Genomic DNA, 57,671 nt, shown 5'->3' on the forward strand with positions numbered 1-57,671 from the left:
GCCCGACGGAGCACGTCCGTCCAGAGCGCGAGATGCCACTCCTCGCCACCGGTCCGCCGCCAGGCGTCGTCCCGAACCGGCAGGTGCACCAGGAGCAGACTGAGCCAGGCCACCTCGTCGTCGGTGAGTTGACCGCCGGTACGGTATCGATGCATCGCCCTGCGTACCGTCGTGCGGCCGGCCCGGCGCAGCGCCCGACGGCCCTGCGGATCCCCGGGCGGGACCTTCTCCAGCAGCGTGCCGAGGCGGGACTCCGCCTTCCTGGCCGCCTCCCGCAGGGCGTCCCGGGCCGGGCCGTCGACCGGGGCGATCCGCCGGACCAGGGCGTCCCGGTCGGGGAGTGCGACCTGGCCGGCGAAGGTGGCCGCCGCGGCGAGCTGGCTGGTCGAGGAGTCGAACGGCCGCCCCTCGGCCGGACAGCAGTCCGCGTCTCCGCAGAGGTAGGACCAGTAGCGGTCCCCGGTCACCCGGAGCGCTTCGAGCACCGGCAGCCCGACCCGGCCGAGGGCGGCGGTCACCGCGTCGACCGCCGGGGTGACCCGGGCCGGTCCGCCGTACCCGATGACGGTCGTGGTCTCGACACGCTGCCGGGCGACGACCGCCGCGACCTGCGCGGCGGCCTCGCCGACCTCGACGGTGGCCGCCGGGCCGGCGGTGGTGCCGGGCAGGTCGCCACGGGCGACGAAGACGACCCGGTTGCCGCGCAGCGCCATCACCACCACGCTGTCGGTCGGGTGGAAGCCGAGCAGGTATGGCACGGCGGCGAGCAGGTCGGTGGTCGAGCGGACGGCGAGGACGGCTCGATCGATCGGGGTCATGGCGGGCAGCGTGCCGAGGCGGCAGCGATGACCGGGTACCCGATTGGCCACCTGTGGACGACACGTCCACGGTTATCCACAGCTACTCTTCGTAGTTCCGCTGCTCAGCCGGCAAGTGCGACCCGCCGCCAGATGTATCGCATTTTGTCGATGCCGACGGAAGCCAGCCCAGAAACCGTGCGGCGAGATCCATCGGCTTCCGGCCGGGCTGGTCCTCGATCGCGGCCAGCAACCGACTGGCCAGGAAGATCGCCAGCCGGTGCCGGTCGTCCCGGTACATCGCCAGCAGCACCAACCGGGCGGGCTGGCACGGCCAGGGTCCGCCGCACTCCCGGCAGCGGAACAGCGGGCGGATCGGCGTGTGCGGCCGGAACCGGGCGTACGGCCGGCGGCTCACCACCGGGAGTTCCTGGCCCGGAGACGCGGTGTCGGGGACGGCGCCGGTGTGGTCGAGTCGGGGCATCGCCAACGGAGGCCGCAGCGGCAATAGCGCCCCAATCGGCGCCAGTCCCGTCTGTGTACGGAATCTGATCGAGATCGCCATTTCATGGTGCCTTCCTCCGCTCGGCGGGTCGCGATGGATGCGGGGGTGGCGTCGTGGGCGTACACCTCGATGCCACCCCCGCGCACATCCGTCCGTCCTTTCGGGAATCGTGCGGGGGATCCGGACGAATGCGCCTGCCTTCCACTCTGGACGCGGGATGACTGACCCGGGAAGATGGGCGGCGGCCGGGTGGTCGGGCCGGCTGCGGAGGTATTGGGGCGTAGAGAATCGAGCACCTTTCGTAGAGAGTCGGAGAGCGCGGATGAGCATGTCAGCCAGCGAGTTTCTGCTATGGGAACTGCGCCGCCGACGGGCGGTCGAGGGGCTCAGCCAGGGCGAGTGGGGATCACGGATCTACTTCTCGTCGCAGCATGTGAGCGCGGTCGAGCGGGGTGCCCGGCCGGCGAAGCTCGACTATCTCCAGGCCGTCGACAACGAGTACGGCACGTCGCTGGCGGTCTTCTACGAGAGCTTCGTCAGGCAGGAACTCGCCCCGGTGTGGTTACGCCCCTGGCTGGAGTACGAGGAGAAGGCCACCGCCCTGCGACTGTACGGCGCGCTCGTGATCCCCGGACTCTTCCAGACCGAGCGGTACGCGCGAATGGTTCTCTCGTGCGCCGCTCTCCAGCCCCATGAGATCGAACGCAGGGTGCAGCTCCGGTTGAGCCGGCAGGCGATTCTAGATCGAGAAGAACCACCGCGCATATCAGCCGTCATCGAGGAGCTCGCGATCCGGCGTGGCACGGCAGAGATCATGTCGGATCAGATCCAACATCTCATCGCACTCGCCGGCCGGCCCAACATCACCATTCGCATCATTCCGATCGACGCTCCGGCGCATCTCGGCTGGGGCGGACCACTGGAACTCGCGAGCTTCACCGACGCGGAAGACGTCGGCTATCTGGACAACCACCTGGAGGGTCAGATGGTCACCGGCTCAAGCCACGTGACAGCGCTGCATGCGGTCTGGGACGATGTCAGCGCAGTCGCGTTGCCCGCCCGCCAATCCCTGGACCTCCTCAAGGAAGTGGCAGAGTCATGGACATGACCGGCGCAGTCTGGCGCAAGAGCACGCGCTCCACTCCCAACGGCGGAAGCTGTGTCGAGGTCGCGGACAACCTGCCCGGGCGGGTACTCGTCCGGGACAGCAAGGACCGCGACGGCGGCATCCTCGCCTTCACCCCCACCGCCTGGCACGCCTTCGTCGCGGGCATCACACACCAGCGGTAGCGCGGGCCAGGACAACGGCCGGCAACCCGGGTAGCCCAAAGATGTGCGGCCCACTCCCGAACGGGGAGCGGGCCGCACTTACCGCTGTGTGGTAGGTCAGGCCGCTGGCAGGCTGGTAAACACCAGCGGCCCGGACGGTGCCGGGGTACCCCCGTTGGGGTAGCCCCACGATGCGCTGTTGCCGGCCGAGGTGGTGAGTGTAAAGCCCACCGTGTACGTCCCCGGCGGCAGGCTGCGGAAGCTGACCGGCAGCGAGAGGCGCCCGTCTGACCCGACGTTGATGCCGCCGTACGCGCCGCCCACCGAGTGGCCGAGGGAGTTGTAGATGGTGGTCGAGAACCCGTCCACCGGAGCGAGCGTTACGTCGTCGATGGTGACATGGACGCTGATGCCGTGGGCCACCTCACCCGGAGCGGCCTCGGTGCGGCTCAGTGCCGCCGCGATCGCCACCGGCCGGGTCGTGTCGGGCACCCGAGTGGCCCGCAGGTCGAGCGCCGGCCCCCCGTAGTGGGCGCCGTACACCGAGACCGAACCGGCCGTGTCGGTGAACAGGATGCCGTCGATGGTGCATGAGTCGCTTAGCTGGCTCATCACCACTGGCAGCGAGTACCTGCCGGCCGGTCCCTCGGTCAGCACCTGGTTCCAGGTCGAGCAGGTCGTGGTCTCGACCGTGGCGGTCAACTCGCCCTGTACTCCGCTCGCGGTGAACGTCAGCGTGGTCGTCGCCGGCTCGCGCCAGTTGTTCACCTGTGTCGGGTTCAGCGCGAATCCGGTGGCGCTGATCGCCTCGTTGCGGGTGACCCGCACCGTCGGCACGTCGATGCCGCTGTAGCGCTTGGTGTTGCCGGCCCGGTCGGTCAGGTTGACCGCCTTCACCTTCCATTCGCCGGTGGGACTACCCGGCGGCAGCGTCACCGGCACCTGGCACTGAACGTGCCAAATTTCCCAGTTCTGCCTGTCCCCACAGAGCATTCCGCCCTGGTTGCTGTACGACAGGGTGATCGGCGCGACGATCTCGGCGGCGCCGGGACCGTCCAGCACGATGCGGCCCTTCCAGAAGCCCGCCCCCGGGTCGTCCTTGATGTGTACGCCGTAGCGCAGGGTTGTGCCGGAGCCGTCGTCGTACATGTGGGCCTTGGTTGGCGGGTCGAGCCAGACCATCTCGATCCCCGGCGGCGCGGTGTCGGGGGTCTGGGTGGCGGCCAGCACGGCCGCTGGGTCGATCTTGGCGCCGGACAGGGTCCGTGTGGTGCCCTGGTCGTCGGTCGCGGTGATCTTGGTGACGCGGTAGGTCACCGGCGCAGCCGGACCGTACTCGGTCACGAGGAAGTCGTATGCGTAGGAGGAGCTGGCGATCCCGCCCGTGTGCGGCCCGACGACGGGCCAGCCGCCGTTGAGACCGAACCGAATCTGCTCGACCGGCCCGATCGCGGTGGTACCGCTGTAACGCTGCACGTAGATGCTGCCGCTGAGGTCGCGGGCAGTGGTCGACGTATCGTTCACCGTCCAGTTCAGGGTGACGGTCGTACCACCGGTGGTGGTGTCGACCTGGTCCGTCGCGAATGCGATGCCGGAGAAGGTGATCTTCGGTTTCGCCGCCGCGGCGGCCGGTGCGGCCGCCGCCCCGAGTAGCACCGTGGCCGCTGTGGCGGTGGCCAGGATGCGTGAGACTGCGCGAAGACGCGCAGCAGCCATGTGTCCTCCCCGTAGACGTGCGACCGGACCGCGATGGTCCGGTCGTGCAGGCCGCTGTGTTGCCGGCAGCACGCAGCGTATTAGGTGCACGCCACGACGCAACGTGAATACGGCCTCTCCCTGGTGTGGAGGGGCCGTGGGCGCATGGCAGGGGTTGACCAGTCGGAACCTTCTGCGCCCTCCGGGTCAGGTGTGGAACTGCTGTCCGTGCAGCTCGACCTGGCCACGGCGGGCACCGGAGCCCGGCCGCAGTTCGACGGTCAGCTCGATCGCCGACAGCACGTCGTAGCCGGCGCCGCGCAGGCAGCGCAGCGCCTCCACGTTGCGGGATTGCGGCTTCACCGTGAGCCGGGCCAGCCCGCGCCGCCGGGCCTCCTCGGCCACCTGGTCGAGCAGCGCCCGGCCGATCCCCTGACCCCGGAGCGGCGCGGTCACCACCACCGGTTCGACCCGGCCGTCCAGGCCGTCCATGATCAGGCCGATCAGCCCGACCACCCCGGCGTCGCCCCGCTCCGCCACCCACACCCCGGAGAGGTCCAGCCGGGTCAGGTACTCCTCGAACGCCGCGCCCGGGTCGGCGCCGCCGAAGGTCGGATCCTCGTACAGCTCGCGGTGCTGCTCGGTCAGCTCGGCCCAGAGCCGCCGACCGGCCCGATGGTCGGCGGGCCGGTACGGTCGGATCGCGGTGGCGGCCACGCCCTCATATGTACTCCCGATCGCGGCACCGCGACACCTGGTTGGCCAAGAGCGGCCGGTGAACAGTTACCTTGCCCAGATGGACCTGGCGTACCTGCGGGAGCATCCCGGGCAGCTTCCGCTCTTCCTCACCCACCAGCGGATCCGGGAGACGCCGGTGCCCGGGGGTGACATCTGCGCCGCCACCCGGCTCACCCTGGACGACGGCAACTCCGTCTTCGCCAAGTCCTGGCCGGAGGGTGCGACGGAGGCCGTACCCGAGAATTTCTTCGCCACCGAGGCGGCCGGGCTGCGCTGGCTGCGCGCGGCCGGCGCGGTGCCGGTGCCGGAGGTGATCGCGGCGCTGCCGGAGCTGCTGGCCCTGGAGTGGGTGGAGCCGGGCGACCCGACCCCGGCGGCGGCCCGGCGGTTCGGCGCCGACCTGGCCGCGCTGCACCGGGCCGGCGCGGACACCTTCGGGGCGGACTGGCCGGGCTTCGTCGGGGCGCTGCCGCAGGACAACACCCTCTCCGCCGGCCCGTGGCCGGTCTGGTTCGGCGAGCACCGGCTCGTGCCCTACCTGCGGCAGTCGGTCGACAACGGCGCGCTCGCCGCGGCCGAGGTCACCCTGGTGGAGCGGGTGATCTCCCGGATCGAGGAGTACGGCGGCGCCGAGCCGCCCGCCCGGATCCACGGTGACCTGTGGCCCGGCAACCTGCTGTGGGGCGCCGACGGGCGGGTCTGGCTGGTCGACCCGGCGGCGCACGGCGGGCACCGGGAGACCGACCTGGCCCAGCTCGCCCTCTTCGGCGGCGCCCCGCACCTGGACACGATCGTGGACGCCTACCAGGAGGTGTGGCCGCTGGCCGACGGCTGGCGGGAACGGGTGCCGGTGCACCAGCTCCACCTGCTGCTGGTGCACACCGCGCTCTTCGGCGCGGCGTACCGGGATGCGGTAGGTAGGGCGGCTCGCGCCGCACTGTCGGTCTGACGCGCTACCGTCGAGCGATGACCATTCCCGTTCGATCCGGCGGAGCACCGGACCGGACGTCGGCGGACCGGCCGGACGTCGGGGGCCTCGTCGACCGGTACGGCCGGGCCGCGACCGACCTGCGGGTCTCGCTCACCGACCGGTGCAACCTGCGGTGCACCTACTGCATGCCGGCCGAGGGGCTGCCCTGGCTGCCGAAGTCGGAGGTGCTGACCGACGACGAGATCGTCCGCCTGGTCGGCATCGCGGTGCGCCTGCTCGGGGTGACCGAGGTCCGGTTCACCGGCGGCGAGCCGCTGATCCGCCCCGGGCTGCCGGGCATCATCGCCGCCGTCGCCGCACTCTCGCCCCGGCCGGTGCTCTCGCTGACCACCAACGGGATCGGGCTCGACCGGCTCGCCGGGCCGCTGCGCGAGGCCGGGCTCGACCGGGTCAACGTCTCGCTGGACAGCCTCGACCCGACCCGGTTCACCGAGCTAACCCGGCGACCCCGGCTGGACGCCGTACTGGCCGGGCTGGCCGGGGCGGTGGCCGCCGGGCTGACCCCGGTGAAAATCAACTCGGTGCTGATGCGCGGGGTCAACGACGACGAGGCGCCGGAGCTGCTCCGCTTCGCGCTCACCCACGGCTATCAGCTCCGTTTCATCGAGCAGATGCCGCTGGACGCCCAGCACGGCTGGGACCGGTCGACCATGGTCACCGCCGAGGAGATCCTCGCCGCGCTGCGGGCCGAGTTCACCCTGCTGCCCGACCCGGACGAGCGGGGCGGGGCGCCGGCCGAGACCTGGCTGGTGCAGGGCTGGACGGACGCCGCCGGCCGGCCGGCCCGGGTCGGCGTGATCGGCAGCGTGACCCGGCCGTTCTGCGGAGACTGCGACCGGACCCGCCTCACCGCCGACGGGCAGGTGCGAAACTGCCTCTTCGCCACCGACGAGTCCGACCTGCGGACGGCGCTGCGCGGCGGCGCCTCCGACGACGAACTCGCCGACCGGTGGCGGACGGCGATGTGGGGCAAGCGGGCCGGGCACGGCATCGACGACCCGACGTTCCTCCAACCGGCCCGGCCGATGTCGGCGATCGGCGGCTGACGATGACCTCCACACCCACCCTGGTCGTACGCTACTTCGCCGCCGCGCGGGCCGCTGCCGGCGTACCGGAGGAGACCGTGCCGGGCGGCGGCAGCCTGGACCAGCTCGCCGGTGAGCTGGTCGACCGGCACGGCGAGCGGCTGGCCACCGTGCTCGAAATGGCGAGCTTCCTGGTCGACGGCGTCGCCTGGCACGACCGGCGGGCGCCACTGCCGGTCGGTGCGACGGTCGACGTCCTGCCGCCGTTCGCGGGCGGCTGAGGAGGGCACGAGCTTGTTCGGGGTGCTCGGCTTCGCGGGGACGTTGGCGCTGGTCACCGGCCTGATCCATCTCTACCTCTGGAAGCGGCTGGTCCGGGACACCACCCGGCCGGGGCGCTGGCGCCGGGTCGGCGGCGTGGCCGTGCTGGTGCTGGCCCTGCTCACCCCGGCGACACTGGTCGGCACCCAGCAGGGCTTCTACTGGCTGGCCTGGCCGGGCTATCTCTGGCTGGCCGTGATGTTCTACCTGCTCGTCCTGCTGGCCGTACTGGAGATCCCGATGCTGGCGGCCAGGCTGGCGCTGCGCCGCACCCGGGTGGCCGTGCCGGCGGCCGCCCCGGCCGCGGCCGAGTCCGACGGTGCGGCTGCCGGCGGTGCGGAGGCCGGAGCCGCTGCTCAGGGTCGGCCGATCGGTGGCGTACCGCCGACCGACGCGGCCCCCGACCGGGAGCCGGCGCTGATCGCCGCGACGCCGTCCGGGCCGCCCCCGACCGCCACGCCACCGCCGGTCCCGGCCGCACCGCCGGCACCGGACCACGATCCGGGCCGCCGGCTGCTGCTCGCCCGGGGCGCCGCGATCTTCGCCGGGCTCACCGCGACCGGGGTCGTCGGGTACGGCGTGCGCACCGCCCTCGGCCCGCCGCAGCTCGACCGGGTCCAGATCCCGCTGGCCAAGCTCCCCCGGAGCATGGACGGGCTGCGGATCGCCACCGTCTCCGATATCCACATCGGACCGCTGACCGGCCGGGCGCACACCGAGCGGATCGTGTCGATCATCAACCGGCTCGACGCCGACCTGGTGGCGGTGGTCGGTGACCTCGTCGACGGCACCGTCGGCGAACTCGGCCCCGCCGCGGCACCCCTGCGCGACCTCCGGCCCCGGTACGGCAGCTTCTTCGTCACCGGCAACCACGAGTACTACTCCGGGGTCGAGGAGTGGGTGGTCGAGCTGGACCGGCTCGGGCTGCGGGTGTTGCAGAACCGGCGCGAGGAGATCCTGGCCCGGGGCGGCGCCCTCGACCTGGCCGGAGTCAACGACCCGGCGGGCGAGAGCCTCGGTTTCGCCCAGGGCCCCGACTTCGCGGCGGCGCTGGGCGGCCGGGACCCGAGCCGGCCGGTGGTGCTGCTCGCGCACCAGCCAGTCAACGTACACGAGGCGGCGCGGCACGGCGTCGACCTGCAACTCTCCGGGCACACCCACGGCGGCCAGATCGTGCCCTTCAACCTGCTGGTCGGGTTGCAACAGCCGGTCGTCTCCGGGCACGCCACCATCGGCGGCACCCAGATCTACGTCACCAACGGCGCCGGGTTCTGGGGGCCGCCGGTCCGGGTCGGCGCCCCACCTCAGGTGACCCTGGTCGAGCTACGTTCAGCCTGACCCGGCACCGACGGCGATCCGGGCAGCACCGTCCGGACCCACGACGACGTCGGGATCGGTCTTTTCGCCTCGTCAACCCATGTCCTCGGATATTTTGGGTGTTCACCCCCACCGTCGACGGGAGAGATCCTCGGAAAGCGGGCGAGGCAGGCGGATGACCCGGGGCAGGCGGTCCAAACTCGTCCGCGACCTGCACCGCCCGAAGCCGATCACCTTCGTCGAACTCTTCTTCGACCTGGTCTACGTGTTCAGCCTGTTCCGGCTCGCGGAGATGCTGACCAACCGCCTGCACTGGGTCGGCGCCGCCCAGACCCTGCTGATCCTCATGGCCATCTGGTGGGTCTGGGCATATACCAACCTGCTCACCGACAGCATCGACTCCCGGGCCATCAGCCTCCAGTTGCTGGTCATCGGGTCGATGTTCGGTGCGCTGGCGCTCTCCACCGCCATCCCGGAGGCGTTCGAGCATCGCGGCCTGCTCTTCGTGGTCAGCTACCTCGCCATCAACCTCGGCCGCGCTTCGATCATGGCCTACGTCCTGCGACACGACGAGCTCGGCCTCCGGCCGCTGCGGGCCGTCTTCTGGTTCGCCGTCTCCGCCGTGCCCTGGCTGGCCGGCGCGTTCGTCGAGGGCGACGCCCGGTTCGCCCTCTGGGGCCTCGCCATCACGATCGACTACGTCTGCGCCCTCATCGGCTGGCCCGCTCCGGGAATCGGCCGCACTCCGGCCAGGGAACTGAACCTCGCCAGCGAACACTTCGCCGAACGCTACCGGCAGTTCATCATCATCGCGCTGGGCCAGACCGTCGCGGTCAGCGGCCTGGCCTTCCACAACAGCGACTTCACCCCCCACCGGGGCGTCGCGTTCGTCTTGTCGTTCGCGATCACCGTGCTGCTCTACTGGATCTACTTCCACCGGATTCGGGAGAGGCTCGCACCGAGCTTCGCCGCAGCGCCGGATCCCAGGGTCCGCCCTCGGGAGGCCGGCCTCGCGCACCTGGTCATGGTGGCCGGGGTCGTCGCCACCACCACGGCGGCCGGCAGGCTGATAGCGGATCCGATCGGCACGGCGCCCCCGTTCGAGGTCCCGGTCTTCGTCGCGGGTCCGGTGCTCTTCCTCGCCGGGCACGCGCTGCTCGGGCGACACGAGTTCGTCGGGGTCGCTGCCCCACGACTGGCCGGCATCCTCGCGCTGGTCGCCGCCGCGCCGGTACTGGCCGGGCACTCCGTGGTGCTCCTCGCCGGATCGATCGTCGCGATTCTGGCCGGAATCGTGGCCTGGGACCTCGTGCACACCGGCGTCAAGCCCGGCGATCAGGACCTGCCCCGCCGGCTGTGACCGCAACCTCGGCACGCCGCCGTTGCCGGCGGCGGCGGGACGGCCGCGGCGGCGGGCGGGAAATCACACTCTCGCGTGGCGACACGCGCCCACAGGTGAGGCCGTGACAGGATGCGGCGTGTCTCCGTTGCGCGCCGCACCCGCTGACGGCTCCCCCTCCGCCGCCGTGCCCTTCGTCGCGGACCTGCACATCCACTCGAAATACTCCCGCGCGTGCAGCCGTGACCTGACCATGCCGAACCTCGCCTGGTGGGCCCGGCGCAAGGGAATCAGCCTGCTCGGCACCGGTGACTTCACCCACCCCGCCTGGTACGAGCACCTGCGCGAGACGCTGCACCCGGCCGAGCCGGGGCTCTACCGGCTCAGCCCGGAGGCGGAGCGGGACATCGCACGCCGGCTGCCGCCCCGGCTGGCCAGCGTCGCCGAGGCGAGCCCGATGCGCTACATGCTCAGCGTCGAGATCTCCACCATCTACAAGCGGGACGACCGGACCCGCAAGGTGCACCACCTGATCTACCTGCCCGACCTGGACGCGGTGGCCCGGTTCAACGCCACACTCGGCCGGATCGGCAACATCGGCTCCGACGGGCGGCCGATTCTCGGCCTGGACTCCCGGGACCTGCTGGAAATCACCCTGGAGGCCAGCCCGGACGGCTACCTCGTCCCGGCGCACATCTGGACCCCGTGGTTCTCCGCGCTCGGCTCGAAATCCGGCTTCGACGCGATCGCGGACTGCTACGCCGACCTCGCCGAGCACATCTTCGCGGTCGAGACCGGGCTCTCCTCCGACCCCGAGATGAACTGGCGGGTGTCCAGTCTGGACCGCTACCGGCTGGTCTCCAACTCGGACGCGCACTCCCCGCCGGCCCTGGCCCGGGAGGCCACCGTCTTCGCCACCGACCTCGACTACTACGCGGTGCGGGCGGCGCTGCGTACCGGGGACGGGTTGCGGGGCACCATCGAGTTCTTCCCCGAGGAGGGGAAGTACCACGCGGACGGGCACCGGCTCTGCGGGGTGAACTGGGAGCCCGAGCGGACCAGGGAGGCGGGCGGGCGCTGCCCGGAGTGCGGCAAGCCGCTCACGGTCGGCGTACTGAGCCGGGTCGAGGACCTGGCCGACCGGCCGGACGGGCACCGGCCGGCGAACGCGCCGCAGGTCACCCACCTGATCCAGCTCGCCGAGATCCTGGGCGAGATCAACAAGGTCGGTCCGAAGTCGAAGACGGTGGAGGGACAGCTCAACACCCTGGTCGCCGGCCTCGGCGCCGAACTGGACATCCTCACCGTCACGCCGGTGGAGGAGATCCGCCGGGTCGGCGGCGAACTGCTCGCCGAGGCGATCACCCGGCTCCGGCGCGGCCAGGTACGCCGGATCCCCGGCTACGACGGCGAGTACGGCGTGATCACCCTCTTCGAGCCCGGTGAGCTGTCGTCCGGCTCCGGCGGTGCCGGTCGGGGCGGTGGGCAGGCGGAGACGCTCTTCGCGGACGCGCTCTTCGACGTACCCGTGCCGCGACAGCGACCACCCGCGGAGCCGAAGGCGCCGGTCCGGGCCGCCCGCCCGACGCAGCCGGCGCCGGACGCCCCGGCCGAGCCGCGCCGCCGGCCCCGGGCCGCCACCCCGCCGGCCGAACCCGCGCCGCCGCTCGCCCCGCCGCCGTCGCCGCACGAGCCGTTCGAGCCGATGCTCGCCGGCATGGAGGAGGTGGGCACCGGGCTGCTGGACCGGCTCGACGCGATGCAGCGGGTCGCCGCCTCCGCCCCGGGCGGGCCACTGCTGATCGTGGCCGGCCCCGGCACCGGCAAGACCCGCACCCTCACCCACCGGATCGCGTACCTCTGCGCCGAGCTGAACGTCTATCCGGAACACTGCCTGGCGATCACCTTCACCCGGCGGGCCGCCGAGGAGCTGCGGCACCGGCTGGACGGGCTGCTCGGGCCGGTCGCCGAGGACGTCACCGTCGGCACCTTCCACTCGCTCGGCCTGACCATCCTGCGGGAGAACGCCCGGGCCGCCGGGCTGCCGGACGACTTCCGGATCGCCGACGACACCGAGCGGGCAACCGCGCGGGCCGAGGCCGGCGACGACGACGCGACCTACCTGAAGCTGCTGCGCGGCCAGGACCTGGTCGACCTGGACGAGCTGGTCGGCCTGCCGGTGACGCTGCTGCGCGACGACCCGGAGCTGGTCGCGCGCTACCGGGACCGGTGGCGGTGGATCTTCGTTGACGAGTACCAGGACGTGGACGCCACGCAATACGAACTGCTCCGGCTGCTCAGCCCGGCCGACGGCAACCTCTGCGCGATCGGCGACCCGGACCAGGCGATCTACTCGTTCCGGGGCGCCGACGTGGCGTACTTCCTGCGGTTCTCGCAGGACTTCGTGGACGCCCGGCTGGTCCGGCTGACCCGCAACTACCGCTCGTCGGCGCCAATCCTGGCCGCCGCCGTACAGGCGATCGCGCCGTCCACCCTGGTCCGGGGCCGCCGGCTCGACCCGGCCCGGCTCGACCCGGAGGCGCCGCTGGTCGGCCGCTATCCGGCGGCCTCCGTCGCGGACGAGGCCGATTTCGTGGTACGCACCGTCGACGACCTCGTCGGCGGGCTGTCGCACCGCTCCCTCGACTCCGGTCGGATCGACGGCCGGACCAGCAACGTGTCCTTCTCCGACATCGCGGTGCTGTACCGCACCGACGCCCAGGCGGCACCGATCCTGGACGCGCTGGCCCGGGCGAACATCCCGGTGCAGAAGCGCTCGCACAACCGGCTGCGGGACCGGCCCGGCGTCTCGGTGATCGCCCGCGAGCTGCGGCACGCCGACGGCCTCGGCGGCTCGGTCGCCGCCCGGGTACGCCTGGCCGGGCAGGTACTCGCCGAGCGGCACGCCACCCCGACCCTGGACGCCACCGGCGGGATCGGCCCGGACGACATCTGGACGGCAGCGGATCTGCTCACCCCGCTGGCCCGGCGCTGCGGCGACGACCTGGAGCTGTTCCTCTCCCAGTTGGCCACCGGGGCCGAGGTCGACGCGCTCGACCCGCGCGCGGAGGCGGTCACCCTGCTCACCCTGCACGCCGCCAAGGGCCTGGAGTTCCCGGTGGTCTTCCTGCCCGGCTGCGAGGACGGGCTGCTGCCGCTGCGCTTCCCCGGCTCGACACCGAGCGAGGAGGAGGTGGCGGAGGAGCGCCGGCTCTTCTTCGTCGGGCTGACCCGGGCACAGGACCGGCTCTACCTCAGCCACGTGGGCCGGCGGCTGCGGCACGGCCAGGAGCGGGACTGCGTACCCTCGCCGTTCCTCGACGCGATCGACGCCGGGCTCTTCGAACGGCTCGGCGACAACGCACCCCGGCGCCCGAAGGACCGCCAACTCCGGCTGCTCTGAGCCGCCTCGGCCGGGGCCGGGCTCACTGGTGGTGCGGCGCGTGGCTCAGGCGGCGAGGAGTACCGCGCCCAGCGTGCCGGTGAGCATCGCCGGGCCGTGCGGCAGGTGGTCGCGGCGGTCGATCCGGCGCAGCCGGAGCAGCACGGCGGCGTACCCGCTGGCCAGCAGCAGGCCGGCCAGCGCGCCGGAGAACGCGGTGTCCCAGCCGTACCAGCCGGTGGCGAGGCCGAGCCCCAGGGCGAGCTTGGCGTCCCCCGGCCCCAGCCCGCCGGGCGCGAGCAGGACCAGCCCGAGGTACGCCCCGGCCAGCGCCAGCGCGCAGGCCGCCGCCACCGCGTACCGGCCGAACTGGCCGGAGGTGAGCGCGGCCGCGCCGAGCAGCCCGGCCGCACCGGCCGCCGCCGGCAGGGTCAGCCGGTCGGGGAGCCGCCGTACCGCGACGTCGACGAAGCCGAGCACGATGCCGAAGCCGGCGAGCCAGGCGTAGGCCAGCAACGGGAGTACCCCGTCGACCCGGGCGGCGAGCGCGGCGTACCCGGTCGCGGCGACGACCTCGACCAGCCCCGGGCGCGGGCCGACCACTCCCCGGCAGTGCGGACAGCGCCCGGTCGACGGCAGTACGCCGAGCGGGTTCCGCCGGGTCGGCGTGCCGAGCACCGCCGCGCAGTGCGGGCAGTCGCGCCGGCCCGTCCGCCCGGCACGGTCCTCCGGCCTTGCAAGACCGGCACCGTCCCGCTGACCGGCACCGTCCCGCTGACCGGCACCGTCCCGCTGACCGGCACCGTCCCGCAGACCGGCGACGTCGGGGCGGTCCGGGCGGGTCTGCGGAGTCCGCCGTCCCGCCCCGGGCACGGCGTACCGGAAGATCTGCCGGCGCAGCAGCGGTCCGAGCAGGACTCCGAGAAGCCCGGCCGCCGCCACCACGCCCGGTGTCACGTCCCGCCCCGCCCCCGGGTCGCGGTGCCGGCCGGACGGGTGCCGGCCGAGGAGTGTGGGCGTTCGGTGGAGACGACCAGGGCGACGCCGAGCACGATCACCGCACCGCCGAGCAGCACCCGCCCGGTGACCGACTCGTCGAGCAGCAGCGCGCCGAGGGTGACCGCGACCACCGGGTTGACATAGGCGTACGTCGACACCAGCGAGATCGGCGCGTGGCGCAGCAGCCAGACGTACGCGGTGAACGCGACCAGCGACCCGGCCAGGGTGAGGTAGCCGAGCGCCAGCCACGAGCGGGTGGTGACCGCGCCGAGGTCGAGGCCGTGCGTCTCGCCCCGGGCGACACCGAGTACGGCCAGCGCGGCCGAGCCGGCGAGCATCTCATAGAGGGTGGCCACGAACGGGTCGCCGGGCATGTCGAGCCGGCCGGACAGGAACGAGCCGACGGACCAGGAGACGGCGGAACCGACCACGGTCAGCGCCCCGACGATCGGGGCCGCGCCGGCGCCTCCGGTCGGCAGTACCAGCAGCACCAGACCGGCGAAGCCGGCGCTCACCCCGAGCAGGGTGGCCAGCCTGGGCCGGTCGCCGGTGCCGGCCCGGAGCACCACCACCAGCAGCGGCACCATGGCGACGAGCAGCGCGGCGACCCCGGTGGGGACCGCGATCGACGGCGGCCCCGACTCGGCCAGCACCACCAGCCCGTTCCCGCCGGCCAGCAGCAGTACGCCGACCAGCGCGGTGCTGCCCAGTTGGCGCCGGGTCACCCGCAGTACGCCGGGGCCGCGCCACAGCCGCAGTACCACCGCCAGTACCCCGGCGGCGACCACGAACCGGGCGGCCGCCGACAGCAGCGGTGGCAGCGTCTCCACGGTGACCCGGATGCCGAGGTAGGTGGAGCCCCAGACCAGATAGACGATGCCCAGCGCGACCCAGATGAGTGAACCTTTTTCAACCTCCCCTTGCGGTCCGACGGACCGCAAGGTCGGACGCGGTGCCTGAGCGCCGCGCGGTTCAGGTTGAAAAAGGTTCAGTGCCGAGCGGGTCGGCGGCGCCGGGGCGGGACCGGCCGGCACGGCGGGCCGGTCGACCGGCCCGGCCGGCGTCTCCGAGCACTCGACCGGCGCGGCACATTCGACCTCGCACTCGACCGGCGCGGCACATTCGGCCTCGACCAGCGCGACGCGCTCGGCCTCGACCAGCGCGACGCGTTCCGGCTCGACCGAGGCGGCCCCGGCCGGCGAGGTTGGCGCGCTTCCGGGAGGTGAGGTCATCGGAGGGTCACGCTACGGTGGCCACAGCAGGCTCGTCCCAGGCGAGTGGCGAGCCTCTCACCGATCCGTACCAGGAGGACAGTCGATGGCCAACTACGGACCGCCCGGCGGACCGTACCCCGGTCCGTCGCAGCCGTGGAACGACCCGGACCGGCAGACCACCGACGAGTACGGCCAGCCGGTCGACCCCTGGGGCGAGCAGGACCAGGCGGGCGGGGCGGGCCACTGGGGAGGCGGGCAGCCGTCGGCGCCACCGGGCGGCCCCGGTTCCCCGGTCAGCCATCCCGGCTATCCGGCCGGATATCCCGGGCCGGCCGGGCCCGGCGCGGCGCCGCCCTCGGGCGCGCCGGGCGCCGGCTATGCACCGACCCGGCGGCACGACGTCGGCCACGCTCTGCCGCCGCACCACTCCGGCGGGTCCGCGCCGTACGCTCCGCCGCCGGGCGGCTGGACCGCGTCCGACGCCGACCCGGTGTGGGCGACGCCAGCCCCGGACCCGTCATGGTCCACCTCGACACCGGACCCGATGCCGAAGGGGCGCGGCAACCGGTCCTTCGTCGCCGTCCTGGTCGGGCTGGCGGTACTGGTCCTCGGCGGTGCGGCGATCGGCGTCTACCTGCTCGGCCGCGACGAGCCGCCGCCGGACGCCCAGTCGCCGGTCACCGAACAGACCGAGGAGCCGGCCGACCAGGCCAGCCTCCCGGCCGAGTCGGCACCGACGACCGCGCCGGCCGCACCGTCCACCGACGCACGGTTCGTCAAGGCCGGTCAGTGCGTCCGGAACGAGGGTACGGAGGCGACGCCGAAGCTGGCGATCACGAGCTGCGCGCCGCAGACCTACGAGGTGCTCGCCCGCTACAACGGCGCCACCACCGGTGCCCAGGACGCGAAGACCAAATGTGCCCAGGTGCGCAACTACACGAACTTCTACTTCTTCAACAGCGAGCTGGACGAACTGGACTTCGTGCTCTGTCTTCGGAAACGATAGCTCCCGGGGTGCCGCCACCCGGCACTCCGACGAGATGAGCGGCGGTCCGAGCGACCTGCCGCGTACGATCCGCGCCCACCCCGACCCCTGCGTCAGCCATCCCAGGTGTCCGTAACGCAGTCGGAGCGCGCGCCCGACCCTGGAGAAGCATGTCGATTTACGGAACGCCTGCCGGAGGGCAGCCCGAAGACCCGGATCAGTCCCCCTCGTCGGGCCCGCCCGCCGGTGGCGGTCCACCCCCACCACCGGGCACCCCGCCGCCGAGCCCCGGCTATCCGCCGGCCCCGGACGCCGGCTATCCGCCGCCACCACCGGCTCCGAGCTATCCACCCCCCGGTTACCCGCCGCCGGTCGGCACCGGGGCTGGGCAGCCGAGCGACGCGCCCAGCCCGGGGTGGGGTCAGCCGCCGTCGGGTGGCGGAGCGGGTTCGGAGTGGGGTCCGCCGCCGTCGGGCGGCGGACCGAATCCGGCCTGGGGGCAGCCGCCCACCAGCGGCGGACCGAATCCGGCCTGGGGGCAACCGCCCACCAGCGGCGGACCGAATCCGGCCTGGGGGCAACCGCCCACCAGCGGCGGACCGAATCCCGAGTGGGGGCAGCCGCAGCCGCCCACCAGCGGCGGTCCGAGTCCCGAGTGGGGGCAGCCCCCGTCGGGTGGCGGGGCGTACCAGCCCGGGTACCCGGGAGCGACCGACCAGCCGCAGTCCGGGCCGCCCGGCGCGCCGTACGGGGGCGGAGGTCAGTACCAGCCCCCGGGTGCGCCGTACGGCGGGCCCGGTGCGCCAGGTGCCCCGTACGGTCCGCCCGGTGCGCCGCTCGGCCCGGCCGGCGCCCCGCCGAAGTCCGGCGGCGGGCTGAAGATCGCCCTCATCGTCGGCGGCATCGTGTTGCTGCTGCTCTGCGCCTGTGGGGGCGTCGGGATCTGGTGGGCGGTCGACCAATCCGGCGACGACTCCGACCCGGGCATCGGGGCTCCCGCTCCGACCAGTTCGGCGCGGTCCACCCCGAGCCGCCCCGCCAGCACCCCGTCGAGTTCGTCCGAGCGGTACGTCAAGGGCGACTGCCTGGTCAACGACGGCACCGATGACGAGCCGGAGCTCCGCAAGGTGGCGTGTGGACCTGGCACCTACGAGGTGCTGTCCCGGATCCCGTTCACCACCGACCCGAAGCAGTGCGAGAACGACCCGATCTTCGGCTCGCCGGAGGCGGACGCCAACTACGTACAGGACGACCCGCTGGACCTGGGCGACTTCGTCCTCTGCCTGAAGCGGCGCTGACCAGCACAGGCGCACTTCGGTAGGCAAAACTAGGACCGTCTAGCATCCACGCTAGACGGTCCTAGTTTTTGCTCGACGACCCTCGACGCCCCGCCGACCTCCGGCCCGGGCGGTCGCCTCCCGCGCCGCCAGCCCGCCCGACCTCCGGGCGCGACACGGCTACCCCGATCTACGGATGTCTAGCGCCCCGGCTAGACGGCCCGATAGCGTGCGATACGTGGATCCGGTCCGCAACCCGTACGCGCCGGGCGCCGGCCAGCGCCCGCCCGAACTCGCCGGGCGGGGGCGCGAGCTCGAGGTCTTCGACGTCGTGCTGGAGCGGATCGCCCGGGGGCGCCCGGAACGCAGCCTGGTTCTCACCGGCCTGCGCGGAGTCGGCAAGACGGTGCTGCTCAACACGCTCCGCTCCCAGGCGATCAACCGGCTGTGGGGTACGGGGAAGATCGAGGCCCGGCCGGACCAGTCGATCCGCCGGCCGGTGGCCGCCGCCCTGCACATGGCGATCCGGGAACTGGCTCCCCGGCACCGGGCACCCGACCGGATCGACGATTTCCTCGGCGTACTCAAGGCGTTCGCGCTGCGTTCGGCGCCGGCCGGATCGGGACGGGGTGGCGGGGCGACCCGGCTGCGGGACCGCTGGCAACCCGGCATCGACGTACCGGCGGCGAGCGGCCGGGCCGACTCCGGCGACATCGAGATCGACCTCGTCGAACTCTTCACCGACGCGGCCGAGGTCGCCGCCGACGTCGGCACCGGGATCGCGGTCTTCCTCGACGAGATGCAGGACCTCGGCCCCGAGGACGTCTCCGGGCTCTGCGCGGCGTGCCACGAGCTGTCCCAGCTCGGCGCGCCGCTGATCGTGGTCGGCGCCGGGTTGCCGCACCTGCCGGCCGTACTCTCCGCCGCCAAGTCCTACTCCGAGCGGCTCTTCCGCTACCAGCGGATCGACCGGCTGGACCGGATCGCCGCCGACCAGGCCCTCTGTGCCCCCGCCGCCCGGGAGCAGGTCGAGTACGAGCCGAAGGCCCTCGACCTGCTCTACGAGAAGTCCGGCGGCTATCCGTACTTCGTCCAGGCGTACGGGAAGGCCACCTGGGACTCCGCGCCCCGGTCACCGGTGACCGCCGCCGACGTCCGGGTCGCCGCGCCCGAGGCCGAGGCCGAGTTGGCGGTCGGGTTCTTCGGTTCCCGCTTCGAGCGGGCTACCCCGGCGGAACGGGAGTACATGCGGGCGATGGCGGCGCTCTCCCTGGTCGAGGCGCCGGACGGCGACGACGGCACCGGGGGCGGTCCCCGGGACGACATGGACGCCGCCGTCTCCACCGCCGAGATCGCCCGCTCGCTCGGGCGCAAGCCGGCCAGCCTCTCACCGGCCCGGGACGCGCTGATCAAGAAGGGACTGATCTACTCGGGCGAGCGCGGCACGGTGGCCTTCACGGTCCCGCACTTCGGCCGGTACCTGCGCACCCAGCCTGCCTGACCGGCACCGCCCGGCGATCCCGCGACCGGCACCGCCCACCGGGCCGGCGGGACCTCAGACCTGTGACCAGGGTGGTGGGAAGGTCACCTCGCCGCTCGGCACCGGGTCGTCGGAGCCGTCCACCGAGGGCAGCACCAGCGCCTGCCACGGATCACCCAACCCGGACCACGGGCTGGTCAGCCCGAACCGCGCGGCGGGGGAAAACCCGAACCGGCGGTAGTAGGCGGGGTTGCCGAGCACCACCACCAGGCGCTCGCCGAGTTCGGCGGCGGCGTCGAGCGCGGCCCGGACGACGTCCTGGCCGTAGCCGCGGCGCTGCCAGGCCGGCCGCACCGCCACCGGGCCGAGCGCCAGCGCCGGTACCCCGCCCGGCCACACCTCGACCCGACTCAGCAGGGCGTAACCGACCAGCTCGCCGTCGACTTCGGCCACCATGGACAGCTCGGGCAGCCAGGCGTCGCTGACCCGCAGCGCCTCGACCAACTGCACCTCTGGGGGCAGCCGGCGCTCCGGGCTGGCGAACGCCTCGGCGACCAGTTGACGGATCGCCACGGCGTCGGCGGAGCCCTCTGCGCGGAGCCGCACAGTTGTCACAGCTCGCGACGGTACCGCGACCGCGCCGTCCAGTCTCCCACTTCGACGGGTGAAACATGGCGCGGACGGGTAAGACTTGACCCATGAAACCCGTACGCACCGTGGCCCGCACCCTGTTGAGCACGATCTTCGTGGTCAGCGGCGCCCGCGCCGTGGCCAATCCCGAACTTCACGTGAACCGGGCGAAGCGGGTGACGGGCAAGGTCGCCCCGCTGTTGCAGGGCATCCACGAGGGGATCCCCACCGATCCGGCCAGCCTGGTCAGAATCAACGGTGCCGCCCAGCTCCTCGGCGGGCTGCTGCTGGCCACCGGACACTTCACCCGGCCGGCCGCGGGGCTGCTGGCCGGCACGCTGGTGCCGACCACCATCGCCGGGCACCCCTTCTGGGAGCAGGACGACCCGGCAGAGCGGCGGATCCACCAGATCCACTTCATGAAGAACCTCGGGCTGATGGGCGGGCTGCTGCTCGCGGCCGCCGACACCGAGGGCCGGCCCGGCCTGGGCTGGCGGACCAGCCACGCGGTGGGTGGCGGCCGTCGACGGGTACGCCGGGCGGTGCGCACCGCGCGGCGTGACGCGCGGATCGCCGTACGCTCCGCGACGGCGGCCCGGAAACTGCCTGGCTGAGCGCCGAACCGCCGCACCTGGAGCCGGTTCCCGGGGTCGGTTCCCCGCTTGCCGGGCGGTGCCGGGATCGCCGATCGGCCCACGGTCCATGCCGGACATATGCTAGTTTCACCTGACTGAGCGGCTGTGAATCCCCTGAACCGCACTCGTCGCGTTAACGCGGCGGAAATGTCGCGAACCAGTGTGGGATCGGACACGGTCGCATAACGCAGGAGGCACTCGAGTGACCCACCGTTCTAGGCTCCCTGGAGGACCTGGGCGGAAGACCGACATTGGTACGGGGGTGGCCACGCCATGCCGGCGACCGTCGAAAGACGGCTAGGCCGCCTCGCCCCAGTCCGCCGCTTTGCTCGTGGAATCGACCGTCGAGCAGTCGTACGGATCGGCATCGTCGCCGTCGTCTGCTACGCCGCGTGGCTCGCCATTGCCACGTTCGGACGGCCGTACAACTTCTTCGACATGAAGATCTACCACGGTGCGGTGGTCTGGTGGGCGGGCGGACACGAGCTCTACGACTTCATCGCACCCAGGACCACCCTCGGCTTCACCTATCCACCCTTCGCGGGTCTGGTCATGCTGCCGATGGCGAGCATCCCGCTCGGCCTCGCCGGCTGGCTCAACATCGTCGCCAGCGTCGCGACCCTGGCGATCGTGCTCGCCGCGCTACTCAAGCCGATCACCGACCGGCTCGGCTGGTCGCTCTGGTTCACCCTGGGTCTCGCCGTGCCGATGGCGGTCGCCATCGAGCCGGCCCGGGAGACGCTCGGCTACGGCCAGGTCAACCTGCTGCTCTTCGGTCTCGTCATGGCCGACCTGGTGGCGCTGCGCTGGCGGGCCCGGCGTGGCAGTCGGATCACCGCCGGCGACGGCCCGCTGCGCCGGCTCTTCTTCAGCGGCGCCTGGGCCGGGGTCGGGATCGGCCTGGCCACCTCGATCAAGCTCACTCCGGCGCTCTTCGTCGTCTATCTCCTGATCACCCGGCAGTGGCGGGCCGCGATGACCGCGGTGGGCACGGCGATCGCCGTCACCGTCGGCACCTTCGCGATCGCCGGTCGCGAGTCGACCAGCTACTTCATGTCGGTGCTCTGGCAGACCGAGCGGGTCGGCGCGGCGGACATGACGCCGAACCAGTCGCTGGCCGGGGTGCTCGCCCGGCTGTACGACTCGATCGAGACCCCCACCCTGCTCTGGCTCGCGTTCGCGATGCTGCTGCTGGCGCTCGGGCTGTCCCGCGCCTCGCACGCGCACGCCGACGGCGACGAACTGACCGCCTTCACCCTGGTCGGGCTCACCACCAACGTGATCAGCCCGATCTCCTGGTCGCACCACCTGGTCTGGGTGATCCCGGCGATCGTGATCCTCGCCGACGCCGCGAGTCGACGCCGGACGGCCAGCCGGGGTCCGGGGCCGCGTCCGCCACTGTCGACGGCCGGCACCAGCCCGGCCGGGATGACCGGGCTGCGCGCACCGATCTGGTTCCCCACCCTGACCGGCCTGCGGCACGGCGCGGCGGCGGTCGGGCTCTACCTGCTCTTCCTGATCTCACCGATCTGGCCGTACGAGCACCAGTTGCCGGAGGTGTCGCACTACCAGGACGGCTTCTTCGGCGCCCTGATGGAGAACTCCCTGGCCCTGGCGATCATCGTGCTGGTCGCCGCGCTGCCGTGGCGGCCCGGCGCGGAGCCGGCCTTCTACGTCGAGCACGCCCGGCTCGACCGCCGGCTCGCCGGCCAGCGGTAACGGATCGACCCCGTCGGTCGCCATGTGACGGGTCGCCATGTGACGGTCAGGGGCAGTTCACCCACTCCTCGGTGCCGTCGGCGAAGAGCTGCCGCTTCCACACCGGCAACCGGGCCTTGACCTCGTCGACCAGCCGCGCACAGGCCGTGAAGGCCGCCGCCCGGTGCGCGGTGCTCACCGCCGCCACCAGGGCCACGTCGCCGATCTCCAGCGGGCCGAGCCGGTGCGAGACCGCCACCGCGTGTACGTCCGGATCGGCCGCGATCTCGGCGGCCACCTCCCGCAGCACGTCGGCGGCGCTCGGGTGGCCCTCGTATTCCAGCCGCAGCACCGAGCGGCCGTGGTCGTGGTCGCGTACCACGCCCTGGAAGGAGACCACCGCACCGGCGGCGGCGTCGGCGACCACGGACTCGTGGAAGGCAAGGTCCAGCGGGGCGGTGCCGACGGCGGTGTGCAGCCGGCCGCTCGGCGGCACGGCTTCGGTGTCGACGGCGGGCTCGCTCCGTACGCTCATCTCACACTCCTCGCTCGGGGCGCTCTCCGGGCAGCAGTGGCAACGGTACGACTGGTACCCGGTCGCCCGGCTCGCCCTTGGTGCCCGGGGCGATGACGGCGAACCCGGTCGCGCCGGCCAGCCCGCGCAGCATCGCCGAGCCGACGTGCCGGACCGGAATGGCGGTGTTGTCGGCGGGGTCCACCCGGACCAGCGCCAGATGGGTGAAGTCGCCCCGCCCGGCCACCGGCTCGGCCAGCGTCACCCGGGGCAGCTCCGGCATCACCCGGCCGCGCAGCCCGGCCAGCAGCGGGGCGGCCAGGGAGACAACCGCGACGATCGCCGACTGTGGATTGCCCGGCAGCCCGGCAACGAACCGGACCCGGCCGTCCGGCCCGGTCACCCGGGCGAGCAGCATCGGAAAGCCCGGGCGTACGGCCACGGTGTTGACGACGTATTCCGCGCCCAGCTCGCGCAGGGCCGGGTGCAGGTGGTCGACCGGTCCGTGCATGGTGCCGCCCGTGGTGCAGACCAGGTCGGCGGTGCCGAGACCCTGGCGGAGCGCCTCGACGTGTGCCTCCAGGGTGTCCGCCACCGGACCGACCACGTCGGCGGCGGTGATGGTGCAGCCGTACCGGCGCAGCCAGGCGGGGACGGCCGGACCGAGCGAGTCGCGTACCCGGCCGGCGCCGGGGCGGCCGGCGGTGAGCAGCTCGTCACCGAAGATGATCAGGGAGGCCCGGGGCGCCCGGCGGACCCGGAGGGCGTCGTAGCCGCACGACGCCGCCAGCCCGATCACGCCGGGGTCGACCGGGGTACCGGCCGGCAGCAGCTCCTCCCCGGCGTGCGCCTCCTCGCCCGGGGCCCGCCACTCCGGCGCCGACCGCAGCGTGCCGGCGACCAGCCCGTCGGCGGTACGCGTCGACTCCTCGACCCGGAGCACTCCGGCCGCACCGTCCGGCAGCATCGCACCGGTGGCGATCTCGACGGCGGTGCCGTCCTCGACCAGCGGTGCCGGCGTGCCACCGGCGAGGACCCGGCCGACGATCCGCCAGGGTGCGGCGCCGCGTACGGCCCAGCCGTCCACGCTCGACGTCGGGAAGGCGGGCAGGTCGGTGAGGGTGGTCAGCGGCTCGGCCAGGGTCTGGCCGTCCGCCTCGGCGACCGGCAGCTCGACCGGCTCCGGCGCGGCGCCGACGCCGGCCTGGTAGACCTGGGACCGGGCCTGTGCCCAGCTCAGCGTCGGCGGGACGGTCGGCGGATCGGTGGCGATCGCGGTCTCGGTGCTCACGCCGACCCGCCCGCCGCGCGTCCGGCCCGCTGCTGCGCGCTCCTCACGTTCACCGTACGAGCCTATCGTCGCGGCCCGACGCTGCGCGGTGGAGTTCAGTCGGTACGCGGGTGGTCGCCGCCCCGGAGCTGGTCGACAGCGTGCCCCAGGATCGGCCCGAGTACGGCGAGCCCGTCCTTGGCACCACCGGTGGAGCCGGGCAGGTTGACCACCAGCATCCGGCCGAGTACGCCGGCCAGGCCACGGGAGAGCGCCGCCGTCGGCACCTTGTCCCGGCTGTACGCCCGGATCGCCTCGGCGATGCCCGGGATCTCGTAGTCGAGCAGCGCCCGGGTCACCTCGGGGGTCCGGTCGGTCGGGTTGATCCCGGTGCCGCCACTTGTCAGCACGACGTCGACGCCCTCGGCCGCCGCGCGCCGCAACTCGGTGCCGACCGGGTCGCCGTCGCGCACCACCACCGGCTCGTCGACCTGGCAGCCGAGCTTCGTCAGGCCCTCGACCAGCAGCGGGCCGCTGGTGTCGGCGTAGACGCCGGTGGCGGCCCGGTTGGAGGCGACCACGACCCTCGCCCGGATCACGGCCGGTCCGCCGGTCGGGTCCAGTCGCCGGTCTTGCCGCCTTCCTTGCGCAGCACGCGTACCCCCTCGATCGAGGCCGCCGGGTCGACGGCCTTGACCATGTCGATCAGCGCGAGCCCGGCGGTGGCCACGGCGGTCAGCGCCTCCATCTCGACGCCGGTCCGGTCGGCGGTCCGGACCGTCGCGGTGATCTCGACGGTGTCCTCGCCGGGTTCCAGGTCGACGGTGACGCCGTGCAGGGCGATCGGATGACAGAGTGGGATCAGGTCCGGGGTGCGTTTCGCGCCCATGATGCCGGCGAGCCGACCGACGGCCAGGGCGTCGCCCTTGGGCAGCCCGTCCCGGCGCAACAGCTCGACCACCTCGGCCGTGGTACGCAGCCGACCGGCGGCGACGGCCCGGCGCACCGAGACCGGCTTGGCGGAGACGTCGACCATCCGGGCCGACCCGGCGGAGTCGACGTGGGTGAGGTGCGCGGACTCGGTCACCTTCGGGAGCCTACCGGCCGCCGGTCGTCGACCGGGGCGCCCGCTCGGGTCGACGGCCCTCGATCAGGCGTGGGTCCGGTGGCTCCGGCCGGAAGGGGCGGACACCCCTGCTACGCTTCGCAGCCCATCGGTCCACATAGAAACACATTTACCAGCGTCATTGTCCTGTCAAGTGATGGCACGGCACTTGAATTGACCCGAAATGCGGGGATAGCCCGAGTGGCACGCTTTTGTCGCCTGATCGGAGACCCAGAGTCAACGGATCGACACGAACCGAGTTCTACCAGGTCAGCCGATGGAGACTCATGGTCGGTTCGCCGAGACTCGACGCCAAATCACGTGGAGTGCAGCACGCCGGTCGACCGCATTGCCAGCCGCCGGGGCCGAACGATCCGATTCCCACGACTACCGGATCAGACCTTCCACCGCACGTGTCGGAGCGGGTATCCCGGAGGGAAGCCGAGCGCCGTCACTCCCTAACCTCAGTTCGCCAGCCACGCTAGCCGCTCACAGTTCCCATATATGGACAGAGCGTGACGAATACGGCGCCACTTGGCTAATACTGAGCATAGCGACATTTATCGTCGCTAACCCTGTCGTAGTCCCCTAAGCTTCACCCATCTCGCGATTGCGACCGGTAAGCAAGGGAACATTCCGCACGTTCGGGTGTGACTCGGATGCATTCAGATGGAGGCGTCGGCATGCGCGGCAACGAGTGGCTCTGAGAGCGATACAGTCATCACGCTGAGCACCCACAAGGTTGCTACCGTTACAGGCCATCAGGTCTTGGCGACACAGGAATCGGCGTGAGTCAGACACAGCGAGACGACAACGGGACCGATCAGCGGCTGTTGCTGCTCGTCGGTCTCGTCGCTGTTTCCGCTGCGGTCGTGGCCGCCCTCGCGCTGGTCGAGACCATCGGTAACCCGCCGAGGTCAGGCGATCAACTGCTCACAGTGGCGCTGCTGATCGTGACGCTGACGATCAGCCTCCCCGTCAAAGCTCCAATTCGGATCAGGTCGACGACTCACGCGACCGCATGGGTCGAGACCGCCATCATCATAGGTGTCGCCTTGGCGCCCACTTCCTGGGTCGTGCTCTGCACCGGTCTCGGTGTGACAATCGCAACGAGGATCATGCGGGTTTCCTCGATAAAGACGATTTTCACTGTCAGCAAGAACATGCTGGTGGCAGCCGGGGCCGGCATGACCCTGATGCTCTTTGGCTGGTCTTGGCCACCGGACGAACTACAGAACCTGATCGCCCCACTCGCTGCGGCCTACGCCGTCGCGGCGCTGCTCGACGAAGCGCTCGGCATACCGGTGATCGCTCTGGCGGCCCGGACGAACGTGCTTCGACACTTCGCGACGAACTGGGACCTTCGACTCGCCGGCTTCGGAGTGCGGTTCGTCGTCGCCGTCTTCACTCTGATCCTCCTCTGGATCGAGCCCTGGCTGCTGGTGGCCATGCCGCCGCTGGCGCTCAGCCTGCACCTGGCGTACTCGACCCGGGTGCGGGCGCGGGCCGAGCGGCAGGCCTGGCAGGACCTGGCGCACACCACCGACGCGCTCAACGTCGTCGACATCGACGCTGTGCTGCACACCGCCGTGTCACAGGCCGCCATCCTGTTCTCCGCCGACGAAGTCGAAGTGGAGTTGCACGAGAGCCGGCGCATCGTCCGGGGCAGCAGTGAGGCCGTCACCTACGACGGCCTCGCCAGCCAGCCCTCGACGGTCAACGGTTCGGTCATCCCGATCGAGATGAAGGGATACGACGGCAGCCACATCGGAATGCTGCGGCTGCGCTTCCGGGGGCCGGTCAAGCTCTCCGAGCGGGAGCAGTACACCCTGCGTACCTTCGCGTCGGCGCTCTGCACGGCGGTCCGCAACGCGTCCGCGTACGCCGAGTTGAACCGGGTGGCCGAGGAGCACGCGCACGCCGCCGCGCACGACGCGCTGACCGGCCTGGCGAACCGGCGGCACCTGCTCGACCGGGGCGCCGAGCAACTCGGCCAGCGCCGCACCGAGGGGGTCGTCGCGCTGCTGCTGATCGACCTCAACCACTTCAAGGAGGTCAACGACACCCTCGGGCACGCGGCCGGCGACCGGGTACTGATCCAGGTGGCCGAGCGGCTGCGCGGCGCCGTACACGGTGAGGACCTGGTCGCCCGGCTCGGCGGCGACGAGTTCGCGGTGCTCTTCCACGGCCTGCCGGCCCCGGCGGTCGCCGCGCACCGGGCCGAGGCGCTGCTCACCGCGCTGCACGAGCCGATCGAACTCGACGGGATGCGGATCAGCGTCGAGGCCAGCGGCGGCATCGCGGTCGCGCCGAGCAGCGGCGGAATGACCGAGCTGCTGCGCCGCGCCGACGTGGCGATGTACCAGGCCAAGCGGGCCGGACGCCGGATCGCCACGTACGCCCCGGCCCGGGACACCGCCGACCTCAGCCGGCTCTCGCTCGGCGGCGACCTGCCCCGGGCGGTGGCCGACCGCGAGTTCACCGTCAACTTCCAGCCGATCGTCGACCTCGGCAGCGGCGAGGTGGTGGCCGCCGAGGCGCTGGCCCGGTGGCGCCATCCGGCCCGGGGCACCATCGACCCGCTCCGGTTCCTGGAGACGGTGGAGCGGTCCGGGCTGCTGCCGGCGTTCGCCGAGGCCGTCCTCGACCAGTCGCTGATCGCCGCCAACACCTGGCGGGAGGCCGGCTTCGACCTGCCGGTGGCGGTCAACGTCTCGCCGCGCAGCCTGCTGGACGCCCGGTTCCCCGGCTCGGTACTGGCCCGGCTGCGGGCGCACGACCTGCCGCCGGACCGGCTGGTGCTGGAACTGACCGAGACGTTGACGCTGAGCCAGCTCGAGGTGGTCGACCAGGTGCTCGGCCAGCTCCGGGACGCGGGGATCCAGCTCGCCCTGGACGACTTCGGCACCGGTTACTCGTCGCTGTCGGTACTGTCCCGGATCCCCGTACACGAACTGAAGATCGACCGGGGCTTTGTCACCGCGATGGAGACCTCGGCCGAGGCCACCGCGGTGATCCGGTCCACCGTCGACCTCGGCCGCAGCCTCAACCTGAGCGTGGTGGCCGAGGGGGTGGAGAGCGAGCCGCAGCGCCACGCGCTCTGGGAGCTGGGCTGCGCCGCCGGGCAGGGGCACCTCTTCGCCCGACCGATGCCGGCCGCCCGGCTGCTCGCCGCCCTGCACCAGGGAGCGGGCGGCCGGCCCGGCACGCTGGCCCCCGCGCTGCACGACGAGGGCGCCGTGGTCCGACTCTCCCCCGGCCGCCGGCCCGGACCGCGCCGCGCCGAGCGCCTGCCACACCTAGGGGCCTGACCACCGCACCCGGCGCCGAGCGCCTGCACACCTGCCGGCCTGACCACCGCACCCGGCGCCGTCCGCCTGCCACACCTGCCGGCTAATCACCGCACGCCCCGCAGGCGGTCTGCCACACTTGCCCGCGTGACTGCCACGGACGAACTGGAGACCGCCGCAGCCGACCGCCGGAGATACTGGCGCCGGGCCGACCGGGCCGCCGGGGGGCTCGCCGCCGACCTGGTGCTCTATCTCCTCTCCACCGGCTTCGCCGCCGTCACCGCAGCCACCTCCACACTCCTGCCGCACCGGGCCTGGGGCAGCGTCGCCGCCGTCGGCTACCTGCTCGGCACGATCGTGGTGCTCGGTCAACTCCTCGTCCGGCGCCGCCGGCCCGACTCCCGGCTGGCCGGTACCGCCGCGCGAGGTGGGCTGACCGTCGTCACCTGGGCCGCCACCGCCCTGCTGCCGCTGGTCTGGCAGGCGGTCGAGCGGGTCGGCGGCCGGCTCGACCGGGCCCAGGAGGAGGTGGTGGTGGTCGAGCACTCCGGCGCCCGGCTGCTCGACCACGGCACGCCGTACCTGACCCGGGACGCCATCGCCGCGCTGCCGGGCGGAGAGCAGCTCCTCGGCTACACCCCGTACCAGCCGGGCATGGCGCTCTTCGGGCTGCCCCGCGCCGTCGCCGGCACCGCGTGGTGGACGGACGCCCGGATCTGGTTCGCCGTGGCCACCGCCGTCGCGCTCGGCCTGGCCGTGCTGCTGCTGCGCCGCCCGGCGGCGACGGTCGCCGGCGGTCGCACCGCGCCGTCGGTGAAGCGGGCCGGTGCCCGGGACGCCGCGCTGGTCCGGGCGGTGCAGCTCGCGACGGTACTGCCGGTCTGCGCGCTGACCCTGGCGACCGGCGGTGACGACCTTCCGGTCCTCGCTCTCTGCCTGCTCGCCCTCGCCTGCGCCGCCCGGGACCGCTTCGTCGCCGCCGGGCTTGCGGTCGGACTCGCGGCGGCACTGAAACTCTTCGCCTGGCCGGTCGCGCTGGTCCTGCTGGTACACGCCGCCACGCGGGGCCGCCGGAGCGGGCTGCGGCTGGCCGCCGGGGCGCTCGGCCTGCCGCTGGTCGCGCTCGTCCCGGCCCAGCTCGTCGACTCGGCGGCGCTGGTCGAGAACGTGCTGCGCTTCCCGCTCGGCCACGGCCTGGTCAGCAGCCCGGCCGCGTCACCGTTCCCCGGGTACCTGATCGCGCAGGCACTGCCCGCCGGCCGGGTGGTCGCCGCCGCGCTGCTGGTCGCGGCCGGTCTGCTGATCGCCGTCCTGCTGCTGCGCCGCCCGCCGCGCACGGCCGCCTCCGCCGCGCTGTTCTGCGGGTACGGGCTGCTCGCCGCGATCCTGCTGATGCCGTCGACCCGGTTCGGGTACCTGCTCTATCCGGTCGCCTTCCTCGGCTGGGTCACCGCGCTCCGGCTCGCCCGCACCCCGCGGGACACCCCGGACTCCGACCGCACACCGGTGCCGACGGCCACCCCGTGAATGCCGACGGCCGTCCGTGAACCCGCCCCGCTCCGCCGAGCCTGACGAACCCGCTGAGCCCCATCAGCCCCATCAGCCGCACGAGCCCGACGAACCCGACGAGCCGCCCGCGCTGCCGAACCGGCCCGGCTGGGATGTCTTCGCCGTGGTCGCCCTCGGCGGGGCGCTCGGCGCGGCCGGCCGGTACGGGCTGGTGGTGCTCTGGCCGCACGCCGCGACCGGCGTACCGTGGGCGACCCTGGTCACCAACCTCTCCGGCTGCGCCCTGATCGGCCTGCTGATGCGGCTGGTCACCACCGCCGCCGCCCCGCACCGGCTGGTCCGGCCGTTCCTCGGCACCGGGATCCTCGGCGGCTTCACCACGTTCTCCACCTACGCGGTGGAGACCCGGGGACTGCTCGCCGCGGGCCGCCCCGGTGTCGCCGTCGGCTACCTGCTCGGCACGCTCGCCGGCGCGCTGGTCGCGGTACGCCTCGGGATGTGGGCGGCGGACCGGGTGCGGTCGTGACCGGGCAGCAGGGACCGCGATGCTGACCTGGACGGCGGTGCTGCTCGGCGGCGCGGTCGGCGCGGTCGGCCGGTTCACGGTCAACTGGCTGGTCGAGCGCCGGTCCCGCCCCGCGCCGTGGGCCACGTTCACGGTCAACGTCGCCGGCTCACTGGTGCTGGGCCTGCTCGCCGGCACCGGTGCCGCCCTGCCGGGCTGGGTCGGCGCGCTGGTCGGCACCGGCTTCTGCGGCGCCCTGACCACGTACTCGACGTTCGGCTACGAGACCGTGCAGTTGCTCCGGAGCGGGCCGGCAGGGCGCGGCTGGGCGGTGCTGAACGTGCTGACCTCCCTCGCCGTCGGGCTCGGCGCCGCCGCCCTGGGCTGGCAACTCGGCAGCCTCCAGTGATCCCGTGACCCGCCCCGCCCACCCGGCCGACCGGGACGGTGGCGGTACGCCGGACCCGGCGGGATGGCCGGGCCGCCGCCCGAGGAACGTCCCACACGCCCTCCCGACAGCTTTTCTGGGGCGTCTGCCGAGCGGGATCGGCCGGCAGGGCGTAAACCTGAGGCATGAACGCGACCTATCGGGATCGGGCGGAGGCCGGTGCCGCACTCGCCGACCGGCTCACCTCGATCGCCGGCGACCCGGACGTGGTCGTCCTCGGGCTGGTCCGGGGCGGCGTACCGGTGGCCGCGGCGGTGGCGGAACGGCTCGGCGCACCGCTGGACGTACTGGTGGTCCGGAAACTGGGCCTGCCGGAGGCACCCGAGGTGGCCTTCGGTGCGGTCGGACCGGGCGGGCTGCGGGTGCTCAACGAGGAGATCGCCGACCGGCTGGACCCGGAGGAGGTGGACGCGGTGGTGCGGGCCGAGACCGCCGAACTCGAACGGCGCGAGCGGCTCTACCGGAAGGACCGGCCGCCGCTGCGGCTGGACGGCCGGATCGCGGTGATCGTCGACGACGGGCTGGCCACCGGGGCCACCGCGCGGGCCGCCGTGGGGGTCGGCCGGCAACTGGGCGCCCGACGGGTGGTGCTGGCCGTCCCGGTCGGCGCGCCGCAGGCGTACGACGTGCTCAGCGACGCCGCCGACGAGGTGGTCTGCCCGGAGCGCCCGGCCGACTTCGGCGCCGTCAGCCGTTACTACGACGACTTCCATGAAGTGTCCGATGCCGAAGTGGTGGCCGCGCTGACAGGAACTCGGTGATTCGACCGGGTACCGTCGAGTGATGCAGATGACCTGTCCCAAGTGTCGTGGCGACATGCGCCAGTACGAGCGCAGCGGCGTCACGGTTGACCAGTGCACCGAATGCCGTGGCATCTTCCTCGACCGGGGCGAGTTGGAGAAGCTGTTCGAGGCCGAGGCCAACTGGAGCCAGCAGCAGGCGCCGGCGTCGCAGCACGCACCCGCGCCGGGCGCCGGGTACCCTCCGCCGCCGCCGGCCCCGCACCAGCCCGCCTACGGAGGTCCGAGCCACACACCGCCACCGCCGCCGCCACCGCCCGGCCACGGCTACCCGCCGGCACCGGCACCGGCGTACGGGCAGCACGGGCAGCCGCACTACGGCTACCACGGGCACTACCGGCACAAGAAGCGGAAGGGCTTCCTGAACGACTTCTTCGACTGACCGGCCCCGCCGGCAGGGCGGTACCCGCCCCCACTGCGGGGCCGGTTACCGGACCGGCCGGCTGACCGGAGTCTTCGCGGACCCCGTGCCCGGCAACGAACCTCGCGCGTCGTCGACGGGCGGGCGTACGTCGCCGGGTGCGGGGCTCGTGCCATTGGGCGAAGGTGGGTGGGTCGGCTGGACGGCGTGGAGGCGCCCCGGGCGGCGGGCGGTGAGCTGTCCCCGGCGCCGGGCAGTGAGGCCGCCCGGGCGGCGGAGCCGTGCCGAGCAATCGGTGCGGCGTACGACCGGATCACCGCGACCGTCGACGGCCTCGCCGACGCCGACCTGCTCCGGCCGACCCGCTGCCGGGGCTGGTTCGTCGTCGACCTGCTCCTGCATCTCGTCCTGGACGCCCAGCGGGCCCTGGTCACGCTCGCCAGCCCGGTGGTCGGGCCGGCCGACGTGGACGGCGTCAGCTACTGGCTGTCGCCGAGCGATCCGGACGAGGGGCGGCACGCGGCCTGGGTACGCCGGTCGGCCGCCGCCTTCGACCGGCCACGCGGGGTGGTCCGGCTCTGGACCGACACCGCACCGGCGGCGGTCCGGGCCGCCGCCGCAGCCGACCCGCTCGGGTACGTCACCACCCAGGGCCACGTGCTGGCGGTGCCGGAGTTCCTCGCCACCCTGGTCACCGAGGCGGTGGTGCACCATCTCGACCTGGCGGTGGACCTCCCGGACGCGCCAAACCCGGAGCCGGACGGCGTGGCCATCGCGGTGGCGACCCTGGACGGACTGCTCAGCGCCGAGGCGATCCGCCCGGCCGACTGGTCGGACACCGACTATCTGCTGAAAGGGACGGGGCGGCTCCCGCTGACCACGCACGACCGGCTGGTGCTCGGCGAGGCCGCCGGCTGGTTCCCACTGCTCGGCTGAGTCCGCGAGGCGGCTCACGCCGGAGACTCGGGTACTCTCCGTCCGGTTCCGCCCTCGCGCCACGCCGTGGAACCGGACAGCGACGGCTCAACCAGGCTCAGCCACGAGCGCCAAAACAATTCCGGCGGCGATGTCGAGAATCCGTGACCGGCTCCGTCCCCGCGGGTGAACGTGACCAAGATGGGTCGCATCAGTACCGAGGAGAAGCCCGATGGCCAAGTACCTGCTGCTCAAGCACTACCGGGGCGCTCCGGCCGCGGTCAACGACGTGCCGATGGACCAGTGGACGCCGGAGGAGATCTCGGCACACGTGCAGTACATGCGCGACTTCGCGGCCCGGCTCGAGGGGACCGGCGAGTTCGTCGACGGTCAGGCGCTCGCCCCCGAGGGGACGTTCGTGCGGTACGACGGTGAGGGGCGCCCGCCGGTCACCGACGGCCCGTTCGCCGAGACCAAGGACCTCATCGCCGGCTGGATGGTGATCGACGTCGACAGCTACGAGCGCGCCATCGAACTGGCCGGAGAACTGTCGGCCGCGCCCGGGGCGGGCGGGAAGCCGATCCACGAGTGGCTCGAGCTGCGGCCGTTCCTGACCGAGCCGCCCACCATCACGGAGTGACCTCTGAGATGAACGAGGCGCTGCTCCGGAGCCTCACGCCGAGCGTGCTCGGCATCCTCGTCCGCCGCGGAGCCGACTTCGCGGCGGCCGAGGATGCCGTGCAGGACGCGCTGGTCGAGGCGGTCCGGGTCTGGCCGGCCGACCCGCCGCGGGACCCGAAGGGCTGGCTGATCACCGTGGCCTGGCGCCGGTTCCTCGACACGACCCGGACGGACACCGCCCGCCGCCGGCGTGAGGAGCTCGTCGACGAGGAGCCGGCGCCGGGGCCCGCGCCGTCGGTGGACGACACGCTCCAGCTCTACTTCCTGTGTGCCCACCCGTCGCTGACGCCGTCGTCCGCGGTCGCGCTCACGCTGCGCGCCGTCGGCGGGCTGACCACCCGCCAGATCGCCCAGGCCTACCTGGTGCCCGAGGCGACCATGGCGCAGCGGATCAGCCGGGCCAAGCGGACCGTCTCCGGCGTGCGGTTCGACCAGCCCGGCGACGTCGCCACCGTGCTGCGGGTCCTCTACCTGGTCTTCAACGAGGGCTACTCCGGCGACGTCGACCTCGCCGCCGAGGCCATCCGGCTCACCCGGCAGCTCGCGGCCGCGATCGACCACCCCGAGGTGGCCGGGCTGCTCGCCCTCATGCTGCTGCACCACGCCCGGCGGGCCACCCGGACCGCGCCCGACGGCGGTCTGGTGCCGCTCGCCGAGCAGGACCGCGACCGGTGGGACACCAAGTCGATCGCCGAGGGCGTCGAGATCCTCCAGGCGGCCCTCGCCCGCGACCGGCTGGGCGAGTTCCAGGCCCAGGCCGCCATCGCGGCACTCCACGCCGACGCGCCCACCGCCGAGGAGACCGACTGGGTGCAGATCGTCGAGTGGTACGACGAACTCGCGCGCCTGACCGACAGCCCGGTCGTCCGGCTCAACCGCGCAGTGGCCGTCGGCGAGGCCGACGGACCACGCGCCGGGCTGGCGGCGCTCGCGGCGCTGGACGACTCGCTGCCCCGGCACGCGGCGGTGGCGGCGTACCTGCACGAACGCGACGGTGATCTGGCGACGGCGGCACGGCTGTACGCCGAGGCGGCCCGGAAGGCACCCAACCTCGCCGAACGGGATCACCTGACGCGCCAGGCCGCTCGGCTCAACGCCCGCCAGCGTCGCTGACGGTTCGCGCTGCGGCTCCTCCGCGGCACCCGTCATTTCGCAGACACCGCTCGATCGGGCCCGTCATACGATTGCCATGTCCACAAAGCGCGACAGGTGGAGCTGCGCCGCCACCGTCACGGTGTCGGTCGGCCCGTTCCGGTGCTTGGCGACGATGAAATCCGCCTCGCCGGCCCGGGGCGACTCCTTGTCGTAGTAGTCGTCCCGGTGCAGAAGTATGACGACGTCGGCATCCTGCTCGATCGACCCAGACTCCCGCAAATCGGACAACTGGGGACGCTTGTCGGTACGCTGCTCCGGGCCACGGTTCAGCTGACTGACCGCGATCACCGGGCACTCGACCTCCTTGGCAAGCAGCTTCAGCCCTCGGGACAGCTCGGCGACCTCCTGCTGGCGGCTCTCGGTGCGCTTCGGCGAACTCATCAGCTGGAGATAGTCCACCACGATCATCTTGAGGTCATGCCGCTGCTTGAGCCGGCGGGCCTTGGCCCGGATCTCCATCAGGTTCATGTTGGGGGTGTCGTCAACGAAGAGCGGCGCCTCGCTGATCTCGCCCATCCGGCGGGCCAGCTTGGTCCAGTCGTCGTCCGAGAGCTGCCCGCTGCGCAGCACGTGCAGCGGCACCCGGGCCTCGGCCGAGAGGAGTCGCATCACGATCTCGACCTTGCTCATTTCCAGCGAGAAGATGGCACTCGCACAGTTGTGCCGGATCGCGGCGTTTCTGGCGAAGTCCATCGAGGCGGTGCTGTTGTGGGTGGGGATCATGGATCGGCCGGCAAGATATAGATGATCGGCGTTGTCAACAGTTACGCACCGCACGGGGACACTGGGAACCGGGCGAACGTCGACGATATACCGACAACCGGTGCGAGCGGTGCCATTCGTACGACAGCGCTCCTTGTGGGCAATCTTCTTTCGCGTCAGTCGAAACACATCGTCTTCAGTCGAAAAGTTCAGGATGTACGCAGTGGAGGTCTCCTCGGTCTTTCCCTTCACCCGCTTCGTGTTGACCGAGCACCGATAGCCGAGGCTGACGATCAGCTCGCGAGTGTCCTCGGCGAGACGTCGCGACGTGACTGCGAACTGCAGGCTGCCGGTCGGCGTGACAGTTCCGTCGGTATCCATCAATCCGGCGAGCAACGCGCGCCGTTGGGCCTCCGAGGCGCGGAGGTACGCGGTCGGGATGTGCTTGTCGCCGAGCACGCCAGCCGCGCGGAGGTAGCCGACGAACGATCCCCAACGGTTGTGACACGAGGCGCATCTTCGGGCACCGGTCCAGCCGCTCTCGGGAAGCTTCCCGCAGGACGCGCAGCCGGTGCGGTCGGCAGGGTTCACAAGACCTTTGGACTTTCCCCCGCAGGACTGCCCACAGGTTCGAACGCTGGGGCCGCGCGGAGTGAAGCTGTTGCCGCAGACAATGCAATCCCGGTCTGGGAGCGGATTCAAGCCTGCGACCTTGATCGAGTAGGCGAGGGTTTCGGTCCCGACGGGTGCAACAATGAACCCGTCCTCCCTGACGTGGGTAACCATCTCCGGATCGGCGGTTGTGAAGCGGGCCGACCGGGTGGAGCCGTCGCCCAACCACACACCAAGCGTGTAGGGCGGGATCGGAAGGTCATCGCGACATGGCAACTCGATCGGGAGAGCGTTCTCGACGGCGTGGTTGAGTCGCCCGTCAGTGGGGTGCCGGAGCGTGATCGCGATGCCGGCTGTGGTGATCGGCTCACCGTGGTTGGCGGTGTTCTCGACATTCATCAACCGGTTCACCCGACGAGCCAGGGCCGCCATCAGGGCGCGACGAGAGTAGGCGCGGATATTCGTCCTGCGCCACGGCTTGCCCGCCCGAATGTACTCACGGGCCACCTCGCCGGCGAAGCCCACCTCGGCTCCGACGATGTGCAGTACGTTCCGGAACTGTTCGCCGGTCAGCGCCACCGCTTCGCGGAATGTGATTAGTTCATCGGGTTCCGCCATGGCTGTCTGGTGTGCGGCGGTAGCGGTAGCGCGTGCATCTGCAGACCATTGGTGGGATCGCTTGCCCTCGGCCCGCTGTCGGCGGCTGGCCCTGGTGGTGGTCTTCCACAGGTGCTCGCCGTCAGCCACGATCACGCTTCCGTCGGAGAATTCGACCTCGTAGCAGGGGCGGTTGTGGAGGACGTCGAAGGCGTGCGTCACGGTGGTGGGGCGCCCGTCGGCTCCGAGGAGCTGGTCGCCTACCTTGACATTGCCCATGGTGGTCCAACCGGCGGGGGTTGGGAGCGGCGTGTCGAGCGCCAGGGCTTTTCCCAAACCAGGCCTACCCGCCACAATAACGAGCTGCCCCGGGTGCAGGCCGTTGAGCAGCCGGTCCAGGTCGGTGAAGCCGGTCGGTACGCCGGTCATCACGCCGCCCTGCGCACCGACCGCCTCGATCTCGTCCAGCGTCGGCTGGAGCATGTCGGCGAGCACCGCGAAGTCCTCGCTGACCCGCTTCTCGGTGACGTCGTAGATCGCCTGCTGGGCCAGGTCCACCACGTCGTCGACGTCCCGCCCGCCGCCACCGGCCGAGCCGTAGCCGAGCTGCACGATCCGGGTACCCGCCTCGACCAGGCGCCGCAACACGGCGCGCTCGCCGACGATCCGGGCGTAGTAGGAAGCGTTCGCGGCCGTCGGCACGCTGGCGATCAGCGTGTGCAGATAGGGCGCGCCGCCGATCCGGGCCAGGTCGCCGGAGTCGGCGAGCGCGGCGGCGACGGTGATGGCGTCGGCCGGCTCGCCCCGGCCGTAGAGGTCCAGGATCGCGTCGAAGACGGTCGAGTGCACCGGCCGGTAGAAGTCGTTGGTCCGGAGGATCTCGACGACGTCGGCGATCGCGTCCTTGGAGAGCAGCATCCCGCCGAGCACGCACTGCTCGGCCGCGATGTCCTGCGGCGGCGTCTTGTCGAACTGGCCATCGCGCGGCGCCGGGACGTCGGCCGACGGCGCCGACGGTCGCGACTCTCCGCGCGACGGGCGCGACTCCCCACGGACGTCGTCGGTGACCGACACGGGCATCCCCCTCCGCCACACCGGCTGGCTCCTAGCGAACCGCCGACGTACGACATTTCTCGGCTGACCCACGGCCCCGTCCGGCCGAGGGGCCGGACCGGCCCTGGCCAGCCGCCTTGACCGGGGGAGATGTCGGCACGGGTGGCAGGGTCAGGGCAGCAACGATACGGACGTCGAGGTCAGGGACTCAAGCACACCGGTGGACGGAGTTCGGGACAACCTGTGGACGGTTCCCGGCGGGGTGTGTGCGGCCCTGTGCACAGGCTGTGGACAACGATTGGGGAAGATAGCCTGTAGCCGCTCTGACCTGCGCCGACTCGGTCCCCACCATGTGGAGGAAAGAAACAGGTCAAATTCGGGCTACCGGGACGGCGTATCATCGGGCGACGGCAATCTTGCGTACGGCTACTCGCGAACGACCTACCAGACTCCTCGCGATCGACTAACCAGAAAGGTCACGCCTCGGCAGTGGACCATCGGGATCGGGGGCGGGGTGAGCTCGCCCGACATGAGTGGCAGGACAGCGCCGGCCGGAGCGACCCGGCGACGCCCTGGCCAGGTGATCCTTATTCGCGTCCCGACGTCACCTATCGCACCCCGAGCCGGCGGCGGGCCCGGTACCGTGGCGCACCGGACCCGGTCGACAGCTACACGCCGTCCTGGGCCCGGGAGTCCACCGAGCCGCTCCAGCCCCGCTCCTCCCGGGCGTACGCCGACAGCTCCACATGGGCCTCCGAGCCGGAGCCGGAGCGTCGCGACGGGGGCCGGCACCACCGCGCCGACGCGGCGGCCGAGCCGGCGACGGAGACCGGCCGGCCCGGGCGTCGACGGGTCGCCCCCGAGGTGACCTGGGACAGCACCGGCGAATACTGGCGCGGTCCGAGCGGCGCGGCCGACGACACACCGGGCGGCGAGAGCAACGACGACCGCTGGCGCGGTGCCGGCGACCGGCGGCGCGGCGACGCGACCGGGAGCACCCGGAGCGAGGCCACCGACAGCGGGGCGGCCGGCCGGCGCGGCCGGCGTCGCGCCGGTGCGGGCCGGCGCGGGGACGAGGCCGACGACTGGGCCGCCGCCGCTCCCACCAGCGGCTGGGTCGGCGCGGCTCCCACCAGCGGCTGGGTCGGCGCGGCTCCCACCACCGGCGCCGGCGCCGCCGCCCCGACCAGCGGCGGATGGATCTCCGAGGCACCCACCTCCGGCGGATGGGCCGCCGCCGCACCCACCACCGGTGCCGGCGCCAACAGCGGCCTGCTCGGTGACCCTCCCACGACCTCCGGCCGGGGCCGACGGCGCCGGGCCGACCCGGACGACGATCCGACCGCGGTACCCACCTCGGGTTGGGGTGCCGGAGCCGTCGATTCGCCGTCCACCGAGACCGGCCGGCGCGATCGGGGTGACACCGCGGTCGGTTGGCGGGAGCCGGCCGACGATTCCGCGCCCGGCCGGTGGGACCGGACCGGCGACCGGGAGCCCGGCACGACGTACGGCTCGGCGCGGCGGGCGCCGGGGCGACGGCGCCGCGCCGAGCCGGCCGGATGGGAGCCCGACGATCCGAGCGGCCCGGTGCCGACCGCCGGACGGCGGCGTTCCCGGCACCGCGCGGAGGACCCGACGGAGGTCGCGGAGCAGCCGGACGCCATCGCCGCGACCGAGCCGGGCCCGGAGACCGAGCGGTCGAGAGCGAATCCCCGCTGGGTACGGTCGCCCGGCGAGAGCGACCCGGGCCGCGGTACCGGCCGGCGGTCGCGGAGCGACGATCCGCTGCCCGGTCCGGGGGGCGCCAGTGCGCGCCGACGGCAACGCGAGCCGGACGCCGAGCCCGTCCGCCGCTACCGGGCCGACGCCGGACCGGTACGCCGGGTCGGCGAGGACCGGGGTGGCCGGGGCCGGCACGCCGATCCCGGGCCGGAGCGGGGCGGGGATGCCGGCCCGGGTTGGCGTACCGAGGCCGGGCCATGGGACCGGCTCACCGACACCGGGATGTTGGATCGGGTCACCGACTCCGAGCCGCCGGAAGGTCCCGGCCCCGGCCGTCGCCGCGACCGGAGCACCGACACCGGCCAGTGGGACAGGTTCACCGACACCACCGAGTGGCGGCACGGCGAACTCGCCGGGCTGGCCCGGGATGCCGGGAGCGGGCGCGACAACACCACCGACGGCGGCTCCCGGGGCGCGGACCGCACCGGGCCGGAGGGTGGCGACACGTTCTGGTCCGGCACCAGGCTGGCCGGCGACGACCCGCGCTGGATGGGTATCCCGGACTCGGCGCCGCGTTCTCCGGCGGTCGCCTACCCGCCACTGGCCCGGCCGGTGTCGCCGGCACGCCGGGCGAGCGAGCCCCCGACCCCCACCCGGCGGCCGGCACCGGGTCGCGGTCGCGCCGGTACGGTCGGCTCCGCCCGGAGCGTCAGCGGAGCGGGTACGGCCACCCGGCGCGCACCGAGCGGCAGCCTGCTCACCTCGGCGACCAGGACGGGCCGACCCAGTCCGCTGAGTCGACGACTCGAAGACGATCTGCTCGATCCGCGGCCCAGCGGCCCGCTCACCGCCGTCCTCTACACCGCCGCCTGGTACGCGGTCGCCGTGCTGGCCGTCTTCGTCTGGGTACTCACGCTCGACACCAGTGTGCCGGTGGACTGCGTACCGGAGGTCTCCGGTGCCTGTGAATCGGAGCGCGGCCAGGCGATGTCCGCGCTGCTGGCCGGGGTGCCCCGGTTCCTCGCCGCGCTGGCGACCGGTCTGGTGGTCGCGGCCCTGATGCGCTGGTTCAACCGCACCTGGCGGGCGGTGACCGTCGGGTTCGCGGCAGCGGTCGTCGGTGGTGGGCTCTCCACCGTCTTCTTCAGCGCGATCAGTGGTCAACCGGTCGGCTGAGGTCTGGTCCCGCCCGCTGGCGAGACGGCTCCGGGTGCAAGACGGCTCCGGGGTGCCGCCCGATCGGACGGCACCCCGGAACTCTGTCTGTCGCCTGGCCGGCTACTTGCCCGGTACGACCTTCAGGTCGAACCGCGCGGTGACCTCCGGGTGCAGCTTGACCCGCACCTGGTGGCTGCCGACCGACTTGATGGCGCCCGGCAGCTCCAGCCGACGCCGGTCGAGGGACGGACCACCGGCCGCCTTCACCGCGTCCACCACGTCGCCGGGGGTCACCGAGCCGAAGAGCCGCCCGCCGTTGCCGGCGCGCGCGGTCAGGTTGACCTTGAGGCCCTCAAGCTGGGCCTTCACCTCGTTGGCGTGACCGAGGTCCCGGATCTCCCGGGCCGCGCGGGCCCGCTGGATGACCGTGACCTGCTTCTCCGCGCCCTTGGTCCAGGCGATGGCGAAGCCCTGCGGCAGCAGGTAGTTGCGGCCGTAGCCGTCCTTGACCTCGACGATGTCGCCGGGGCCGCCGAGGCCCGACACCTCCTGGGTCAGGATGATCTTCATGTCGGTGCCTCCTCTCAGCGGGCCGTGGCCGTGTACGGCAGAAGCGCCATCTCGCGGGCGTTCTTGACCGCACGAGCGATCTGCCGCTGCTGCTGGGAGGTGACCCCGGTCACCCGCCGAGCGCGGATCTTGCCGCGGTCGGAGATGAACTTGCGCAGCAGCGCCGTGTCCTTGTAGTCGATGTAGGTGATCCCGTCCTTGTCGAGCGGGTTCACCTTCTTCTTCGGCTTGCGCAGTGCCGCAGCCTTTGCCATTGCTCTTGCTCCTGGTTTGCGATCCCGGGTGTTAGCCACCCGGATCAGAACGGGGGCTCGTCGTCGAAGTTGCCGCCGCCCGAACCGGACGTACGCGAGGAGGCCGGAGCCGCCGTGGCCCACGGGTCGTCGAAGTTGCCTCCGCCGCCACCCTGGCCACCGCCACCGCCACCACCGCCGGAGGCGCCGAACCCGCCGCCGCCGGAGCGCGACATCTTCTGCACCTTCGCCGTGGCGTACCGCAGCGACGGGCCGATCTCGTCGACCTCCAGCTCGATGACGGTGCGCTTCTCGCCCTCGCGGGTCTCGTAGGACCGCTGCCGGAGCCGGCCCGACACGATCACGCGAGCACCGCGCTGCAACGACTCGGCGACGTGCTCGGCCGCCTGCCGCCAGACGGTGCACGAGAGGAAGAGCGGCTCGCCGTCCTTCCACTCGTTCGTCGTCCGGTCCATGAACCGGGGCGTCGAGGCGACCCGGAACTTGGCGACCGCGGCGCCGGACGGGGTGAAACGCAACTCGGGGTCGTCGGTCAGGTTGCCGATGACCGTGATGGTGGTATCTCCTGCCATGACCATCTCCTCGCGCACTCATCAGTCCCTGAAAGGCTGCCAGAGCAGTACGACAGGACGGATGAGGCTGATCCGGGCGTGCCGGAAACGCGTCAGCGCGTCTCCGGCCGGATGACCTTGGTGCGCAGCACGGACTCGTTGAGTCGGAGCTGCCGGTCCAGCTCGGCCACCGCCGCAGGCGTCGCCTGCAGGTCGATGACGGCGTAGATTCCCTCGGCCTTCTTGTCAATCTCGAACGCGAGGCGCCGACGACCCCACACGTCGAGCTTCTCCACCGAGCCACCCGCGGTCCGGATCACGTTGAGGTACGTGTCGAGCGACGGGGCGACGGTGCGCTCCTCGAGGCTTGGATCGAGGATGACCATGATCTCGTAATGACGCAAGACGTGCTCACCTCCTCTGGGCTAGCGGCCACGGTCCTTCCGTGGCAGGAGGTCATGCGTCGTTGCCAGGCGGTATCGGGAGGGATCCCGTCGCGCGCGGACAACCTGAGCAGAATACCCGGTCCACCGGCGCCGGACGTCGGCGGACCCCATGCCCGCCGGGCCGCCCCGCGCTCGGACCGGCGCCAAGAGCCTCCTCCGGTCGCGTTGACCGGAGGAGGCTCTTCGACGCAGAGCCGCGGGGCGCATCCCGTCCGCATTCTTTGGGTGGGACCTGGGGAGGAACGACCACACCGATGAGTTGGATGGAAGGCGCCCCGCGGAGCCTATTGTATTGTCATCTTACGCGATAACAGTCTGTGTTGTGCGTTGAGCGAGAATCGCCCGAATTGCTCCTGTCGAGACCCCGACCACACAGACCGCGGCCACCGGCGCCCAGCAGCCGGACCCGTCCGGCGGGCCGGAAGGGCCACCCGGGCGCACCCGGACGGCGGCAGCCCCGCCGAGTCGGTCGGGCGGCGGAGGGTAGCTGCCCGGCGCCGCGTCCTGCGGCGCCCTGGCGCTCCGGGGGCCGGCCACATCGGGACCATGCGGCACCGACCCCACCTCGACCCGCCCGACCGACCCGGCGGGGACGACACGGACCGGCATGACCCCGGCCCAGACAGTGGCTCCGACGCCCCGACCGCGAAGCCGGACAGCAGCCGTGGTGCGCCCGCGGCGAGTGCGGGGACCGCTGCTGCGGCTCGGCGGCGGAGCGACAGGGTCACGTCTTCCCTCTTTCCGGCACAACTCGTGGCTCGATCCGGGCCCGTACGCCGGGCGAACGGATCTCACCTGGAGAAACGATCCATCCCCCCGGCGGTGACGCGGACCGCCCCGGGACCGCCGCGCCCGAGCTGCCGGGCCGGACAGGTGCGCCCGTCCCCGCCCGACCGACCGGCGCGACGTAGGCTCGCCTTCATGCGTATCGGAGCCCATGTCGATGCCACGGATCCGTTGGACGAGGCGGCCCTCCGGAAGGCGGACGCGGTCCAGTTCTTCCTCGCCGATCCGCAGAAGGACTGGAAGACACCGCAGCCACGGGCCGACGCGGCCCGGCTGCGCGATTCCGAGGTGGACGTCTACATCCACGCGCCGTACGTCATCAACCTCGCCACCACCAACAACCGGATCCGCATCCCGAGCCGGAAGCTGCTGCTCGGACACGCCACCGCCGCCGCCGCGGTCGGCGCCAAGGGCCTGATCGTGCACGGCGGGCACGTCAACGCGGGAGACGACATCGCCAAGGGCTTCGACAACTGGCGCAAGGCCTTCGCCCAGGCCGCCGAGTCCGGCGGGCACGACGTCCCGGTGCTCATCGAGAACACGGCCGGCGGCGACAACGCCTGCGCCCGCCGGTTCGACAACCTGGCCCGGCTCTGGGATGCGGTGGGCGAATACGACGTCGGCTTCTGCCTGGACACCTGCCACGCGCACGCGGGCGGCGAGGACCTGCTGGACATCGTCGACCGGGTCCTGGCGATCACCGGCCGGATCGACCTGATCCACGCCAACGGCTCCAAGGACGCCTTCGACTCCGGCCGGGACCGCCACGAGAACCTCGACAGCGGCACCATCGATCCGGAACTGGTGGTGGCGGTGGTCCGGGCGGCCGGCGCGCCGGTCATCGTCGAGACGCCCGGCGGGGCCGACGGTCAGGCCACCGACATCGCCTATCTCCGCGACCGCGTAGGCCGGTAGGGACGAGGACCCGATGTCGACGGACCAGTCCAACGCCAACGAGACAACCCGGCCCGGCGCCGCGCCGGTCGGCACCAACCCGGACCCGACCCCGGGCACGACGGCCGGATCGGGTACGCCCACCAGCGCGGACTCCGGCGCCGCCGGGGGGCGGACGACATCGACCGAGGCCGGGACCGCCACGACCCTGCGGTCGGCCGTACCGGCTTCGGGAAGCGGCTCGCACCCCACCGTCTCCGGTGGTACGGCGTCGACCGCGCGGGCAGCCGGCGATGGCGGCGCCCCGGCGACGGCGGTGACGTCAACGACGGCGCAGCTCTCCGACCCGGCGCCAGGCGGGAAGCCCGACACCCCGCCCGGGGAGCCGGCGCAGTCCGGCAGCGGCGGAGGCGAAGCCGGGAAAGCCGAGGAGAGCAAGGGCGACGACGCCGAGGGCGAGGCGGCGGGCGGCGACGACAAGACGTCGAAGGACAGCCAGGCCGAGGACGACAAGGCCGGCAAGGAGAAGGACGACAAAGACGGCAAGGACGGCAAGGAGAAGGCGGCCGGTGACGACCAGCCGGCGAAGCCCGCCGACCCGTTCGCCGCGTTCGCGCCGGCTCCCGAGGTGGTACCCGGGCGGATCCGGCGGATCGGTCGGGCGGTCGGCCGTCGGGTGGTACACGAGTGGACCCTGGCCGGGCTCGGCGCACTGGCCCTGGCCGTCCTGATGACCTGGCCGACGCTGCGCTACCCCCGACACACGCTGCCGCAGGACTACTGGGATCCGGCGCTACAGGCCTGGCAGGTCGCCTGGTCCGGGCACATCCTGCTGACCAAGCCGGCCCAGTTGTGGCAGAGCAACGCGTTCTTCCCGGAGACCTGGACCTTCGCCTTCTCCGACACCCTGCTCGGGTACGCCCCGGCGGGCATGATCGGTCAGGGCCCGGAGGCGGCGATCCTCCGCTACAACATCCTCTTCGTCCTGGCCCACGCGCTCGCCGCGCTCGGGGCGTACGCGCTGGTACGGCAGTTCGGGGCGGGACGGATCGGGGCGGCGGTGGCGGGGATCGGCTTCGCGTACGCGCCCTGGCTGCTCGGCCAGGCCGGTCACCTGCACGTGCTCTCCAACGGCGGTATCCCGCTCGCCCTGGCCATGCTGGCCCGGGGACACGGCTGGTCGCTGCGGCACGGCTACCGACCCGAACGTCGACGTTCCGGCTGGGCGTTCGCCGGCTGGCTGGTCGCCGCCTGGCAGCTCAGCCTCGGCTTCGGCATCGGCCTCATCTTCGCGTACGTGATGGGTCTGATCGCGGTCGTGGTGCTGCTGAGCTGGCTGGTCCGGCGGATCCTGCGCCGGCCAGGGCAGTGGTTCGGGTTCCGGCTGCTGCTGGCCGACTTCTGGGGCGGCGCGATCTTCGCGGCGACCGGTGCCCTGCTGGCGATCCCGTACTTCAAGGTCGCCGAACTGCACCCCAACGCCCGGCGGACCGCCGAGGAGCTGCACAACTACTCCCCGCCGCCGGGTGGTTTCCTCACCGCTCCGCCGGAGTCGCTGATCTGGGGCGACCTGCACGAGCCGGTCCGGGGCGGGCTGCCCGGACTGCCGGAGACCACCCTGCTGCCGGGGTACGTCCTCTTCGCGCTCGCCCTCGCCGGCCTCTTCTTCTCGATCTGGACGGTACGCCAGCGCCTACTGCTGCTGGCGGCCGTGCTCGCCGCCGGGGTGCTCGCGATGGGCAGCCGGTTCTTCGGCGGCACCTGGACCTACCTGCCGCTCTTCGAGCACCTGCCCGGCTGGGACGGTCTGCGTACGCCGGGCCGGCTGATGATCTGGGTCACCCTGTTGCTCGGCGTCCTCGCCGCCGGCTCGGTCGGCGCGTTCGCGGAGCGGGCCCGGCAGATCTCGGCCGCCGAGCGGGTGCCGCCCCGGCCGGGACCGTTCCTGCGGCTCGTCACGCTGCTGCCGATCGTGCTGGTGCTGGCCGAGGGGCTCAACACCACGCCGCATCCGGTGGTACCGGTGCAGCCCGCGTCGATGCGGGTCGCCAACGGCCCGATCCTGGTGCTCCCCTCGGACCAGAAGACCGACCAGCACGTGATGCTCTGGTCGACCAGCCGGTTCCAGGACATCGTCAACGGCGGCAGCGGGTTCACGCCGAACCGGCTCGCCGAGGTACGCCAGGCCACCGCGAACTTCCCCGACCAGGCAAGCATCGACTTCCTGCGCACCATGGGCGTGCGTACGGTGATCGTGCTCCGGGACCGGGTGGCCGGTACCCCGTTGCAGGCCACCGTCGACCTGCCGGTCGACAGCCTGGGAATCAGCCGGGAGGACGTCGGGGAGACGGTCGTCTACCGGCTCTGATCCGGGCCGCTCCGCCGTCCGCGCTCCCGGCTCGGTCCACGATCCCGTCGGTGCTGCCGCGACCGTGCGGACCGGGTCGTGGCCGGCGCAGGCCCGGCCGGTGCCGGTCGGGCCGTGGCCGGCACGGCTAAGCCGGTACCGCTAGGCCGGCACGGGTCAGGTCGTGGCCGGCGCCGGTTCGGCCGGGGCCGGCCGGCCACGGAGTCGGGCGAGCCAGGAGGCGTCCGGGGCACCGTCGTAGATCCCGCCGTCGGGGTCGTCGAGGTAGCTGCTCCGGACCGGGTCGCCCTCGGGCCGCAGGATGTCCCGGACGACCAGCACGCAGAGCACCACGACGGTGGTCAGCCGCAGCGTGGCGGCGAACACGAAGACGCCCTCCGGGAAGACCTGCTTGCCGCCGGCCCCGAGCAGCTCGCCGTAGAACGCGACGAAGTAACCGACCTCGGCGAACTGCCAGGCGAGGAAGGCGCCCCAGCGCGGCCGGGCCAGCACCAGCAGGGGCAGCAGCCAGAGGTTGAACTGCTGCGACCACACCTTGCTGAAGATCAGGAACGCCGCGACCATCAGGAAGACCAGCGCAGCCAGCCGGGGCCGGCGCTTGGCGAACAGCGCCAGCGCGCCGATGGCGAGGAAGGCCAGCGTGATCAGGGCGTACGACACGGTGTTCAGGGTCGGGATGTTGTTGCTGAGCCACTGGAACGGGCCCTGGTCGCCAGGGCTGCCGCTGTTCCACTTGCTGTCCAGGTAGCGGCCGATGTACCAGAGTGTCCCCCAGTCGACCGCCCGCTCACTGTTCAGGTCGAAGAAGCGTCGCCAGTTGTCGGGATAGAGGATCGCGATCGGCAGGTTCACCGCCACGATCGTGACGATGGCCGAACCGATCGTCACCAGCATCTCCTTCACCCGGGCGGTACGCAGCCCGAGCAGGAAGAGCGGCCAGAGCACGAAGAGCGGCCACAGTTTCGCGGAGGTGGCCAGCCCGAGCAGGATGCCGGCGGCCAGGGGTTGTCGTTTCGCCCAGGCGTACATGCCGATCGCGGCCAGCCCGATGGCGAGCAGGTCCCAGTTGACGGTGGCGGTGACCAGCAGCGCGGGGGAGAGCGCGAACATGGCGGCGTCCCACGGCCGGCGGCGGCGCAACGACAGGATCATCGCCACGGTGGCCACCGCGAGCGCCCCGAGGACCAGCGCGTTGAGGTTGTAGAACCACTGCGCCTGGTTGATCTCGGGCCGGTCCACTCCGATGTTGTGCACCGGCAGGCCGAGCGCGCCCATGAAGTATCCGGTGACCACCGGGTATTCCACCGGGTGGTCCCGGTAGGGGACCTTGCCCTCGTTGAGCCCCTCGGCGTAATAGAGGGCGAGCACGTCCGTGTAGCAGAACCGGGTGTACTGGATGTTGTTCTGCCAGGCGCCGTCCTGGCAGGGCGACTTCTGCACCCAGTGCAACGCCAGGGTGAGGCAGGTCAGCGCCAGCACGATCCGGGCGGCCGTCCAGAACCGGCCGCTGGCCTGGGTGCCCCGGCGTTCGACCCCGCTGGCGTGTGCGCCGATCGGGCCGCCGATTGCCTCGGAGAGCCCTCGGACGAAGCCGTCCGACCGGGACGGGTGGTCAGCCTTCTCAGGTTCGTCGATGCCAGCCGGCGACTGCGCGCTCATGAACAGGCATCCTGCCGTACGCGGTCGGGTTGCGTCCGGCCCGGTCCACCGTGTCGGCGGATGGAGTCGAAAACGCGGCCGGCGGCCGGGTCGTGGGACCCGGCCGCCGGCCGCATCGATCGATCACTATCTGTCCCCGTGGAACGGGAGTCGGTGGCTAGCCACCGCCGCCACGACCATTGCCGTTTCCACCTCCGCCGCCGTCGTCGCCCTCCGGCGGGAATTCCGGATCACCGCCGCCGGTGTCACCGCCGGCCGGCGGGCAGATCAGCGGGGGCGGATTCGGTCCCTGGCAGATGGGGTTGCCCCCGGGGTTGCCACCACCGGGATTGCCACCGCCCGGGTTCGGCGGAACCGGCGGAGGCGTCTCTTTCTTCTTGCCGTTGCCGGCCTCCTTGTCGCCGAGCTCCTTGGAGTCCGGCAGGGACATCGCCTGCTTGCCGGCCAGGGCCTTGTTCATGTACTTCTGCCAGATGTCGGCCGGCAGTCCACTACCGCCGATGTTGGCGCCGCCCTTGGTCTTGATCTCGGGCTTGTCCGGATCCTTGCTGCCCACCCAGACCGCGGTGGCGATCTGCGGGGTGTAGCCGACCATCCAGGCGTGCGCGTTGAACTCGGTCTTGGCGTATTCCCAGGTGCCGGTCTTGCCGGCCTCCTCGCGGCCCTCGATGTTGCCGTTGTTCTCCTTGGGAATGTTCTTCAGCACCGAGGTGACCTCGTCAGCCACGTCCTTGCGGATCCGCTGCTTCGGATCAGCCTTCGCGCCGCCGATCTTCTTCCACTGGCCGGTCTCCTTGTCCTGCTGCTCGATCAGCTCGATGAAGTGCGCCTTGTTGTAGACGCCGCCGTTGGCGAGCGTGGCCAGCCCGTTGGCGTGGTCGAGCACGGTGATCGGGTACTGCCCGTACGCCACCACGTTGAAGAACGGGTCCGGCGCCAGCTCCTCCGGCTTCTCCTTGGTCAGGTCGTGCCACTTCGGCGGGTTTTCCTTGGTCTCCCACATCGTCCGGACGCCGGCCTGCCGGGCCATCGACAGCACCTTGTCCGCGCCGATCTTCTCGGTCACGTGGTAGAACGGCACGTTGTACGACCTGATGGTGGATTCCTTGAGCGTGCAGGCCTGGTCACAGGTCTTCCGCACGTCACGACCGGCGTTCTGCACCTTGATCTCGGTGTCCTTGACCGTGAACGGCCGAGCGTCCCAGATCGAGTCGATCGAGATCCCCGCCTCGATCGCGGCCGCCAGGGTGTAGACCTTGAAACTCGAGCCCGGCGGGTGGCCGCCGCTCAGGCCCCCGGCCGAGTCGGTGTTCAGGCCGGCGTAGTCGTAGTCCGCCCCGCTGTCGCCACCGTAGTAGGCCAGCACCTTGCCGGTCTTCGGCTCGACCGAGACCAGCGCGGCCATCAGGTTCTTGGGCTGCTCGTAGATCGGCGAGCCCTTCTTGCGCTGCGCCGCGTTCTCGGCCTCCGCCTGCAACTTCCAGTCGATGGTGGTGGTGATCCTGTAGCCACCATCCCGGAGCGCCGTGGAGCAGTCGACCTTGCCGGCCGGCGGCGCGCCGAGGGTGCAGAGGCCGCGCTCCGCCATCTCGGCCTTGACGTAGTTGACCACGTTGCCGCGCGGGGTCTTCACCCCGAGGCCGTCGTTGGCGCTCTTCCTCTTCTGCACCTTCGGGTAGGTGAGCGTGGCCCGCTTCTCCGGCGTCAGCCACTTCTTCTCGACCATGCCGTTGAGGACGTACTCCCAGCGGGCCTTGGCCTCTTCGAGGTTGTCCGCCGGGTCGAAGCCCTTGTGTCCGGTGGCCGTGTCGACCTGCGGCTGCTTGATCACCGCCGCCAGCACCGCGCCCTCGGCCTCGTTGAGCTTGCTCGCCGGCTTGTTGAAGTAGGTCCACGCCGCGATCTCGATGCCGTACGCACCCCGACCGAAGTAGATCGTGTTGAGGTAGTGCTGCATGATCTCGTCCTTGTCGAACTGGTCGTTCAACTTGGAGGCGAGGATCGCTTCCTTGACCTTGCGCTGGTAGCTGTCGTCCTGGAGGTTCTCGTACGCGTTGCGGGCGTACTGCTGGGTGATGGTGGAGGCACCCTGCTTGCTGCCGCCGGTGAAGTTGTTCCAGGCGGCCCGGGCGATGCCGACGTAGTCCACACCGTCGTGGGTGTAGAAGTTGCGGTCCTCGGCCGAGGCGACCGCGCGCTGCACGTGCACCGGGATCTGCTTGATCGTGACGATCTGCCGGTTCTCGTCGCCCAGCTTGGCGATGAAGTTCTTCTTGTCGGCGGCGTAGATCGTGGTCGACAGCGGCAGCGGGAGCTGGTTCGGCATCGGGACGCTTGTCGAATACCAGGTCGCGGCGACCACGCCGCCGCCGGCCAGCATGATGAAGACGGCGAAGGCGGCGATCAGCATGTTGACCCGCTTGCGCTTCTTGGCCCGCTTCTGCGCCGCCGGGTCGAGGTCACCCGCGCCCCGACGGCCCCGCCGGCCACCGGGCCCGTTCGGGTCGTCCGGTCCGGCTGGCGAGACGGGCACGACGGCCCGGCCGACCCGGGCCCGGCCGGCGGCGCCGTTCGCGCCGCCGCCACTGACCGAGGCGGTGCCGACCGTGGCCCGGCCGGCGGAGGCCTGGCCGGCGCCGTAGCCGCCACCGGAGCCCGGCGCGTCGGGGACCGACGCGGCGCCGACGCCGGCCCGGCCACCGACCCGGGCCCGGCCGGGAGGAGCCGAGCCGACCGAGGCGGAACCGACCGACGCGGAACCGGAGGCGGGCGACACCGGCGCGGCCCAACCGCCGTCGGCGGAGGCCCGCCCCGGTGGTGTGGCCCGGCCGGAGGAGGCCCGGCCGCTGACGCTGGCCCGGGCCGAGGCGCCGCCGGCCCGGCCGCTGTTGGCGGGCCAGCCGCCCTGGTCACCGTCGGACGAGCGGCGAGCGGCTCCCGGGTCGTCCCAGGACGGGCGCTGGTATGGATCGTCCGCTGGTCCGTGGTCGCCGTTCGCGCCCGGGTACTGGGCCCGACCGCGCGCGGAACTAGGATCGCCGTACGAGTTCATTCGTCACACCCTGCCGGTCGCGGTGATGGCCATGCGCGCCACCACCGGGTTGCCGTGAGTTGGGACACGCTCCACCCGGGATCGGACACGCCGATCTACGGATAGTGCGGCGTCGGAAAAACCGGACTTATCCGGTTTGCGAGGTAAGACTCGTCCCATCGGCGGGGGGAAGATCCCGCAGGCCGGGGAACGAGTCGCAGTCACCGGCGCGCCTCGCGCCTTCGTCTGACCGAGGTGCCCGTCGACGCGGCCACGGCCGCACCGGCGGCTGGCCCGGCGCCCACGCTGTCGTCACCGGAGACGCCGTCCCGGCCGAGCAGGAACTGCTCGACGAGATGGTTCCAGTCGCAGCCGCGGCACACCTCCACCACGTAGACCTGGAACTCACGCAGGGTCATGGCCAGCACCGAAAGCTCCGCTCGGGTGCGGGCCTGACCGGCCGACTGCTTGAGCTCATCGCCGTAAATGTAGTGGACGTGGGTCAGATTTTCTCGCCGGCAGACCGGACAGAGCGTCTCGGTCGGCTCGCCGTGGAACCGGGCAGCGTTCTTGAGGTACGGCGAGGCGTCGCAGACCTCGTACGTCCCCACCCGGCCCGAATGCACCTCACGCAGCACCGCTCGCTTCTGTAGCGAGTAGTCGACGACCTGGCGCTGCGAACGCATGGGCAGAAGAGTACTGGGTCCGGCCGGACGAGGCGACCATCGTCACTTACTGTGATCGAACCCGTGCCCTACGAGGGTTTGCCTCGTTGCTCCAGAGGGTCTACGGTGCGATGTATCGGGCCGATACATCGGGCCGGTGAACGGGCTCCCGACGGCGGGCAGCCACTGGGGTCCGACGGAGACACGGAGAGGGGTGCTCGTGCTCGAGCTCGCCATCCTCGGTCTCCTGCAGGAGTCCCCGATGCACGGCTACGAGCTCCGCAAGGAACTCGCCGCCAAGCTCGGGGCGATCCGGGCGGCGATCAGCTACGGCTCGCTCTATCCGACCCTGCGTCGGTTGCAGGCGGCCGGCTGGATCACCGAGGCGGCCGAGACACCGGCCACCGCGGAGGAGATCCCGGCGCTGACCAGCCGTCGAGGGCGGGTCGTCTACAAAATCACCGCGGAGGGCAAGGAACGGTTCGCCGAACTGATCGCCCAGACCGGTCCAGAGAGTTACGAGGACACCGGGTTCGGGGTGCATTTCGCGTTCTTCGCCCGTACCGACCGAGCGACCCGCCTCCGGATCCTGGAGGGCCGGCGCCGCAAGGTGGAGGAGCGTCGCGAGGGCCTGCGCGACGTGTTGAGCCGAGCGGCCGAACGGCTCGACGCGTACACGCTCGAACTTCAGCGACACGGCCTCGACGCCTGTGAGCGCGAGGTCCGCTGGTTGGAGGAGCTCATCGCCAACGAGCGCTCCGGCCGGACCCCGGATGGGTCCACCCCGGGCACCGACCCGGGTCCGTCAAGAGAGAACATCCCGCCTCCGCCTGGGTAGTCCAGGAATGAGTCGGAGCGGCCGTGATGAACACAAAGGAGGCAAACGCGATGGGCTCCGTCCGCGTCGCCATCGTCGGTGTGGGTAACTGCGCCTCGTCCCTGGTCCAGGGCGTCGAGTACTACCGCAATGCCGACCCCAACGACCGCGTCCCGGGTCTCATGCACGTCACCTTCGGCGACTATCACGTCTCGGACGTGGAGTTCGTCGCGGCGTTCGACGTCGACGCCAAGAAGGTGGGCATGGACCTCGCGGAGGCGATCGTCGCCAGCGAGAACAACACCATCAAGCTCTGCGACGTACCGCCGACCGGCGTGCTCGTGCAGCGCGGCCCGACCCTGGACGGGCTGGGCCAGTACTACCGGGAGATCGTCGAGGAGTCCGACCGCGAGCCGGCCGACGTCGTCGCCGCGCTGCGCGAGGCCCGGGTCGACGTGGTGGTCTGCTACCTGCCGGTGGGCTCCGAGGAGGCCGCGAAGTTCTACGCCACGGCCGCGATCGAGGCCGGCTGTGCCTTCGTGAACGCGCTGCCGGTCTTCATCGCCTCCGACCCGGCCTGGGCGCAGAAGTTCGTCGACGCCGGGCTGCCGATCGTCGGCGACGACATCAAGAGCCAGGTCGGCGCGACCATCGTGCACCGGGCGCTGGCCAAGCTCTTCGAGGACCGGGGTGTCGAGCTGCTGCGCACGTACCAGCTCAACTTCGGCGGCAACATGGACTTCATGAACATGCTGGAGCGCAGCCGCCTGGTCTCCAAGAAGATCTCCAAGACGCAGTCGGTGACCTCCCAGATCCCGCACGAGATCAACAAGGGCGACGTGCACATCGGGCCGTCGGACCACGTGCCGTGGCTGGACGACCGCAAGTGGGCGTACATCCGGCTGGAGGGGCGCTCCTTCGGCGACGTACCGCTGAACGCGGAACTCAAGCTCGAGGTCTGGGACTCGCCCAACTCGGCCGGCGTCATCATCGACGCGGTCCGGGCCGCCAAGATCGCCCTGGACCGGGGCATCGGCGGCCCGATCCTCTCCGCGTCGAGCTACTTCATGAAGTCGCCGCCGGAGCAGTACGCCGACCACGACGCCCACCAGGCCGTCGAGGACTTCATCGCCGGCACCATCGAGCGCTGACGACGACACCCGGCAGGCGGGGTCGGACCGGAAACGGTCCGGCCCCGTCTGCTGTTTCCCGGACGACTTGCCTCCGTACCCCCCGGGGGTATATTCGACTCCGAGGGGGGTGATCGGTCGTGCACCACGACCACCAGCACCACGACGAGCAGCAGCACGGGCAGCACCAGCACGACAAGCATGCCGGGCACGATCCGGAGGCGTTCCGCCGGAAGTTCTGGCTGAGCCTGGCGCTGACCGCGCCGATCGTGCTGACCAGTCACATGGTGATGGACTGGTTCGGCTACTCGCTCGACTTCCCCGGAATGTCGCTGGTCGGGCCGGTGCTCGGCTCGGTGGTCTACCTCTACGGCGGCTGGCCGTTCCTGGTCGGCGGGCTCCACGAGCTGCGCGACCGTACGCCGGGGATGATGCTGCTGATCTCGATGGCGATCACCGTCGCGTACGTCGCCTCGCTCGCCACCAGCCTGGGCGCGTTCGACCTCGACTTCTGGTGGGAACTGGCCGCCCTGGTCACCATCATGCTGCTCGGGCACTGGCAGGAGATGAAGGCCATCGGCCAGGCTCGGGGCGCACTCGCGGCACTGGCCGCCCTGTTGCCGGACGAGGCCGAGCGGGTCGATGCCGACGGCGGCGTACACCGGGTGCCCCTGACCGGGCTGGGTGTCGGCGACGTGGTGCTGGTCCGCCCCGGCGCCCGGGTACCGGCCGACGGCCGGGTGCTGGACGGCACCGCCGAGCTGGACGAGTCGATGATCACGGGCGAGTCCCGCCCGGTCTCCCGTACCGCCGGCGACCGGGTGGTGGCCGGCACCGTGGCGACCGACTCGTCGATCCGGGTCCGGATCGACGCCGTCGGCGACGACACCGCGCTGGCCGGGATCCAGCGGCTGGTGGCCCAGGCGCAGCAGTCCAGTGGTCGCGCCCAGGTGCTCGCCGACCGGTTCGCCGCCTGGCTGTTCTACATCGCCACCGCCACGGCCGCGGTGACCTTCGTGGTCTGGACCGCGCTCGGCGACATCGACGAGGCGGTGGTGCGTACGGTGACGGTGCTGGTGATCGCCTGCCCGCACGCGCTCGGCCTGGCGATCCCGCTGGTGATCGCGCTCTCCACCGCCGTGGCCGCCAAGGCCGGCATCCTGGTCAAGGACCGGTTGGCGCTGGAGCGGATGCGCTCGGTGGACACCGTGCTGTTCGACAAGACCGGCACGCTGACCCGGGGCGCGCACACCGTCACCGCCGTCGCCGCCGGCCCCGACCTCGCCGCCGACCAGCCGTCTCCGGACCGCCCCGGTCCGGCCGGCGACCGGACGGGCAACGCCGAGGACGAGGCGCTCGGGACGGGCGGCGCCGAGGACGAGCTGCTCCGGCTGGCCGGCGCGGTCGAGGCGGAGAGCGAACACCCGCTCGCCCGGGCCATCGTCGCGGCCGCCGCCGGCCGGGGCGGCGCGGCCACCGCCACCGGCTTCCGCGCGCTGACCGGCCGGGGCGTGCGGGCCGACGTCGATGGTCGGGACCTCGCGGTCGGCGGGCCGGCGCTGCTGCGCGAGCTGGCCGCCCGGCCCGGCCCCGACCTCGACCGGGTCACCGCGGACTGGTCGGCGCGCGGGGCCGCCGTGCTCTATCTGGTACGCCTCGACGGCGCCGCCCCTCGCGTGCTCGGCGCGCTGGCGCTGGAGGACGAGGTACGCCCGGAGGCAGCCGAGGCGCTCACCGAGCTGCGGGCCGAGGGGGTACGCCGGATCGCCATGATCACTGGTGACGCCCGGCCGGTCGCCGAGACGGTCGCCGGGAAGCTCGGCTTCCGACCGGGGGTGGACGAGGTCTTCGCCGAGGTGCTCCCGGCGGACAAGGACGACAAGGTGACCGACCTCCAGCGCGCGGGCTCGACGGTGGCGATGGTCGGTGACGGGGTCAACGACGCCCCGGCACTGGCCCGGGCCAGCGTCGGCATCGCGATCGGCGCCGGCACCGACGTGGCGATCGAGTCGGCCGGAGTGGTACTCGCCTCCTCCGACCCGCGCGGGGTCACCGGTGTCATCCGGCTGTCCCGGGCCTCGTACCGGAAGATGATCCAGAACCTCGCCTGGGCCGCCGGCTACAACGTGGTGGCGCTGCCGCTCGCCGCCGGAGTGTTCGCCTGGGCCGGGATCGCGCTGAGTCCGGCGGTCGCCGCCGTACTGATGTCCGGCTCCACCATCGTCGTGGCGCTGAACGCCCAACTCCTCCGCCGGGTACGGCTGACCCCGCCGGCGCGCTGAGTCGGTCGACGGGTGCGGTGACGCCTATATATAGGGTCCTCACGCCCAGGCGCGCTCGAAGGCGATCCGCGCCTCCAGTTCCAGCAACTGGCGCTTCCGGGGCAGGCCACCGCCGAAGCCGACCAGCTTGCCGCCGGCTCCGACGATCCGATGGCAGGGCACGATCACCGGAATCGGGTTGCGGTTGCAGGCCACCCCGACCGCCCGGGCGGCCCCGGGGTCCCCGACCGCCGCCGCCACCTCGCCGTAGGTGCGCGTCTCGCCGTACGGGATCTTCGACATCTCGGTCCAGACCGCCCGCTCGAACTCCGAACCCCGGCGTACCGAGAGCGGCACGGCGAACTCGGTCAACTCCCCGGCGAAGTACGCCCGCAACTGCGCCACCGCCGCCGGCAGCCCGGCGGTGTCCGGGTCGGGGGCCTCGGGCAGGGCGGTGGCGGGCAGCGCCCCCTCCACCGGCCCGAAGTGCACGCCGCAGACGCCGACGTCGTCGACCCCGACGGAAAGCTCCCCGATCGGGGAGTCGAGCACGGTCCAGCGCATCCCACCATTCTCACCTCAGGCCGGGTCGAGCAGTGCGGCGACCTCCGCGAGTACCCGGTCCACGTCCTCGGCGGTGACGTGCCGGTGCGTCACGGCCCGGAGCTGCCCCCGGCCCAGCTCGGCCAGCCGGACCCCGGCGTCGGCGAGCCGGGCGATGAACGACTCGTGGCTGAACCGGTCGTCGACGACCCGGAACATCACGATGTTGGTCCGCACCCGGGCCGGGTCGATCTCGATCCCGGCGATCCCGGCCAGCCCGTCGGCGAGCCGCCGGGCGTTCGCGTGGTCCTCGGCCAGCCGGCCGACCATCGTGTCGAGCGCGACGATGCCGGCCGCGGCGATCACCCCGACCTGGCGCATCCCGCCGCCGAGCATCTTGCGGATCCGCCGCACCCGGTCGACGAACTCCCGGTCGCCGGCCACCACGGAACCGACCGGCGCGGACAACCCCTTGGAGAGGCAGACCTGGACCGAGTCGGCGTGCCGGGTCAGCTCGGTGACCGGTACGCCCAGCGCCACCGCGGCGTTGAACAGCCGGGCCCCGTCCAGGTGCACCGCCATCCCCTGGCGCCGGCCGAACTCGGCCACCTCGGCCAGGTACGCCCCGGGCAGCGGTACGCCGCCGCACCGGTTGTGGCTGTTCTCCACGCTGATCAGCGCGGGCGGGGCGAACTGCGGGTCGTCCGGGTCCTCCGGCAGCGCGGCGGCGAGCCGGTGCACCGGCAGCCGGCCGTCCGGCTCGGTCCGGACCGGTTCCAGTACCACCCCGCTGCACACCGAGGCGCCGCCCGCCTCGTACACGTAGATGTCCGACTGGTCGCCGACCAGCGCCTTGCTGCCGCGCGGACAGTGCGCGGTGATCGCCGCGAGGTTGGCCATGGTGCCGCTGGGCACCAGGCAGGCCGCCGGCTTGCCGAGCAGTTCGGCCGCCCGCTCCTCCAGCTCGTTCGCGGTCGGGTCCTCGCCGTAGACGTCGTCGCC

Annotated in this window: 50 protein-coding genes (2 of these 50 cut by a window edge); 28 read left to right on the forward strand and 22 right to left on the reverse strand. The window is 72.2% G+C overall.

The genetic code is table 11. From position 1 onward, the window contains the following. Both ACSMXO_RS42410 and ACSMXO_RS42415 read right to left on the reverse strand, forming a co-directional pair. Positions 1 to 818: the 5' portion of a DUF4192 domain-containing protein gene (locus ACSMXO_RS42410; RefSeq protein WP_455416210.1), read on the reverse strand. 238 nt of this gene lie to the left of the window's left edge; only the first 818 of its 1,056 coding nucleotides appear in the window; its start codon is at positions 816 to 818; the stop codon falls past the left edge of the window. 82 nt (positions 819 to 900) lie between these two features. Next, a complete protein-coding gene (locus tag ACSMXO_RS42415) occupies positions 901 to 1,281 on the reverse strand; it encodes a hypothetical protein (RefSeq protein ID WP_455416211.1) in 381 nt (126 codons plus the stop codon). Positions 1,282 to 1,624: 343 nt separating this feature from the next. Here ACSMXO_RS42415 and ACSMXO_RS42420 point away from each other — a divergent pair, with 343 nt between their 5' ends. Further along, the gene (locus ACSMXO_RS42420; RefSeq protein ID WP_455416212.1) at positions 1,625 to 2,410 is read left to right on the forward strand and encodes a helix-turn-helix domain-containing protein; all 786 of its coding nucleotides are present in this window, start codon (positions 1,625 to 1,627) and stop codon (positions 2,408 to 2,410) included. Then, a complete protein-coding gene (locus tag ACSMXO_RS42425) occupies positions 2,401 to 2,592 on the forward strand; it encodes a DUF397 domain-containing protein (protein WP_455416213.1) in 192 nt (63 codons plus the stop codon). The genes ACSMXO_RS42420 and ACSMXO_RS42425 overlap by 10 nt, the downstream gene beginning before the upstream one ends. A 96-nt stretch (positions 2,593 to 2,688) precedes the next feature. Here the strand turns inward: ACSMXO_RS42425 and ACSMXO_RS42430 are convergent, their stop codons facing one another. Together ACSMXO_RS42430 and ACSMXO_RS42435 are read right to left on the reverse strand one after the other, a co-directional pair. Further along, positions 2,689 to 4,389, reverse strand: a complete 1,701-nt coding sequence (locus ACSMXO_RS42430) for a hypothetical protein (protein WP_455416214.1) — start codon at positions 4,387 to 4,389, stop codon at positions 2,689 to 2,691. Between the two features lie 84 nt (positions 4,390 to 4,473). Beyond that, a complete protein-coding gene (locus ACSMXO_RS42435; protein ID WP_455416215.1) occupies positions 4,474 to 4,983 on the reverse strand; it encodes a GNAT family N-acetyltransferase in 510 nt (169 codons plus the stop codon). Positions 4,984 to 5,062: 79 nt separating this feature from the next. Between ACSMXO_RS42435 and ACSMXO_RS42440 the strand changes: the two genes are divergently transcribed. The 6 genes from ACSMXO_RS42440 (at position 5,063) to ACSMXO_RS42465 (ending at position 13,400) form a co-directional block, all read left to right on the forward strand. Next, on the forward strand, positions 5,063 to 5,953 hold the full coding sequence (locus ACSMXO_RS42440; protein WP_455419442.1) for a fructosamine kinase family protein: 891 nt from the start codon (positions 5,063 to 5,065) through the stop codon (positions 5,951 to 5,953). Between the two features lie 17 nt (positions 5,954 to 5,970). Continuing rightward, positions 5,971 to 7,041 (forward strand): GTP 3',8-cyclase MoaA, encoded by a 1,071-nt coding sequence (moaA, locus tag ACSMXO_RS42445; protein WP_455416216.1) that lies wholly within the window; start codon positions 5,971 to 5,973, stop codon positions 7,039 to 7,041. 2 nt (positions 7,042 to 7,043) lie between these two features. Further along, entirely contained in the window at positions 7,044 to 7,301 is a 258-nt protein-coding gene (locus tag ACSMXO_RS42450) for a MoaD/ThiS family protein (protein ID WP_455416217.1), read from the forward strand. A 13-nt stretch (positions 7,302 to 7,314) separates the two neighbouring features. Further along, complete coding sequence (locus ACSMXO_RS42455) at positions 7,315 to 8,679, forward strand: metallophosphoesterase (protein ID WP_455416218.1); 1,365 nt, start codon at positions 7,315 to 7,317, stop codon at positions 8,677 to 8,679. A 154-nt stretch (positions 8,680 to 8,833) separates the two neighbouring features. Continuing rightward, on the forward strand, positions 8,834 to 10,018 hold the full coding sequence (locus tag ACSMXO_RS42460) for a low temperature requirement protein A (RefSeq protein WP_455416219.1): 1,185 nt from the start codon (positions 8,834 to 8,836) through the stop codon (positions 10,016 to 10,018). 118 nt (positions 10,019 to 10,136) lie between these two features. Continuing rightward, a complete protein-coding gene (locus tag ACSMXO_RS42465; protein WP_346258152.1) occupies positions 10,137 to 13,400 on the forward strand; it encodes a UvrD-helicase domain-containing protein in 3,264 nt (1,087 codons plus the stop codon). A gap of 45 nt (positions 13,401 to 13,445) precedes the next feature. On the opposite strand, the gene ACSMXO_RS42470 is transcribed toward ACSMXO_RS42465, so the two are convergent. Beyond that, positions 13,446 to 14,336 carry a prepilin peptidase gene (locus tag ACSMXO_RS42470; RefSeq protein WP_455416220.1) on the reverse strand — a complete coding sequence of 297 codons (891 nt, stop codon included), beginning with the start codon at positions 14,334 to 14,336 and terminating at the stop codon, positions 13,446 to 13,448. Next, positions 14,333 to 15,610, reverse strand: a complete 1,278-nt coding sequence (locus tag ACSMXO_RS42475; RefSeq protein WP_455416221.1) for an EamA family transporter — start codon at positions 15,608 to 15,610, stop codon at positions 14,333 to 14,335. The genes ACSMXO_RS42470 and ACSMXO_RS42475 overlap by 4 nt, the downstream gene beginning before the upstream one ends. 85 nt (positions 15,611 to 15,695) lie before the next feature. Here ACSMXO_RS42475 and ACSMXO_RS42480 point away from each other — a divergent pair, with 85 nt between their 5' ends. The 3 genes from ACSMXO_RS42480 to ACSMXO_RS42490 all read left to right on the forward strand — a co-directional run bounded on the left by ACSMXO_RS42480 (position 15,696) and on the right by ACSMXO_RS42490 (position 19,355). Then, on the forward strand, positions 15,696 to 16,598 hold the full coding sequence (locus ACSMXO_RS42480; RefSeq protein WP_455416222.1) for an LppU/SCO3897 family protein: 903 nt from the start codon (positions 15,696 to 15,698) through the stop codon (positions 16,596 to 16,598). A gap of 149 nt (positions 16,599 to 16,747) precedes the next feature. Then, positions 16,748 to 17,875, forward strand: a complete 1,128-nt coding sequence (locus tag ACSMXO_RS42485) for an LppU/SCO3897 family protein (protein WP_455416223.1) — start codon at positions 16,748 to 16,750, stop codon at positions 17,873 to 17,875. A gap of 217 nt (positions 17,876 to 18,092) precedes the next feature. Then, positions 18,093 to 19,355 (forward strand): ATP-binding protein, encoded by a 1,263-nt coding sequence (locus ACSMXO_RS42490; RefSeq protein ID WP_455416224.1) that lies wholly within the window; start codon positions 18,093 to 18,095, stop codon positions 19,353 to 19,355. Positions 19,356 to 19,409: 54 nt separating this feature from the next. On the opposite strand, the gene ACSMXO_RS42495 is transcribed toward ACSMXO_RS42490, so the two are convergent. Further along, a complete protein-coding gene (locus ACSMXO_RS42495; RefSeq protein ID WP_346258158.1) occupies positions 19,410 to 19,949 on the reverse strand; it encodes a GNAT family N-acetyltransferase in 540 nt (179 codons plus the stop codon). Between the two features lie 83 nt (positions 19,950 to 20,032). Between ACSMXO_RS42495 and ACSMXO_RS42500 the strand changes: the two genes are divergently transcribed. Both ACSMXO_RS42500 and ACSMXO_RS42505 read left to right on the forward strand, forming a co-directional pair. Further along, entirely contained in the window at positions 20,033 to 20,578 is a 546-nt protein-coding gene (locus ACSMXO_RS42500) for a DoxX family membrane protein (protein WP_455416225.1), read from the forward strand. A gap of 294 nt (positions 20,579 to 20,872) precedes the next feature. Then, positions 20,873 to 22,318, forward strand: coding sequence for a glycosyltransferase 87 family protein (locus tag ACSMXO_RS42505; protein ID WP_346258160.1), 1,446 nt, complete (start codon positions 20,873 to 20,875; stop codon positions 22,316 to 22,318). Between the two features lie 46 nt (positions 22,319 to 22,364). Here ACSMXO_RS42505 and ACSMXO_RS42510 read toward each other — a convergent pair whose 3' ends face one another. From ACSMXO_RS42510 to moaC, 4 genes are all read right to left on the reverse strand, one after another. Next, complete coding sequence (locus tag ACSMXO_RS42510) at positions 22,365 to 22,832, reverse strand: molybdenum cofactor biosynthesis protein MoaE (RefSeq protein ID WP_455416226.1); 468 nt, start codon at positions 22,830 to 22,832, stop codon at positions 22,365 to 22,367. Between the two features lies 1 nt (position 22,833). Then, positions 22,834 to 24,102, reverse strand: a complete 1,269-nt coding sequence (locus ACSMXO_RS42515) for a molybdopterin molybdotransferase MoeA (protein ID WP_455416227.1) — start codon at positions 24,100 to 24,102, stop codon at positions 22,834 to 22,836. Positions 24,103 to 24,197: 95 nt separating this feature from the next. After that, positions 24,198 to 24,680: a MogA/MoaB family molybdenum cofactor biosynthesis protein gene (locus ACSMXO_RS42520; RefSeq protein ID WP_455416228.1), complete on the reverse strand. Its 483-nt coding sequence runs from the start codon at positions 24,678 to 24,680 to the stop codon at positions 24,198 to 24,200. Further along, the gene (gene moaC, locus ACSMXO_RS42525) at positions 24,677 to 25,168 is read right to left on the reverse strand and encodes a cyclic pyranopterin monophosphate synthase MoaC (protein WP_318399917.1); all 492 of its coding nucleotides are present in this window, start codon (positions 25,166 to 25,168) and stop codon (positions 24,677 to 24,679) included. Before moaC ends, ACSMXO_RS42520 begins: the two co-directional genes overlap by 4 nt. A gap of 806 nt (positions 25,169 to 25,974) precedes the next feature. On the opposite strand from moaC, the gene ACSMXO_RS42530 reads away from it, so the two are divergent. The 9 genes from ACSMXO_RS42530 to ACSMXO_RS42570 all read left to right on the forward strand — a co-directional run bounded on the left by ACSMXO_RS42530 (position 25,975) and on the right by ACSMXO_RS42570 (position 34,808). Next, positions 25,975 to 28,497 carry a putative bifunctional diguanylate cyclase/phosphodiesterase gene (locus ACSMXO_RS42530; protein ID WP_455416229.1) on the forward strand — a complete coding sequence of 841 codons (2,523 nt, stop codon included), beginning with the start codon at positions 25,975 to 25,977 and terminating at the stop codon, positions 28,495 to 28,497. Between the two features lie 144 nt (positions 28,498 to 28,641). Then, positions 28,642 to 30,003: a glycosyltransferase 87 family protein gene (locus ACSMXO_RS42535; RefSeq protein ID WP_455419443.1), complete on the forward strand. Its 1,362-nt coding sequence runs from the start codon at positions 28,642 to 28,644 to the stop codon at positions 30,001 to 30,003. Between the two features lie 16 nt (positions 30,004 to 30,019). Continuing rightward, the gene (crcB, locus tag ACSMXO_RS42540) at positions 30,020 to 30,511 is read left to right on the forward strand and encodes a fluoride efflux transporter CrcB (RefSeq protein WP_455416230.1); all 492 of its coding nucleotides are present in this window, start codon (positions 30,020 to 30,022) and stop codon (positions 30,509 to 30,511) included. 22 nt (positions 30,512 to 30,533) lie between these two features. Beyond that, positions 30,534 to 30,899 carry a fluoride efflux transporter CrcB gene (crcB, locus tag ACSMXO_RS42545; RefSeq protein WP_455419444.1) on the forward strand — a complete coding sequence of 122 codons (366 nt, stop codon included), beginning with the start codon at positions 30,534 to 30,536 and terminating at the stop codon, positions 30,897 to 30,899. Between the two features lie 164 nt (positions 30,900 to 31,063). Beyond that, entirely contained in the window at positions 31,064 to 31,699 is a 636-nt protein-coding gene (locus tag ACSMXO_RS42550) for a phosphoribosyltransferase (RefSeq protein ID WP_346258170.1), read from the forward strand. A gap of 19 nt (positions 31,700 to 31,718) precedes the next feature. Then, complete coding sequence (locus ACSMXO_RS42555) at positions 31,719 to 32,120, forward strand: TFIIB-type zinc ribbon-containing protein (RefSeq protein WP_346258171.1); 402 nt, start codon at positions 31,719 to 31,721, stop codon at positions 32,118 to 32,120. Positions 32,121 to 32,288: 168 nt separating this feature from the next. Further along, positions 32,289 to 33,035, forward strand: a complete 747-nt coding sequence (locus ACSMXO_RS42560; RefSeq protein ID WP_455416231.1) for a maleylpyruvate isomerase N-terminal domain-containing protein — start codon at positions 32,289 to 32,291, stop codon at positions 33,033 to 33,035. A 211-nt stretch (positions 33,036 to 33,246) separates the two neighbouring features. Then, positions 33,247 to 33,654: a YciI family protein gene (locus ACSMXO_RS42565; protein WP_318399899.1), complete on the forward strand. Its 408-nt coding sequence runs from the start codon at positions 33,247 to 33,249 to the stop codon at positions 33,652 to 33,654. Positions 33,655 to 33,662: 8 nt separating this feature from the next. Beyond that, complete coding sequence (locus tag ACSMXO_RS42570; RefSeq protein WP_455419445.1) at positions 33,663 to 34,808, forward strand: RNA polymerase sigma factor; 1,146 nt, start codon at positions 33,663 to 33,665, stop codon at positions 34,806 to 34,808. Between the two features lie 63 nt (positions 34,809 to 34,871). On the opposite strand, the gene dnaB is transcribed toward ACSMXO_RS42570, so the two are convergent. Next, positions 34,872 to 37,841, reverse strand: coding sequence for a replicative DNA helicase (gene dnaB / locus ACSMXO_RS42575; RefSeq protein WP_455416232.1), 2,970 nt, complete (start codon positions 37,839 to 37,841; stop codon positions 34,872 to 34,874). A 641-nt stretch (positions 37,842 to 38,482) separates the two neighbouring features. Next, positions 38,483 to 38,695 carry a hypothetical protein gene (locus ACSMXO_RS42580; RefSeq protein WP_455416233.1) on the reverse strand — a complete coding sequence of 71 codons (213 nt, stop codon included), beginning with the start codon at positions 38,693 to 38,695 and terminating at the stop codon, positions 38,483 to 38,485. On the opposite strand from ACSMXO_RS42580, the gene ACSMXO_RS42585 reads away from it, so the two are divergent. After that, the gene (locus ACSMXO_RS42585; protein WP_455416234.1) at positions 38,679 to 40,712 is read left to right on the forward strand and encodes a hypothetical protein; all 2,034 of its coding nucleotides are present in this window, start codon (positions 38,679 to 38,681) and stop codon (positions 40,710 to 40,712) included. The genes ACSMXO_RS42580 and ACSMXO_RS42585 overlap by 17 nt on opposite strands. A gap of 102 nt (positions 40,713 to 40,814) precedes the next feature. Here the strand turns inward: ACSMXO_RS42585 and rplI are convergent, their stop codons facing one another. The 4 genes from rplI to rpsF all read right to left on the reverse strand — a co-directional run bounded on the left by rplI (position 40,815) and on the right by rpsF (position 42,473). Further along, complete coding sequence (rplI, locus tag ACSMXO_RS42590; protein ID WP_130461286.1) at positions 40,815 to 41,264, reverse strand: 50S ribosomal protein L9; 450 nt, start codon at positions 41,262 to 41,264, stop codon at positions 40,815 to 40,817. A gap of 14 nt (positions 41,265 to 41,278) precedes the next feature. Continuing rightward, positions 41,279 to 41,518 (reverse strand): 30S ribosomal protein S18, encoded by a 240-nt coding sequence (rpsR, locus tag ACSMXO_RS42595; protein ID WP_007073789.1) that lies wholly within the window; start codon positions 41,516 to 41,518, stop codon positions 41,279 to 41,281. Between the two features lie 44 nt (positions 41,519 to 41,562). Then, positions 41,563 to 42,108 carry a single-stranded DNA-binding protein gene (locus ACSMXO_RS42600; protein WP_346258176.1) on the reverse strand — a complete coding sequence of 182 codons (546 nt, stop codon included), beginning with the start codon at positions 42,106 to 42,108 and terminating at the stop codon, positions 41,563 to 41,565. A gap of 74 nt (positions 42,109 to 42,182) precedes the next feature. Beyond that, on the reverse strand, positions 42,183 to 42,473 hold the full coding sequence (gene rpsF, locus ACSMXO_RS42605; protein ID WP_101368798.1) for a 30S ribosomal protein S6: 291 nt from the start codon (positions 42,471 to 42,473) through the stop codon (positions 42,183 to 42,185). Between the two features lie 963 nt (positions 42,474 to 43,436). Between rpsF and ACSMXO_RS42610 the strand changes: the two genes are divergently transcribed. Beyond that, a complete protein-coding gene (locus tag ACSMXO_RS42610; protein WP_346258177.1) occupies positions 43,437 to 44,216 on the forward strand; it encodes a deoxyribonuclease IV in 780 nt (259 codons plus the stop codon). A 13-nt stretch (positions 44,217 to 44,229) separates the two neighbouring features. Beyond that, entirely contained in the window at positions 44,230 to 46,563 is a 2,334-nt protein-coding gene (locus tag ACSMXO_RS42615) for a hypothetical protein (protein ID WP_455416235.1), read from the forward strand. Between the two features lie 156 nt (positions 46,564 to 46,719). On the opposite strand, the gene ACSMXO_RS42620 is transcribed toward ACSMXO_RS42615, so the two are convergent. The 3 genes from ACSMXO_RS42620 to ACSMXO_RS42630 form a co-directional block, all read right to left on the reverse strand. Then, a complete protein-coding gene (locus ACSMXO_RS42620; protein WP_455416236.1) occupies positions 46,720 to 48,222 on the reverse strand; it encodes a glycosyltransferase family 87 protein in 1,503 nt (500 codons plus the stop codon). Between the two features lie 157 nt (positions 48,223 to 48,379). Continuing rightward, positions 48,380 to 51,274 (reverse strand): transglycosylase domain-containing protein, encoded by a 2,895-nt coding sequence (locus ACSMXO_RS42625; RefSeq protein ID WP_455416237.1) that lies wholly within the window; start codon positions 51,272 to 51,274, stop codon positions 48,380 to 48,382. Between the two features lie 200 nt (positions 51,275 to 51,474). Further along, positions 51,475 to 51,939, reverse strand: a complete 465-nt coding sequence (locus tag ACSMXO_RS42630) for a DUF5318 domain-containing protein (RefSeq protein ID WP_318399883.1) — start codon at positions 51,937 to 51,939, stop codon at positions 51,475 to 51,477. 199 nt (positions 51,940 to 52,138) lie between these two features. Here ACSMXO_RS42630 and ACSMXO_RS42635 point away from each other — a divergent pair, with 199 nt between their 5' ends. The 3 genes from ACSMXO_RS42635 to ACSMXO_RS42645 all read left to right on the forward strand — a co-directional run bounded on the left by ACSMXO_RS42635 (position 52,139) and on the right by ACSMXO_RS42645 (position 56,147). Further along, positions 52,139 to 52,756 (forward strand): PadR family transcriptional regulator, encoded by a 618-nt coding sequence (locus ACSMXO_RS42635; RefSeq protein ID WP_346262417.1) that lies wholly within the window; start codon positions 52,139 to 52,141, stop codon positions 52,754 to 52,756. A 50-nt stretch (positions 52,757 to 52,806) separates the two neighbouring features. After that, positions 52,807 to 53,886, forward strand: coding sequence for an inositol-3-phosphate synthase (locus tag ACSMXO_RS42640; RefSeq protein ID WP_346262410.1), 1,080 nt, complete (start codon positions 52,807 to 52,809; stop codon positions 53,884 to 53,886). A 119-nt stretch (positions 53,887 to 54,005) separates the two neighbouring features. Continuing rightward, on the forward strand, positions 54,006 to 56,147 hold the full coding sequence (locus tag ACSMXO_RS42645; RefSeq protein ID WP_455416238.1) for an HAD-IC family P-type ATPase: 2,142 nt from the start codon (positions 54,006 to 54,008) through the stop codon (positions 56,145 to 56,147). A gap of 39 nt (positions 56,148 to 56,186) precedes the next feature. Here the strand turns inward: ACSMXO_RS42645 and ACSMXO_RS42650 are convergent, their stop codons facing one another. Both ACSMXO_RS42650 and ltaE read right to left on the reverse strand, forming a co-directional pair. Next, the gene (locus ACSMXO_RS42650; protein WP_455416239.1) at positions 56,187 to 56,690 is read right to left on the reverse strand and encodes a methylated-DNA--[protein]-cysteine S-methyltransferase; all 504 of its coding nucleotides are present in this window, start codon (positions 56,688 to 56,690) and stop codon (positions 56,187 to 56,189) included. 15 nt (positions 56,691 to 56,705) lie between these two features. Continuing rightward, positions 56,706 to 57,671, reverse strand: partial view of a low-specificity L-threonine aldolase gene (ltaE, locus tag ACSMXO_RS42655; protein ID WP_346262408.1) — the 3' portion only. The gene runs 99 nt beyond the window's last position; 966 of the gene's 1,065 nt are visible here — the last part of the coding sequence; its start codon lies off the right edge, out of view — the gene reads right to left on this strand; its stop codon occupies positions 56,706 to 56,708.

It is taken from the genome of Plantactinospora sp. DSM 117369, assembly GCF_053764795.1.

What these genes read in the sequence shown, in the direction of transcription:
- dnaB (WP_455416232.1), bottom strand. Translation starts at nt 37,841, where the DNA reads ATGCCCGTGTCGGTCACCGACGACGTCCGTGGGGAGTCGCGCCCGTCG.
- ACSMXO_RS42500 (WP_455416225.1), top strand. Translation starts at nt 20,033, where the DNA reads ATGAAACCCGTACGCACCGTGGCCCGCACCCTGTTGAGCACGATCTTC.
- moaA (WP_455416216.1), top strand. Translation starts at nt 5,971, where the DNA reads ATGACCATTCCCGTTCGATCCGGCGGAGCACCGGACCGGACGTCGGCG.
- ACSMXO_RS42570 (WP_455419445.1), top strand. Translation starts at nt 33,663, where the DNA reads ATGAACGAGGCGCTGCTCCGGAGCCTCACGCCGAGCGTGCTCGGCATC.
- ACSMXO_RS42620 (WP_455416236.1), bottom strand. Translation starts at nt 48,222, where the DNA reads ATGAGCGCGCAGTCGCCGGCTGGCATCGACGAACCTGAGAAGGCTGAC.
- ACSMXO_RS42415 (WP_455416211.1), bottom strand. Translation starts at nt 1,281, where the DNA reads ATGCCCCGACTCGACCACACCGGCGCCGTCCCCGACACCGCGTCTCCG.
- ACSMXO_RS42480 (WP_455416222.1), top strand. Translation starts at nt 15,696, where the DNA reads ATGGCCAACTACGGACCGCCCGGCGGACCGTACCCCGGTCCGTCGCAG.
- ACSMXO_RS42460 (WP_455416219.1), top strand. Translation starts at nt 8,834, where the DNA reads ATGACCCGGGGCAGGCGGTCCAAACTCGTCCGCGACCTGCACCGCCCG.
- ACSMXO_RS42450 (WP_455416217.1), top strand. Translation starts at nt 7,044, where the DNA reads ATGACCTCCACACCCACCCTGGTCGTACGCTACTTCGCCGCCGCGCGG.
- ACSMXO_RS42475 (WP_455416221.1), bottom strand. Translation starts at nt 15,610, where the DNA reads ATGACCTCACCTCCCGGAAGCGCGCCAACCTCGCCGGCCGGGGCCGCC.
- ACSMXO_RS42440 (WP_455419442.1), top strand. Translation starts at nt 5,063, where the DNA reads ATGGACCTGGCGTACCTGCGGGAGCATCCCGGGCAGCTTCCGCTCTTC.
- ACSMXO_RS42550 (WP_346258170.1), top strand. Translation starts at nt 31,064, where the DNA reads ATGAACGCGACCTATCGGGATCGGGCGGAGGCCGGTGCCGCACTCGCC.
- ACSMXO_RS42485 (WP_455416223.1), top strand. Translation starts at nt 16,748, where the DNA reads ATGTCGATTTACGGAACGCCTGCCGGAGGGCAGCCCGAAGACCCGGAT.
- ACSMXO_RS42610 (WP_346258177.1), top strand. Translation starts at nt 43,437, where the DNA reads ATGCGTATCGGAGCCCATGTCGATGCCACGGATCCGTTGGACGAGGCG.
- ACSMXO_RS42650 (WP_455416239.1), bottom strand. Translation starts at nt 56,690, where the DNA reads ATGCGCTGGACCGTGCTCGACTCCCCGATCGGGGAGCTTTCCGTCGGG.
- ACSMXO_RS42420 (WP_455416212.1), top strand. Translation starts at nt 1,625, where the DNA reads ATGAGCATGTCAGCCAGCGAGTTTCTGCTATGGGAACTGCGCCGCCGA.
- rpsR (WP_007073789.1), bottom strand. Translation starts at nt 41,518, where the DNA reads ATGGCAAAGGCTGCGGCACTGCGCAAGCCGAAGAAGAAGGTGAACCCG.
- ACSMXO_RS42630 (WP_318399883.1), bottom strand. Translation starts at nt 51,939, where the DNA reads ATGCGTTCGCAGCGCCAGGTCGTCGACTACTCGCTACAGAAGCGAGCG.
- ACSMXO_RS42505 (WP_346258160.1), top strand. Translation starts at nt 20,873, where the DNA reads ATGCCGGCGACCGTCGAAAGACGGCTAGGCCGCCTCGCCCCAGTCCGC.
- ACSMXO_RS42640 (WP_346262410.1), top strand. Translation starts at nt 52,807, where the DNA reads ATGGGCTCCGTCCGCGTCGCCATCGTCGGTGTGGGTAACTGCGCCTCG.
- ACSMXO_RS42615 (WP_455416235.1), top strand. Translation starts at nt 44,230, where the DNA reads ATGTCGACGGACCAGTCCAACGCCAACGAGACAACCCGGCCCGGCGCC.
- ACSMXO_RS42625 (WP_455416237.1), bottom strand. Translation starts at nt 51,274, where the DNA reads ATGAACTCGTACGGCGATCCTAGTTCCGCGCGCGGTCGGGCCCAGTAC.
- ACSMXO_RS42510 (WP_455416226.1), bottom strand. Translation starts at nt 22,832, where the DNA reads ATGAGCGTACGGAGCGAGCCCGCCGTCGACACCGAAGCCGTGCCGCCG.
- rplI (WP_130461286.1), bottom strand. Translation starts at nt 41,264, where the DNA reads ATGAAGATCATCCTGACCCAGGAGGTGTCGGGCCTCGGCGGCCCCGGC.
- ACSMXO_RS42565 (WP_318399899.1), top strand. Translation starts at nt 33,247, where the DNA reads ATGGCCAAGTACCTGCTGCTCAAGCACTACCGGGGCGCTCCGGCCGCG.
- ACSMXO_RS42425 (WP_455416213.1), top strand. Translation starts at nt 2,401, where the DNA reads ATGGACATGACCGGCGCAGTCTGGCGCAAGAGCACGCGCTCCACTCCC.